General features: G+C 66.4%; 31 protein-coding genes and 6 pseudogenes. 22 read left to right on the plus strand and 15 right to left on the minus strand.

The annotated features are described in order from the left end of the window. Positions 1-661: 661 nt before the first annotated feature. From FGX59_RS27150 to FGX59_RS27175, 6 genes and pseudogenes are all read right to left on the minus strand, one after another. Positions 662-1,725 (minus strand): annotated as a pseudogene (locus tag FGX59_RS27150) (transposase); the annotation flags it as partial. Between the two features lie 819 nt (positions 1,726-2,544). After that, positions 2,545-3,603: a lysylphosphatidylglycerol synthase transmembrane domain-containing protein gene (locus tag FGX59_RS27155; protein WP_171060851.1), complete on the minus strand. Its 1,059-nt coding sequence runs from the start codon at positions 3,601-3,603 to the stop codon at positions 2,545-2,547. After that, positions 3,587-4,336 (minus strand): DapH/DapD/GlmU-related protein, encoded by a 750-nt coding sequence (locus FGX59_RS27160; RefSeq protein ID WP_138470264.1) that lies wholly within the window; start codon positions 4,334-4,336, stop codon positions 3,587-3,589. Before FGX59_RS27160 ends, FGX59_RS27155 begins: the two co-directional genes overlap by 17 nt. Before the next feature lie 375 nt (positions 4,337-4,711). Beyond that, a complete protein-coding gene (locus tag FGX59_RS27165; RefSeq protein WP_206078444.1) occupies positions 4,712-5,191 on the minus strand; it encodes a methyltransferase domain-containing protein in 480 nt (159 codons plus the stop codon). Between the two features lie 115 nt (positions 5,192-5,306). After that, positions 5,307-6,318 (minus strand): annotated as a pseudogene (locus FGX59_RS27170) (IS5 family transposase). 243 nt (positions 6,319-6,561) lie between these two features. Next, positions 6,562-7,596: pseudogene (locus FGX59_RS27175) on the minus strand (transposase). Positions 7,597-8,514: 918 nt separating this feature from the next. Between FGX59_RS27175 and FGX59_RS27180 the strand changes: the two are divergent. The 3 genes from FGX59_RS27180 to FGX59_RS27190 all read left to right on the plus strand — a co-directional run bounded on the left by FGX59_RS27180 (position 8,515) and on the right by FGX59_RS27190 (position 11,586). Continuing rightward, entirely contained in the window at positions 8,515-9,567 is a 1,053-nt protein-coding gene (locus FGX59_RS27180; RefSeq protein ID WP_171060852.1) for an acyltransferase, read from the plus strand. Between the two features lie 227 nt (positions 9,568-9,794). Continuing rightward, positions 9,795-10,541 carry a class I SAM-dependent methyltransferase gene (locus FGX59_RS27185; protein WP_171060853.1) on the plus strand — a complete coding sequence of 249 codons (747 nt, stop codon included), beginning with the start codon at positions 9,795-9,797 and terminating at the stop codon, positions 10,539-10,541. Positions 10,542-10,593: 52 nt separating this feature from the next. Next, entirely contained in the window at positions 10,594-11,586 is a 993-nt protein-coding gene (locus FGX59_RS27190; protein WP_138470268.1) for an NAD(P)-dependent oxidoreductase, read from the plus strand. A 13-nt stretch (positions 11,587-11,599) separates the two neighbouring features. Here FGX59_RS27190 and FGX59_RS39480 read toward each other — a convergent pair whose 3' ends face one another. Then, positions 11,600-12,388, minus strand: a complete 789-nt coding sequence (locus FGX59_RS39480; protein WP_138470269.1) for a DapH/DapD/GlmU-related protein — start codon at positions 12,386-12,388, stop codon at positions 11,600-11,602. Between the two features lie 119 nt (positions 12,389-12,507). Continuing rightward, complete coding sequence (locus tag FGX59_RS27200) at positions 12,508-13,707, minus strand: glycosyltransferase (RefSeq protein ID WP_240722748.1); 1,200 nt, start codon at positions 13,705-13,707, stop codon at positions 12,508-12,510. A gap of 26 nt (positions 13,708-13,733) precedes the next feature. Here FGX59_RS27200 and FGX59_RS27205 point away from each other — a divergent pair, with 26 nt between their 5' ends. The 5 genes from FGX59_RS27205 to FGX59_RS27225 all read left to right on the plus strand — a co-directional run bounded on the left by FGX59_RS27205 (position 13,734) and on the right by FGX59_RS27225 (position 20,339). Then, complete coding sequence (locus FGX59_RS27205) at positions 13,734-15,002, plus strand: polysaccharide biosynthesis/export family protein (RefSeq protein WP_138470271.1); 1,269 nt, start codon at positions 13,734-13,736, stop codon at positions 15,000-15,002. 184 nt (positions 15,003-15,186) lie between these two features. Next, positions 15,187-16,107 carry a glycosyltransferase family 2 protein gene (locus tag FGX59_RS27210; protein ID WP_138470272.1) on the plus strand — a complete coding sequence of 307 codons (921 nt, stop codon included), beginning with the start codon at positions 15,187-15,189 and terminating at the stop codon, positions 16,105-16,107. Between the two features lie 73 nt (positions 16,108-16,180). Further along, a complete protein-coding gene (locus FGX59_RS27215; RefSeq protein WP_206078445.1) occupies positions 16,181-17,206 on the plus strand; it encodes a glycosyl transferase family 2 in 1,026 nt (341 codons plus the stop codon). Between the two features lie 9 nt (positions 17,207-17,215). After that, positions 17,216-19,465 (plus strand): polysaccharide biosynthesis tyrosine autokinase, encoded by a 2,250-nt coding sequence (locus FGX59_RS27220; protein ID WP_138470273.1) that lies wholly within the window; start codon positions 17,216-17,218, stop codon positions 19,463-19,465. After that, a complete protein-coding gene (locus tag FGX59_RS27225) occupies positions 19,458-20,339 on the plus strand; it encodes a sulfotransferase (RefSeq protein WP_138470274.1) in 882 nt (293 codons plus the stop codon). The genes FGX59_RS27220 and FGX59_RS27225 overlap by 8 nt, the downstream gene beginning before the upstream one ends. Before the next feature lie 71 nt (positions 20,340-20,410). Here the strand turns inward: FGX59_RS27225 and FGX59_RS27230 are convergent, their stop codons facing one another. Next, complete coding sequence (locus FGX59_RS27230) at positions 20,411-21,349, minus strand: glycosyltransferase (RefSeq protein ID WP_138470275.1); 939 nt, start codon at positions 21,347-21,349, stop codon at positions 20,411-20,413. A 52-nt stretch (positions 21,350-21,401) separates the two neighbouring features. On the opposite strand from FGX59_RS27230, the gene FGX59_RS27235 reads away from it, so the two are divergent. From FGX59_RS27235 to FGX59_RS27250, 4 genes are read left to right on the plus strand one after another with little or no spacing between them, the layout of a single operon-like run. Then, positions 21,402-22,229 carry a family 16 glycosylhydrolase gene (locus FGX59_RS27235; RefSeq protein ID WP_138470276.1) on the plus strand — a complete coding sequence of 276 codons (828 nt, stop codon included), beginning with the start codon at positions 21,402-21,404 and terminating at the stop codon, positions 22,227-22,229. Then, positions 22,226-23,209, plus strand: a complete 984-nt coding sequence (locus tag FGX59_RS27240; protein ID WP_138470279.1) for a glycosyltransferase family 2 protein — start codon at positions 22,226-22,228, stop codon at positions 23,207-23,209. The genes FGX59_RS27235 and FGX59_RS27240 overlap by 4 nt, the downstream gene beginning before the upstream one ends. Continuing rightward, positions 23,206-24,357: a glycosyltransferase family 4 protein gene (locus FGX59_RS27245; protein ID WP_138470283.1), complete on the plus strand. Its 1,152-nt coding sequence runs from the start codon at positions 23,206-23,208 to the stop codon at positions 24,355-24,357. The genes FGX59_RS27240 and FGX59_RS27245 overlap by 4 nt, the downstream gene beginning before the upstream one ends. A 4-nt stretch (positions 24,358-24,361) precedes the next feature. After that, complete coding sequence (locus tag FGX59_RS27250) at positions 24,362-25,261, plus strand: sulfotransferase (protein ID WP_240722750.1); 900 nt, start codon at positions 24,362-24,364, stop codon at positions 25,259-25,261. 16 nt (positions 25,262-25,277) lie between these two features. Here FGX59_RS27250 and FGX59_RS27255 read toward each other — a convergent pair whose 3' ends face one another. Then, positions 25,278-26,912 (minus strand): hypothetical protein, encoded by a 1,635-nt coding sequence (locus tag FGX59_RS27255; RefSeq protein WP_138470285.1) that lies wholly within the window; start codon positions 26,910-26,912, stop codon positions 25,278-25,280. An 85-nt stretch (positions 26,913-26,997) separates the two neighbouring features. Beyond that, positions 26,998-28,158, minus strand: a complete 1,161-nt coding sequence (locus tag FGX59_RS27260; protein WP_138470287.1) for a glycosyltransferase family 4 protein — start codon at positions 28,156-28,158, stop codon at positions 26,998-27,000. 368 nt (positions 28,159-28,526) lie between these two features. On the opposite strand from FGX59_RS27260, the gene FGX59_RS27265 reads away from it, so the two are divergent. Continuing rightward, positions 28,527-29,939: an oligosaccharide flippase family protein gene (locus tag FGX59_RS27265; RefSeq protein ID WP_171060854.1), complete on the plus strand. Its 1,413-nt coding sequence runs from the start codon at positions 28,527-28,529 to the stop codon at positions 29,937-29,939. Between the two features lie 234 nt (positions 29,940-30,173). Beyond that, a complete protein-coding gene (locus tag FGX59_RS27270; protein ID WP_138470291.1) occupies positions 30,174-35,120 on the plus strand; it encodes a family 16 glycosylhydrolase in 4,947 nt (1,648 codons plus the stop codon). 252 nt (positions 35,121-35,372) lie between these two features. Here FGX59_RS27270 and FGX59_RS27275 read toward each other — a convergent pair whose 3' ends face one another. Next, the gene (locus FGX59_RS27275) at positions 35,373-35,573 is read right to left on the minus strand and encodes a hypothetical protein (RefSeq protein WP_138470295.1); all 201 of its coding nucleotides are present in this window, start codon (positions 35,571-35,573) and stop codon (positions 35,373-35,375) included. Positions 35,574-36,259: 686 nt separating this feature from the next. Between FGX59_RS27275 and FGX59_RS27280 the strand changes: the two genes are divergently transcribed. The 6 genes from FGX59_RS27280 to FGX59_RS39485 all read left to right on the plus strand — a co-directional run bounded on the left by FGX59_RS27280 (position 36,260) and on the right by FGX59_RS39485 (position 42,685). Continuing rightward, the gene (locus FGX59_RS27280; RefSeq protein WP_138470297.1) at positions 36,260-37,153 is read left to right on the plus strand and encodes a sulfotransferase domain-containing protein; all 894 of its coding nucleotides are present in this window, start codon (positions 36,260-36,262) and stop codon (positions 37,151-37,153) included. After that, positions 37,150-38,316 carry a glycosyltransferase family 4 protein gene (locus tag FGX59_RS27285; RefSeq protein ID WP_138470300.1) on the plus strand — a complete coding sequence of 389 codons (1,167 nt, stop codon included), beginning with the start codon at positions 37,150-37,152 and terminating at the stop codon, positions 38,314-38,316. Before FGX59_RS27280 ends, FGX59_RS27285 begins: the two co-directional genes overlap by 4 nt. A 642-nt stretch (positions 38,317-38,958) precedes the next feature. Continuing rightward, positions 38,959-39,663 (plus strand): sugar transferase, encoded by a 705-nt coding sequence (locus FGX59_RS27295; protein ID WP_240722752.1) that lies wholly within the window; start codon positions 38,959-38,961, stop codon positions 39,661-39,663. A gap of 131 nt (positions 39,664-39,794) precedes the next feature. Then, positions 39,795-40,016 carry a hypothetical protein gene (locus FGX59_RS27300; RefSeq protein WP_138470304.1) on the plus strand — a complete coding sequence of 74 codons (222 nt, stop codon included), beginning with the start codon at positions 39,795-39,797 and terminating at the stop codon, positions 40,014-40,016. 228 nt (positions 40,017-40,244) lie between these two features. Beyond that, positions 40,245-42,275 (plus strand): glycosyltransferase, encoded by a 2,031-nt coding sequence (locus FGX59_RS38940; RefSeq protein ID WP_240722754.1) that lies wholly within the window; start codon positions 40,245-40,247, stop codon positions 42,273-42,275. An 83-nt stretch (positions 42,276-42,358) separates the two neighbouring features. Further along, positions 42,359-42,685, plus strand: a complete 327-nt coding sequence (locus FGX59_RS39485) for a hypothetical protein (protein ID WP_305036038.1) — start codon at positions 42,359-42,361, stop codon at positions 42,683-42,685. 181 nt (positions 42,686-42,866) lie between these two features. Here the strand turns inward: FGX59_RS39485 and FGX59_RS39490 are convergent. Both FGX59_RS39490 and FGX59_RS38230 read right to left on the minus strand, forming a co-directional pair. Next, positions 42,867-43,091 (minus strand): annotated as a pseudogene (locus FGX59_RS39490) (ATP-binding protein); the annotation flags it as partial. Positions 43,092-43,541: 450 nt separating this feature from the next. After that, positions 43,542-43,739 (minus strand): hypothetical protein, encoded by a 198-nt coding sequence (locus FGX59_RS38230; RefSeq protein WP_206078446.1) that lies wholly within the window; start codon positions 43,737-43,739, stop codon positions 43,542-43,544. Between FGX59_RS38230 and FGX59_RS38235 the strand changes: the two genes are divergently transcribed. Then, a complete protein-coding gene (locus tag FGX59_RS38235; RefSeq protein WP_206078447.1) occupies positions 43,738-44,118 on the plus strand; it encodes a hypothetical protein in 381 nt (126 codons plus the stop codon). The two genes, FGX59_RS38230 and FGX59_RS38235, sit on opposite strands and share 2 nt — an antisense overlap. A gap of 61 nt (positions 44,119-44,179) precedes the next feature. Here FGX59_RS38235 and FGX59_RS38945 read toward each other — a convergent pair. Then, positions 44,180-44,865: pseudogene (locus tag FGX59_RS38945) on the minus strand (hypothetical protein); the annotation flags it as partial. 81 nt (positions 44,866-44,946) lie between these two features. Here FGX59_RS38945 and FGX59_RS27330 point away from each other — a divergent pair. Then, positions 44,947-45,623: pseudogene (locus FGX59_RS27330) on the plus strand (transposase); the annotation flags it as partial.

Genomic DNA, 45,623 nt, shown 5'->3' on the forward strand with positions numbered 1-45,623 from the left:
ACCGCGCTCGGCATACCCGTCACTGTGGCCGTAGGATAAGTCCGTCCGGGGAAAGGGGAACCGCGCTCAGCCCCCGATTTGTGCAACAAGGCCGCTGCGATGCCATGGGCAAAGGCCTGCATCGAAATTTCGTGAGGGCCGGTGTTCCGCGCCGGTTGACGCTTGCGCTCCCAGTGAAGCGCCCCGGCGTCGCCAGCGGTCCCCGGACCGCTGGCGGCCCTCCATGCTGTCTGGCAGGGCGGCAAGTTGCCGGAAGTGCGCGGGCTCTGGTTCTGCGGCAACGGCCGCCGCGCGACGGTGGCGGGTTCGGCACAGACACCTGGTTCTGGAAGACGCACTTGGCGGGAACGAGACCGATCGTGGTAGTTTCTGTCATGGACGCCCCCCAGAGGTGGATTCGACCCCGCCGAATGCGGCACATTGCGATGCCGGGAGCCGGAGGCATCCGATCCGGGAATCATGGACTTGGCCTCGATCCTTGCGCCATCGGTGGTGCGTGAGATGCGTCACTCCGATTGACCGCGCGGCCCCGGCGACTGACCGGCCGTGCGATACGAGTACGTGCAGCTGCCGCAGCTTGACGACGATGTCGATCGTGTCCTGCTTTGCGGTGCAGTTCGCGGCGGGCTTCGCGCTGGCTGGCTGGCGGGTCTGGCTGGCCGCTCTTCGATGGAGGCAGGCTGACGGTGACATCGTCGCAGACCGGCGCGGGCGTTTCCAGCGCCATCCACCTGGCACGCTGTGCAGCCTGTTCCCGGGTCTGCTCCATCTGATGGCTCCGACGAGGCGCCGGATCGCGGCATCGTCGGGAAGCGAGGGCATGACGGCCGCCGGTCCGAAGGAAGGCCCGGACACCGGCCGCATCGGCGCGCCGCCTGATCTCGCCATTCGGGCGCGCGATCGGGTTCGTGCCGTGACGCCTGGCTCGGTGCCGGGGCGGGAAGGTCATGGAGGCGGGCACGTCTTCCTCCGTCCTGTCCATGGGCGTGGCGCGCAGCGGCAGCTCGCGACGCCTCCGGTCGGCGGCGTGCCCTGGCTGGGCGAAGGCCGTGGCGATGAAGGCCCCCCGGCGGCTCTTCCCGGCATGGCCGAGTGCATTGCGCCGGAAATGGACGCGGCGGCGCTGCCAGGCAGTGGAGTCCGCCTTGCGGTCGCGGCCTTGATGCCCTCATGCGTATCGCTCCACCAGCTTCACGCCGTCAGGGCCGCAGCCCACGAGGTCGCGTCGGAGTGCATGAGAACCGTGGCGCCAGCGGCGCCGCGAAAGTCCCGTGAACGGCCCCGTCCCGGACGCGCCAATCGCCATGCCCGGGACCTCGCGCCGCCCGTCGGCCATCGGGGTCGGACCGATGGCGACGGCCGCGGACAGCCGTTCGCACGACTGCGAAGGTGACGGCCGCAGACAGCCGCCATGGCTTCGCTATCCGTCCTAGCCCGATGGCGGCGCGCCTGCCCTGGCGCACCTTGAGACAGGTCGCGTCGATCCATGGGCCGGGGCGGAAGAAGAAGGGCTCCGGGGGAGGCTTTCCCCGCCGAAGGGCCATGCGTCTTCGATCGGCGGTGCCAGGACGGCATCGACGCGCTCGCCACTCGCCATCGTCCTTGGACCGATGGCGGAAAATGGCCCGTTCCCCGCGCAGGCGGCTGACCTGGGCTCATCGAGATACCCGTCCGGCCCGTCGCCTGAACCAGATCATCCGTCGAACGTGTCGGGCCGCCATGAACGCAGGCCGCCTTGATGGCGGCGGTCAGCGCTCTGTCCGCCAACCGATTCGGGGGATCGATTGGCGGGTGCTCGAAAGCCATCGGCCGTTCCGCGGCGAAGCTGACCATCCCGCGCAGCGGGTCCGCATCGCGGGTCGGGGCGGCCCTCGGAGCGGTGGCGGGCGGACCCTCCGCTCAACACGAGCGCGCGGAGCTCCATCACCGGTCTGGCCATCTGCGGCATCCCTCGGTTCCGCTTTGCGTCAGCACCCCGACCCTGCCGGGAACCCCGGTGGCAAACGCCAGCTTCACCGCGCCCCGGGACGCGATCCCGGTTGGTCCGGGACTCACAGGGAAGAACTTGTTCGTGGCCGTGCCTATCTTGGCTTCACATCACTCCCGAGTTGAAGCCGCCGATTGACTTGGCGCGATTCAGTCCGGCTCATCCCGGAGCGGCCCGACGAGATGCTACGAGGCGATGGGGCTGCGGTCGCGGTCGCAAAAGTAGCCGTCTGCGGCAGTCCCTTGGACCGGCCGCGAGAAAGCCCTGCCTGAAAACAGGCGCTGACGACCGGCTCGCCGGGAAAGACCGCAGTGGAGATCCTGCTTCCCGGCCAACCCGGCCGTCTCCATTTCTCGCGGATGGCCTCGCGTGCTGCCTTCGCTTTGGCCTCTGCCGGATGGCGTTTCGATCACGCCATGTCGGGCTCGTCCTTGACTGGGGCTACAGCTTGGCACCCGGTCCGAACTCCAGCGAGGAATTCCCCCTGGCGTCACGGAACCAGTGGATAGCCACCGCCGGCCTCCGTGAAAGGGCGGCGCGGATGGCGCCGCGTGCGGTCAGTTCAGGGCGCCGTCCTGCGCGCCCAGCGGTGCGACCGGGTTCATCGTTCCGCCAGGTCCTGCCGCGGGCCGCTTGCGGCGCAGGGCGAAGACGATCCCGCCGCCGACCGCCTGGAGCAGCACCATGGCGAAGGCGATCCAGGCTAGCGACAGCGCAAGCTGCGGCGCCACCCCGAACTGGCCGAAGAGGTAGATGAAGATGTGCTCGCGGATGCCGATGCCGTTCACCGTGGCCGGGATCATCAGCACGAAGAGCGATACCGGGATGATCGCGAAATAGGCGTAGAACGGGACCTCGATGCCGAGCGCCTGGCCGATCAGGAAGTAATGCGCGACCACATTGGCCTGGAAGGCCACGGAGATGCCGATGCAGCCATAGACGACCCGGATGCGCGAAGCGAAGGCGTCCGAGGTCTCGGAGATGTTGCGGATGATGCCCGAGAGCCGCCGCAGGAGCGGCCAGCCGGTGAGATAGAGCATCACCCGGCGCAGCACCTTGCTGAAGAACACCGCTGTCAGCCCGGCAAGAACGCAGGTCGCCGCGATCAGCGTCCAGCCGATCCCGCTCTGGAACGCGACTTCGCGGCCGATCAGGGGCAGGGCCAGGAGCGCGAGGATGAGCAGCCCGAAGAGCCCCGTCAGCCGTTCGACGAAGAGGATGAGGAAGGACCGCGTGTAGGACGGGACCCGGTCGGAAATGTCCATGGCGCGCATGAAATCGCCGCTCATCAGTCCCGGCAGGAAGGAATTGAAGAAGATGCCGATCGTATAGGCGCGGATCAGCTCGATCAGCGGCACGGCGAAGCCCTGCGCCCGGAGCAGGATCTGCCAGCGCCAGGAGCAGACGAGATAGCCGATCGTGTTCAGCGAGAAGGCCAGCAGCAGAAGGGCGGGATCCGCCTGCGCCATGGCCGCGAGGATGTCCTGCGAATTGCCGATCTGCGTGCGCAGGAGGTAGTAGATCAGCCCGCCGCTGATGCAGAGCTTGACCGCGAAGGGCAGGTAGGGCCGCAGCTTGTCGCGGGCGGCAGAGAGCAGGCTAGGCTTGGCCGTCATGGAGGTCCCCACGCTTGCGGATGAGCCGGGCGGGAACGCCGCCCATGATGCTGAAAGGTTCGACATCGCCGGTCACGACCGCGCCGGCGGCGATGATGCTGCCCCGCCCGATGCGCACATTGTCGAGCACCTTGGCCCCGGCGCCGAGCCAGACATCGTCCTCGATCACCACGCCATGGCTGTCGAAGCCTTGCTGGTTCATCGGCACCGAGAGATCGTCGAACCGGTGGTTTCCGGCGATGATATGGCAGTGCCCGGCGATCAGGGCGTTGTCGCCGATGCTGATCCCGGCCTGGCCGTTGAGGATCGTGTAGGCGCCCACGAAGCAGTCATCGCCGAGCCGGACCGACCCCTCGTAGCCGGTCTCGAAATGGACGCCATGCATGATCTGGTTGCGGCGGCCCAGCTCGACGCGGGCCTCCGTGCTCTTGATGTCGAAGAAGACGCCTTCGTCGATCAGCGTGCCGTCCCCAGCCGACAGGCCCTTGGGGCAGCGCAGCACGATGCCGCGGGAGAAGACCACGCCCTTGCCGCAGCGCCGGATCAGCCCGCGATAGAGCTTGCCCCGCAGGACGATGCCGAGCGCGCCGGGCAGGTTCGCCAGAAGCAGCATGACGGTCTCGTACCAGAGCAGCGCGCCAATCCGGTCGGTGCCCGCGATCCGGGCCATGTACTTCGCCAGCGCGCCGCCCTCGTCCCGGGCGAGGTTGCCGCTGCGGAGCCCGCCGGTCACGAGGGCGCCCCACGGCTGGCGGAAGGACGCTGTCCTGCCGGTTGGGGCATGGCCGCAGCCCTCCTTGCGCCGCTCGGGCTCGGGAATGGGTGCGGATTCATGGCCGGAAGCCAGGGCGGCACGGTCGTCCGCAGCGATCGCGAGGAGGGAGAGGCGTTTCGGAGCGGGCGTTGAAAGATCGCCGATGAAAATAAGACACGGTGTTAAAAACTAACTCCATAAAACTATATTGAAGGCGCAATTTCGAAAATACTTTCCGGCAGAAGATGCATTGGCTTCCCCATCCGCACAAGAGGTTTCTTGTGCCTCCGGCCGCAGCCCGGCGCGGATGCCGGTCTCCGGGAAGGCCCGGACACCGGTAGCATCGGCCCGTCCCTAGGCGGGGCGGGTGGCAAGATAGATCGTGTCGCCGCGCTCCGGCGGGTAGGGCGCGGCCCGCGCGCCATCGGCCACGATCAGCTCCAGCGGGAATCCCGCCGCGGTGATGCGGCTCGCGATGTCGCGGCCGAACGCGCGCACATGGTCCTCGTGGCCGAAATGCCGGAACTGGGCCGGGGCGCCGCGCAGTCCGGTCACCTCGTAGCTGCTCTCCACGGCGTCGATCACCGGCATCGTCAAGATCGCGTGCCCGCCCGGCCGCAGGATTCGGAGGAGCTCGCGCAGCGCCTTGCTGTCATCGACATGTTCCAGCGCGTGATTGGCCATTACAGTCTGCGCGCTGGCGTGAGGCAGGGCGATGGCCTCCAGGTCGCGCTGCGGGTCGGTGCCCCCGGGCGCGATATCCGCGGTCCGGTAGCTGGCGGCGCGGGACCGCAGCAGCCCGGTCAGCTCCGGTTCCGGGGCGAAATGGACCATGTCGCCGAGCGAGGCGAAGCGCGGATCCTCGTCCGGGAATAGCTTCAGGAACCGGTGGCGTTGCTTTACTGCGCAAAGAGCATGAAGCCCGGACGTCCGCATTCCCCAGACTGACCTATCCCGCGGGCTCTGTTGCAGGCATGCCGAGCGCGGCGTAGCCGTTCAGGACGGCGGCGCGACTCTGAAGCTCTGCGACCTGACGATCGAGGTCACGCGCCATGAGGCTCTGGCCCACCAGCCTGACGCAATGCATTTTCGTCTCGACCCGGCTTCGGCGGCGGTATCCGCTCCACTTTCTCCAGATGGCACGGCCGGGGTATCTCGATGCGCGAAGGGCCTCGTTCCGGGCGATCGAACCGGCCGTCGAAGGCGTCCACGGCTTGGCGTTCCTGCGCGGTGGCATACCGGCGTGGGCACCGCGGCCGGCGACGGCGTCATGGCACCTGGCGGTGTCGCAGGCCCCGTCGGCGGTGACCGAGCCGATTTCCGCATCAGCGGCGATCTGGTCAGGGAGTCCGGACAGCATGGGCGCGTCACCGACGTTGCTGCCGGCGATTTCGATGGCTCGGACCTCCAGCGTCTGTTCATCCAATCCCATGTGGATCCTGCGCCGTGAGCGGGCCGCGCCACCGGTCCGAGCGGCCCTGCGAACACGGCGCTTCGCGCTCCCATGCTTGCGCGCGTGCCACTCGCCCCCGCCTTCCGCCTTGATGCCGCTGCTGTCGATCAGCAGGTTCGGCGGCCCCTTCGAGCCGTCGTAGCGAAAGGCCAAGGCCATTGTTCGACGGGCTTTCGCGGCGCCACTGGCGCCAGGGTCCCGTCTCACTCTGCCGACGGCCCAGGGTGCTGAAATCCGGTACCGTCCAGTCGGGGCCAGCGAGGCGTAACAGGCTCTCCACGAACCCGGCCGCCTGCCGGAGCGCCATGCCGAAGAGGACCTTCATCTTCAGGCATGTCTGGATCGCGGCATCGCCATGCTGAGGCTGCCGACGTCGCTTGGCGGTGGGCGGCGGCACCCAGGCCATGTCCGGATCGAACCTGATGGTCAGGGAACCACGCTGCTTCAGTGCTTCGTTGTGGGCCGGCCAGTTCCCATTCGTGTCGCTCGGCGGGATGCGTCTGCTCATGCAGGCCATCTACTGCACTGTATTCACTGGAGGAATCTTCATCGACTTTCGCGCGGCAAGGCCGGTGGCCTTCGCGCGATCCGCAGCCGGGACAATGCGCGTCGAAGCGCATCGCGCCGGCGCCGAAGAAGGGCGCCATTTCTCCGTCATGGCCGCAGAACGGACATTCGCAGGTTCGCATCTAGACCGACTCTGTTGCACAAATCGGGTGATGGCCGAGGTTCCCCTTTTTCCCAGACGGACTTATCCCACAGCTTCCGTGACGGGTATGCCGAGGGCGGTGTATCCGTTCAGGACGGCGATGCGGACCTGGAGTTCGGCGACCTGACGGTCGAAGTCCCGCGCCATAAGGCGCTGCCCCAGCAACTTCACACAGTGCATCCATTCGCCGGGGAAAAGGTCCCCCGGACCTTTTCCTCATCCGGCTCATATCTCGACGCGGCTTCGGCGGTGATGGTCTTCCAGGGCTTCGCGTTCTTGCGGGGCGGGATGACGGCATGGGCGCCACGGTCGGCAATGGCGTCGTGGCATTTACGTGTGTCCCAGGCACCGTCGGCAGTGACGCTGCCGATCCGCTCGTCCGCTGGGATCTGACCGAGCAGGTCGGGTAGCACCGGGGCATCACCGATGTGGCTCCCGGTGATCTCGACAGCGCGGACCTCCAGTGTTTCTTCATCAATCCCGAGATGGATCTTGCGCCATGAGCGGGCCGCGCCGCCGGTCCGAGCGGCACCGCGAATGCGCCGTTTGGGACCGCCATGCTTGCGGGCGTGCCGTGCTGCGCGCTTTCGCGGCCCCACCGGGGCCACGGTCGCTCCGCACCCTTCGCCCTCGACCTTGATACCCGTGCTGTCCGCTGCCCGGCAGGGTATTGCGCAGCAATGCCCGAGAGGGGATCAGCAGGTGCAACGGCCCCTTGGAGCCGCGATACGGGATGTCCACGGCCATTGTTCGACGGGCTTTCGCGGCGCCACGGTCCCGTCTCGCTCTGGCGCCGGGACAGGGTGCTGAAGTCGGGCACCATCCAGTTGAGGCCAACCAGCCGCAGCAGGCTCTCGACGAACCCAGTCGTCTGCCGGAGCGCCATGCCGAATAACACCTTCATGTCTGGATGGCGGCATCGCTGTAGGTCTGCTGCCGGCCACGTCTGCCTGTCGGCGCGGCCTCCCGACTCATATCGGGGTCGAACCAGATCGTCAGCGAGCCCCGGCGCTTGAGCGCTTCATTGTAGGCTGGCCAGTTCCTGGTCTTGCAGGTCGGGGGCTTAGGTCTGCTCATGCACCCCGGCTACCACGCTGGATTCATGAGATGAATCCCACACGGGATTTGGGAAACAGAGCCATCTAGACCGGCGGATGGCTCTGGTCCGCAAAGAGAGTTGCAAGACGGCGGTGGTGACAAGGGGAAAGGCGATCAGTAGCGAAACTGGCTACGCGCCACCCGATCTGGTGAATTATGGCCACGGAAATCCGGTCATATAAATTCCGTTGTTACGGTATTTCTCAATATGACGTGGCGCTAGATAAAGTTCACGCGGCACCGATGAAAGCGGGTGCGACGGAAAAATGGATCAAGTTAAATATTCTCGGGACACCCGGTCATCCGCGCCGGCGGATGCGATTGCAGGGCGCCGCTCACAGCCGCAGTGGCAGCCAGGCAGGATCGGCATCAGAGGCCGCGTTGCCGGTCCGGCATGCGATTCGGTCCGGTGCCGGGCCGTCCTGGAGACGCTGGATTTCTCGGAATATAATTCAATGACAGTGACTTGATCCTGTCTTTCTGCGGCACCGGTTCTCGATGGTTGGCACCCCGCTGCGGAGGCAGCGGGCGGAGGTGCTTTGGCAAAAGGCGGCCGGAGCCTGGATCGGCAAGGGCGCCGCCCAGGGGGAGTCCAGGGGCATGGAAAGGTCCGGCACGCTCTGCCGGACGAAATGCGAAACGTATCAAAACTGGAATGCCTGCCGAAAAATTCATCTCTCCGGAGGGGGAGTCCGCGGCGTCTGGACGCGCATTTTTCCAAGGGCTTGCACCAGGTCAAGTTTCGTCGGAAAGTCGTGCCACTTTGCGAGACGTAATTTTCGCCACGACAATTTTTGCCTTGTTTCCTTTTTGCGCGTTTTGATGGAGGTACCTGCCTTGGATAAGGATCGGACAGAAACGTCTTTTCCGCAGGAGCTTTCGGAGCGGGAGAGTTCGATGATAAACTCCCTCCGCGTTTTCTGCATCTTCTTCATGATTTACGCGCATGCCGATCTGGGCAAGGGCGGCGAGGCGGGGACCATCTTGCAGAGCGACAGCCTTGCCTGGGTGTCCGTGATCTGGGTGGACCTGCTGTCGCGGGCGAGCGTCGCCGCGCTGAGCTTCGTGAGCGGCTTCCTGATCGTCCGGAGCCTGGATCGGGGGAGGCCGGGCCGGTTCATCCGGGGCAGGGCCCAGGTCCTTGTCGTGCCGATGATCTTCTGGAACTGCGTCTTCATCGTCCTGGCGGTCCTCGCGCATCTTGCCGGGGTGGAGAGCAGCGCCGGGGGCGTGTGGCAGCCCGAAGACCCGATGAGCATGGTCAATGCGGTGACCGGGCTGGCGGGGCCGATGGTCGCGCCGTCGCTGGGCTTCCTGCGGGATCTTTTCGTCACCTCCGCGATCATTGCGCTCGCCTGGCCCTGGATCCGTCCCGTCCTGCCGGCGGTCATCGCCGTGGTGCTGGCCGCCGCGCTCTTCGATGCGCTGGAGCCGGTCGTCTTCCGTCCGTCGATCCCCTTCTTCATGCTGGCCGGCGCCTATGCCCGCAGCCGGGGCTGGCGGCTGACCCATCTCGCCTCGCCGCGGCTCGCGCTGCCCGTCGCGGCCGCAAGTGCGGTCCTCGTGCTGGCGCTCGGCCTTCATGGCTTGCAGAACCCGCAGCTTGCCGAGGCCAGCAACCTGGCCAAGCGCGCGGGGCTGATCGCGCTTGTCCTCTGCCTCGCCGCGCAGCTCGCGGATACGCGGGCACAGGCGTTCTGCGACAGGCTGGCCCCGGTCAGCTACCTTGCCTATCTCAGCCATGTGCGGGTCCTGTCGGTGCTCTTCTTCCTTCTGGCGATCGATCCCGGCAGTTCGGCCTTCCTCGCCTTCTTCTTCCTGGCACCGGTGATCGGATTCGCCGCGGCGCTGGTCATGACGCAGATCCTGGCCGTGCTTCCGCCCTGGGTGGCGCGGTTCGTCCAGGGCAAGGCGCCGCGCAGGCGGACGCCGCGTCCGGCCACCGCCTGACGGGGCAGCCGCTGGACGGCGGAGGCTGGCACCAGTGCACGTCCTTGCCGCGAAAAGATCCCCGGGCCTTTCGGCAGATGCATTTTTGCGCAGTTTTTCTCTCCGTCGATCCGGGGGCGCCGCCACGCTTGCCCTTCCGCGGGAATTGGAACAAGGCTTGGGCATTTACAGCTCGTCCCGCAGCGCGGTCTGCGGCGACCCATTTGTTGAAGAGAAAGTACTGCGCCATGGCTCATTTCGACGTCATTTCTCCGGACATGTCCGCCGGACCATTCGGCGATGAAGCCGCCGCGACGCCCCTTTATGCCCGCCGGTTCTCCGGGAAGACCGGAACATGGTTCCTCGACCGCCAGGCCGGCATCCTGCGCGATCTGCTGGCGCCCTGGCCCGGGGCGAGCGTCCTCGATATCGGCGGCGGCCATGGCCAGGTGGTCAGCGCCCTCGCCGGGACCGGCCATCACGTCACCGTTGCCAGCAGCCTGGCGCGCGAGCAGACGATGCTGGCGGGGCCGTCCGGGCCGGAGGGGGTCTCCTTCGTGCAATGCGACCTGCGCGAGCCGCCTTTCCCGGACGGGTCCTTCGACGTTGTGGTGGCGATCCGGATGATGGCCCATGTCGAGGACTGGCCCGGCTTTCTCGCGTCGATGGCGCGGATGGCGCGCAAGGCGGTGATCATCGATTTCGCCGAGGCCCGGAGCGGCAACGCCCTGGCCGACCGGCTCTACAAGGTGAAGGCTGCCGTCGAGACGGAGACCCGGCCCTTTGCCACCCAGCGGCGGGGCGAGATCGAGGCGGTGCTGGAAGGACTGGGGCTCTCGGCACCCAGGGCCTTCGGGCAGTACGTCTTTCCCATGGCGCTGCACAGGACGCTGAAGGCGCCCGGCCTGTCCAGGGGCATGGAGCGGGCGGCGGATTTCGCCGGTCTCCGGCGCTTCGGCTCGCCGGTCCTGCTGCGCATGGAGCGCCGGGCCTGACCCGGCCGCCCAGAAGAATTTTCATTAAAGCAATTCGGAAGAGGACGATTGCATGACCCAACCTTTGTATCTCGTAACGGGGGCCGCCGGGTTCGTGGGCAATGCCCTAGTCACCCACCTGGCGCAGCAGGGCGTCCGGGTGCGGGCAATGGTGCGCCGGGAGTCGCAGGCCGCGGCGCTGGCGAGCCGCGTCGAGGAGGTGGTGATCGGCGATCTGCAGGATCCCGCATCGCTCGGCCCGGCCGTGGAAGGCGTGGCGGGGATCTACAACATCGCCGCGGTCTTCCGCTCGGACAGCATTCCCGACGCCACCTTCTACGACATCAATGCCGAAGGCGTCCGGCGGCTGATGGAGGCGGCGATCGCCGCGGGCGTGCCGCGGGTGGTCCATTGCTCGACCAACGGCGTCCACAGCCACATCGCCCAGCCTCCGGCCAGCGAGACCGCGCCCTTCAACCCCAGCGACGTCTACCAGGACAGCAAGCTCAAGGGCGAGATGATCGCGATGGAGTATTTCCGCTCTGGGCGTATCCGAGGCGCGGTGATTCGGCCCGCGATGATCTACGGGGCCGGGGACCAGCGGACGCTGAAGCTCTTCCGGATGATCTCCAAGCGGCAGTTCTTCTATGTCGGCAAGGGCAATGCGCTGACCCATTGGGTCGACGTGAAGGATCTGGCCCGGTCCTTCGAACTGGCGATGATGCGCGAGGAGGTGAATGCCGAGGCGTTCCTCGTCGCGGGCGAAAGCTACCAGCCGCTGCGGGACTGCGTGCGGGAGATCGCCAGCCAGCTGCAGGTGCCCGAGCCGAAGCTGCACCTGCCGGTCGCGCCCGTCATGGCGCTGGCGCATCTGACCGAGAAGGCCTGCAAGCCCTTCGGGATCGAGCCGCCGCTCTTTCCCCGCCGCGTCGCCTTCTTCCTGAAGAACCGCGCCTTCGACATTTCCAAGGCGCGCAGCATGCTCGGCTATGCGCCGAGCAGCTCTTTCGCGGACGAGATCAGGGACATCATCGCGGCGTCGCGGAAATCGGGCGACATCGCCTGAGCGAGATGCGGGGTCATTCCCGCATCCCGATCACCTTCGCCGGACAGCCCGCGACGATGCTGTTCTCGGGCACGTCCCGGGTGACGACTGCCCCGGCGCCGACGATGGCGCCGGAGCCGATCCGCACGCCGTCGAGGATCCGCGCCCCGGCGCCGATCCAGACATCGTCGCCGAGGATGACCGGGCCCTTGGTCAGCAGCCCCTGCGAGACCATCGGGCCGGCGCCGAGCGCGGTGCGGTAGCGGCCGCCGCCGAAATAGCACTGTCCGGCGATGATGGCGTCATTGCCGATCTCCATGCCGGACACCGCCGAGATCGTCGTCTGGCTGCCGATCGAGCAGTTGCGCCCGATGGACAGGCTGCCCTGCTTGACCACGACGATCACGTCCCGGGCGATCAGGGTGCCGTCGCCGATCGAGAACCGGCCGGGCCCGCCCGTGCCCCGTGCGTCGAGCGCGCAGTTGTCGTCGATCAGGACATTGCTGCCGAGCGACATGAACATCGGGCAGCGCAGCGAGATGTTGCGGCCGAACTGCACGCCGCCGCCGGTCTCGTGGAAAAGCCCGGGATAGAGCGTCTTGCGCAGGGCATAGCCGGGCGCGCCGCGCAAGCCGCCCGCCAGCATCTGCGTGAGCTCGTAGCGCAGGAAGCGGCCGAGCCCTGTCTGGCCGACGAAGAAGGCCTGGTACTTGGCCAGCGCGGAGCCCTCGGCGCTCAGCGCCGCGACGACGCGGTCCTTCGGAGGATCGCCCTGGGGCTGGCCGGCGGTCTCGTCTGGCGAAAGGGCTTTGGTCTGGTTCATGGCGGCTCCAATGCGTTCGTGATCAAATGGGCGCGGCCGGGGCGGATCGGCCCGGGCCGGAAGGCTGGGTGCGGGCCGCAGCGCGTCTGGCAGGCCCTTTGCGCGCAAGGCGCCGGGGCTCAGGCAAGCCAGGCCCCGTCCGGCAGCTCCCGCCGCTCGGCCACGTCCGGCGCGGGCGCTCCGGTCCTGGCGCCGAGCCCGGCCAGCTTCGCGCCCGCGGCAAAGCGGGCCACTGCTGCTGCATCCGCGGTGCGGCCGTCCTTCAGCGCGGTCCGGCCATGCCAGAGGATGCCGCGCGCGAGGGCGGCCGCGATCTGCGCCCCGGCCGGGGAGGTGCGGGCGAGGCGGGCGATCCTGCGGCGGGTCTGCGTATCGAGCGCGTCCTGCACGCCGTGCTTGCCGGCCATGGCCCGGCGGCAGATGTCGCGTTCGAGCCCGGAGAGCCCGGTTTCCGGCGATTGCGCGGCGGCCGATTCGAAATCGGCCAGCGCCGCGGCCCAGTCCGTCCGCCGGGCATAGACGCAGGCGCGCTGCAGAAGGCCGGCCCGGGTCGCGCCGGGGCCCTCGAAGAGTGCGGCATAGAGGCTCAGGGGAATCGACTCGCGGAAGGGGGCGAAGACATCGCGGTCGGCGGACTTCCAGACCTGGTCGGAGGATGCGGCCGCGTGGCGGGCGGCGGCCGGTCCGCGCGCGCCGTCATGCTTGCGCTGGCGGAAGATCGGGGCGTCGGTCACTTCGGCCGGCGCGCGCAGGGCGAGGCGGACGACCATGTCGTAGTCGATCGACCGGGCCAGGTCCTCGCGGAAGGCGCCGGCGCGTTCGTAAAGTGACCGCCGGACGAGCATCGCGTTCTGGAAAAGGAAGATATCCTCGAGCAGATGCCGCAGTACCGAGCCGTTGGAGAGATCCGGCCAGTAGCCGGGACCGGATTCGCTGCGCGTCCCGGTTCCGGGATCCTCGCGGAACCTCCGGTAGCAGCCGGCCGCGAAGCCGGCTTTCGGCGCGCGTTCGAGCATCCCGGCCAGGGTCTCTGCCGCATTTGGAAGCGCGATGTCGTCGTCGTCGCAGATCCAGATCAGATCGCCGCGCGCTTCGCGCAGCGCATGGTTCAATGCGCGGGACTTTCCGCCGTTCTCCGAGCGGAAATAGCGCAGGGGAACCGGAGATTCGGCTATGACCTCTTGCGTACCGTCAGTGGAGCCGTCATCCCAGACAATAATTTCCTCGACGGGGCGCGACTGGCGTGACAGACTCTCGAGAGTTTCATTTAGGAAATGCGCTCTGTTAAATGTCGGTATTATTGCCGTAATCGATGTCATGATTCTATTTCCGCTGGGGTAAGTTTATGTATAAAGCATTTTTTGTAGCGATATTCAGGAAATTCCGCGTCAGTCAATGTGTCGCGACAGCTCTCATGGCAATCTTCTCGGTTCAGATGGCCTGGTCACAGGAGGCATATCGCCTCGGGCCCGGAGACCGGATTGCCCTCCGAGTATTGTCATGGGACCGGATCGAATTGCAATTCGTGGAATTCAACGCGCTCGGCGGAGAATACGCGGTGGGGCCCGACGGGTACCTGATGGTTCCCGCGGCGGGCCGCTTCGAGGCGGCGGGTCTCACCGTTGAGGAGATCGCCGACGAAGTGACCGACCGGCTGGAAAGCGGTCTTGGCCTCGCGGATGCTCCCAGCGCGTCGGTCGAGGTGGTCGGCTTCCGGCCGGTCTACCTTCTCGGCGATGTCGCCCAGCCCGGGCCGATCGAGTTCGCGCCGGGCCTGACGGTGCAGCAGGCCGTGGCGCTGGCGGGCGGAACGCGGCAGGTCTTCGACAACGGGCCCGAAGGGATGGCGGCGGCCTTGCGCGCGGTGGGCACGCTGCGCGAGCTTGGCCAGACCCTAGTGCGGCAGCAGGTGCGTGCGGCGCGGCTCCAGGCCGAGCGGGACGGCGCCGAGACCTTCGCGCAGCCTTCGCCGATGGACCATTTCGGCGACGGGACGTCGACGGAAACCGTTTACGAACTGGAGCGTAGCCTGTTCGAGAGCCGCCGGGAGGCGCAGAAACGCGCGCTGGCGGCGCTGGACAGCACGAGGTCGGTGCTGGAGACCGAAATCGCGAATCTCGAGGAAAAGCTCTCCGGGCAGGCCCGGCAGGTCGCGATCGTCAAGGAATCGGTCGGCAACATGGAGTCGCTCGTTGATCGCGGCCTGGCAACGTCGCCGACCTTCGTGTCGCTGCAGCGGCAGCTCATCGACCTGGAGAATCGCGAACTCGACACCGAGACGAACGTCTTCCGCGCCCGCCAGGCGATTTCCGAACTTGAAAGCGACCGGGTCGAGCTGGAGGCCGGACGGCAGCTGGAGGTCCTGCGCGAACTGCAGAACTCGGAGGCGGAGATCCAGCAGACGCTGGCGCGGCAGGACACGGTCCGCCAGCTGCTGGTCGGCAGCCAGGCGCTGCTCGACGAGGCCTCCCGGTTTCCCGAGGTCCTGATCTCCTACAGGGTGACGCGGACCGAGGGCGGCCTGTCGCGGCAGATGGATGCCGCTGCGGCCACGGTCCTGAAACCGTCGGATGTCCTGGAGGTCACGGTGTCGCTTCCCGAGAGCGCGGGATAGCAGCTGCACGGATATTGAGCACTTAAAGGGAATCACGGCCCGACCCCGCCGAATTCTCTGAAGGTCTGTCGATCAGCTGTGCTAGCTTAAGACTTGTAAATTGTTTTATACCTGTCTCGCGGCGTGTTTTGCCGCAAAGAAATTTACGGTTTAGTTTGCTTCTTGAAATGATTTTGGACCAGTGATGTTTCCAGAAAATAGATCGCCAGCTTCTGAATTTGTTCCCGAAATTTCGGTGTGTGTCCCCATCTACAATGAGGAAGACAGCGTGGGTCCGCTCTGCGAGGCGATCGTCGCCGCGCTGGAGCCGACCGGACGGGATTTCGAGATGGTCCTGGTCGATGACGGGTCGACGGACCTTTCGGTCGAACGGCTGACCAAAATCGCCGAGCGGGATCCGCGGCTGGTGGTTGTCTGCTTCCAGCGCAACTACGGCCAGACCGCCGCCATGATGGCCGGCATCGACCATGCGCGCGGACGCTATGTCGTCACCATGGACGGGGACCTGCAGAACGATCCGCTCGATATCCCGATGATGCTGGAGAAGCTCGACAAGGGATACGACCTTGTCGTCGGCTACCGCATCAACCGCCAGGACAAGTTCTTCTCGCGCAAGCTGCCGTCGAAGATCGCCAACGCGCTGATCGGCTGGACCACCGGGCTGCGGATCCGCGACAATGGCTGCTCGCTGAAGGTCTACCGCGCCGATGTCATCCAGCGGACGCCGCTCTATGCGGACATGCACCGCTTCATCCCGGTGATGAGCCTGCCCCTGGGCGCGCGCGTGGCCGAGGTCGGGGTGCGCCACCATGCCCGCCGCTTCGGGGAGTCGAAATACGGGCTCTCCCGCATCTTCAAGGTCCTGCTCGACCTCGTCACCATCAAGACGCTGCAGCTCTTCTCGCGGCGGCCGCTGGCCCGGTTCTCCTCGGGCGCGACCCTCTCGGCGCTCGCTGCGGTGGTGATGCATTTCGCGCTGCGCTCCGAGGATGTGGTGATCAGCACGACGGTCACCGGACTGCTCTTCGGGTTGTCGGTGTTCTTGTTCTTCCTCGGGCTGGTGACAGGGGCGATGTACCAGGGCTCCGAGAAGGGCAGCCCCTGAGAATGCGCCCAGGCGCACAGGTCCGGACGGACCGCAATTATTTCAAGCAATGCTTTGAAGAGTAGGAATTTTAATGGGAATGTTGGAAATGGATATCGACGCGCCGCACCTCTCCGTGCTCGTCGCAGCGAAACCCATGAAGGAACTGCCGGAGACGCTCAGGGCGATCCGGCCAGAGCTCGATGCCCTGGGCATGAGCTACGAGATCATCTGCGCCACCGACGGCTCCAATGACTGGGCCATGTCGGAGCTTGAGGGGATGGCGGCCACCTGGCCGAACCTCATCACCCTGGGACAGCGGCCCTGGAGCGATGACGATGCCGCCCTGGCCGTCGCGCTGAGGCGGGCGCGCGGCTCTCTGGTGCTCACCCTTGCGGGCTGGCCGGAGGTCGATCCCGCGGACATCCACAAGCTCTTCGACGGGCTTGGCTCGGCCGACATCGTCTCGGCCGTCAGGCTGGCCCCCGCAAAGAGCGGTCTGCGCGGCTGGCGCACCCGGTCGTTCACCGGGCTGCTCACCCGCCTTTTCGGCCAGAGCCCTACCGACCCGTTCTGCCGCACCCGTCTGGCGCACAAGTCCGTCCTGGACGACGTCGCCGGGTTCGGGGTCCGGCAGCATTTCATCCCGACCATCGCCGGGCAGCGGGGCTACAAGCTGGCCGAGACCCAGCTGCGGGTGCCTCCGGCCGGGCCGGGCGGCGATGCGCGGTTCATCTTCAGCCCGTTCAGCCATCTGCAGGGCTTCCTCGACGCGATGACCCTCTATGTGGTGCTAAAGTACCTGCGCCGCCCGCTGCGCTTCTTCGGCTCGATCGGGTTCCCGCTCTTCGCCATCGGCGCGCTGGCGACCACGGTGCTCGTCCTGCAGCGGCTCTTCGGCGAGCCTCTGTCCGATCGCCCGGCGCTGGCCTTTGCGGTGCTGATGCTGGTGCTCGGCATCCAGATCATCGCCATCGGCCTCGTGGGCGAGATCATCATCTACGCCAATGCGCGCCGCATGAAGCAGTACGCCGTCAAGCAGATCATCGGCCGGGGCAGCAGCCCCGCCAGCCTGTCGTCGGGCATGCCGGGTACCGGCGCCGCTGAAGCAACGGAGTAAAGAGTCAAAGTGAATCAAAGGTCGTTTCAGCCTGTCCCCTCGGCCTTTTTGCAGGCCCCGGCGGATGACGGCATCGTCCTCGACTTCGGCAAGATCTTCTCGATCTTGCGCGGCGGGTGGTGGATCATCGGCGCGGCGGGGTTCACCGGCGCGCTATTTGCGGCGGTGCTGGTCCTGCGCATGGAGCCGACATTCAGCGCCCGGGCGCAGCTGCTCATGGGCACGCCCAACGGCACGGGCAACGTCTTCGGGACGCTGGTCCAGGATCTCAATCTTGACGACGATGCCATTGCGGGCGAGATCGCGATCATCACCTCCGGACGCATCCTGAACATCGTCAGCCAGCGCCTGGATCTGGAGTCGCGTCCCGAATTCAATGTCGAGCTGCGGCCGCCCGAGCCCGAGGCCCCCTGGCTGCTCGAAAAGCTCGACCAGGCGGCGGAAGGGTTGAAGACGGTGCTCAGCGGCGGCACGGAGCTCGCCACCGGGTCGGGCCGCGACGGGTCCTCGTCCGCCGACCCGGTCGACAATGCCGCCTATCGCGGCCAGGATCTGCTGGGCGACCAGGTGGAGTTCGTGAGCCTTCTCATGCGGTCGCTGCAAGTCGACCAGGTGGGCAATACCGGCCTGGTCAACGTCTCCTTCTCCTCGACCAACCGTGCGCTCGCCGCGGCCATTCCCAATGCCGTGGTCGATGTCTATCTCGAGGACCAGCTCAACCGGAAATTCGAGGCGCTGCGGCGGCTGACGGACGGGCTGGAAACGCGCCTGTCGAAAATGCGCGGGCGGCTCGAGGCCTCGGAACGCGCGGTGATCGACTACCGCAACCGCAACCTGGCCGACGGCTTCGCCGTCCAGGCGCGGCTTGACCAGCAGCTGACCGATCTGACGCGGCGGCTGAACCAGAGCTCGGCCGACCAGGCTGCGCTCGACGCGCAGGTCGCGGGGATCGACGCCATCATCGCCTCCCAGGGCGCGCTGGCGGCGGCGGGGCTCTTCGAGTCGAACCTGATCGAGACCATGCGCAGCCAGATCATCGAGCTGCAGCAGCGCAAGGCCCTGGTCGCCGAGCGCAGTTCGGGCGACAACGCGCAGACCGCCAAGTTCGACGAGGAGATCTCGCGCCTTGAGACGATGATCGAAGCCGAGGTCACCCGGCTGCGCGACGACAAGTTCAACCAGGCCGAGATCAGCCGCGCGGCCGTCGAGGCGCTGAATACCGAGCTGAAGAAGCTCGAGGTCCGGGCGATCCAGCAGGCCGAGCGCGAGGTCCGGCTGAGCCAGCTGACGCGGGACCATGCCGCCGAACTGGCGGTCTACGGCACATTCCTCGACAAGTTCACCGAGACCAGCGAGGCGCTGGACCTGCAGGAGGGCGACGCCCAGGTCATCTCCTTCGCCGATCCGCCGAAAAGCCCGGTGGCCCCCAACAAGAAGGTTGCCGTCGCGCTCGGTGGCATCGCCGGCGGGTTCTTCGGCGTGGGGCTCGTCTTCCTGCTGGCGATGACCGACAGGCGGGTGCGGACTCGGGCGCAGCTGCGGTCGATGGCGCCCTATGCGCCGATCGTGTCGCTCCAGCGGACCGGACGCTTCGGCATGAAGGGCGCCAGTCCGCTTTCGCCGGGGGACACGTCCGGCGCGGCAAACCTTTCCGACGGCATCCAGGCAATCCGCAGCCAGGTGCTGATGTCGGAGAAGCGCGAGGGCGGCCGGATCCTCTCGGTCGTCTCGGCGGGCCGCGATGCCGGCAAGACGACGACGGGCCTCCTGCTGATGAGATCCTTCGCGCAGATGGGCGTCTCCTGCGTCCTGGTCGAGGCCGATCTGCGCAACCCCTCCGTCGGCAGCCTGCTCGGGCTGAAGGGCGCGGCCGATCTGGTCGATGTCCTGTCGGGCAAGGCCAAGTTGGAGCAGGCGCTGGAACAGGATCCCGCGTCTTCGGCCAAGATCCTGAAAGTCCGCAAGGGCCACAGGGATCCGGCCGGGGTGCTGCTGTCGCCGTCGATGACGCAGCTTCTGCAGGACCTGCGGAAGACCTATGCGGTCGTGATCGTCGACACCTCGCCGCTGCTGTCGGCCTCCGACGCCACGCCTCTGGTGAAGATGGCCGACCATGTCCTGCTGGTCGTCCGCCACGCCTCGCCCAGAGACGAGGTCGATGCCTGCCTCGAGACGATCGAGAAGCTGGGATCGCCGCAGCTCAGCATCTGCCTGAGCATGACATCGAGAAGATCGGAGCCTGCAGACCGATATGCCTGACGGAAAGTACATCCTTCCCAGCACGGACGCGGCGGTTCTCGACCAGGCCAGGGTGCCGGATTTCATCGTGATCGGCGCGATGCGGGCCGGGACGACCACACTCTACCACCACCTGGCCGGCCACCCCGAGATCGGCATGTCGCGGATGAAGGAAACGGATTTCTTCGTCCGCAAAATCAACTATCCGCTCGGCCCGGACTGGTACAGCAGCCAGTTCGATCCCGGCTTCGCCTGCCATGGCGAGGTCTCGCCCAACTATGCCAAGCACGATCTCTGGCGCGGCGTGCCGAAGCTGATCAAGGCCACGGTGCCGGAGGTGAAGCTCGTCTTCATCGCCCGCGATCCGGTGGCCCGGTTCAGGTCGCATTACCAGCATTCGTGGTATGCGGGGCGGATTTCGCTGACGCCGGAAGAGCTTCTGGACAGCGGGAACGGCGCGCACATGCTGGAAACCAGCCGCTACGCCGCCCAGATCGGCAGCTACCTGGAGCATTTCCGCCGCGACCAGATCCTCATCCTCGATTTCGATCAGCTGCGGACGGAACCGCAGGGCGTGCTGGACCAGGTCACGGATTTTCTCGGGCTCGAGCGGCATGTGATCCGGGATGTCGCCTCGCGGAATGACGCGGCCTCGGTGTCGCGCATCCCCGGGGTGGTCCAGCGGGCCTGGTCAAGCCGGGCCGTGCGGCGCCTCGACCGCTATATCAGCCGCGGGATGCGCGACCGCGCGCGGCAGATCGTGTCCATGGGGCCGGCGCGCAAGGCGCCCGATTTCAGTGACGTGCTGGTTTCGGTCATTGCCGAGCGCCTGGCCGAAGACGCCGCCGCGTTCCGCGAACTGACCGGCATGAGCTTCGACTCCTGGCGGGTCTGATTCACGGAAGTTATCCCGGACGCGCCCGGATCCGGGGCCGCGTCCGGTTTGCAGGCCGGACGGAACCGGAGCTAGGTCAGCCTGCGTTTCATCGCTTCGAAAAGCTGGAATGACAGCCGGCCTGCGGCGCGCGGGCGCTGCGCGAATTTCCGGACCGCAGGGCCCGGACGTCCAAGGCGCAGCCAGTGAATCATCGTTTCGGCAGCCACGAGATCGGAAAGGCGTTTCTGCCGACGACGCATCAGGGATATTTCCCTTTTGCTCATCCATTCCGAATTCCTGTGCAGAAAAGCGGCATCCGCCTTTAGCAATGCCTCTGCGTGGACAAGGTCCAGACGGTTGGAAATGGAACCCTTCCGAATGCGGTAGAGATATCCTGCTTCCGGCATTGTCCACACCCGGACTCCCCGGGCCAGCAATTCCGCGGTGATGTGAAAGTCCTCACCGTTTCTGAGAGATTCGTCATACCGGACACCGTGATAGGCGAGGGCGCTCGCGCGAAATACTGGCTTCAGATATCCGAGGCTCGGGCGCCCGGATTCGGCTTGGCACCCGGCGAGAAAATCTCCGAGAGTCCATTCCGCAGGCGCCGTGAGGCCATAACTGTGCAGATGCGAACTGCCCAGGAATCGGGCATCCGGTCCCACGGGCTGGAAGTCGTCATAGACCAGTCCCGCCTCGCATGATTCGCCAAAATCTATCATGCGTTTCAATCGGTCAGGCTGCATCAGGTCATCCGAATCGAGCACCGCGATCCAGCGTCCCCGGGCTGCGTCGATGCCCATGTTCCGGGCAGCGGCCGGACCGCCATTCCGGGCCGTCCGGAGCACGCGAATCCGCGAATCTGCGGCGGAAAGGTCCTGAGCGAGAGAAAATGTCCCGTCCTTGGAGGCGTCATCTACGATAATGATTTCGATATTAATGTTTTTTTGTGCTAAAGCGCTGGCAACGGATTTGGAAAGAAACTCTTCAGCGTGCCATGCCGCGATGATCACGGTTGCATCAGTCATTATGGCCACCTAATATCACCTCAATATTGACCCCAGTTAGCAATGTATTGCGATGCTCCACAATGAATTTCTGCAGACCGCAGGCCTTGTGGTTGCGTTGACGATTTCGGTTTCAACCGCATCGTTGGCGCAAACAGGAGAGGCCTTCATTTACCAGTTCGACGAGTTTCCGTCGGCGTCGTCGTGGTACGCATCGGATTTCGCGATGAAGCGCGAAAGCTTCCGGACGAACTGGAATCCCGAGAATCTCAGCCTGACCGAAGACCGTGCGCTCCAGCTCGGACTCTGGCCGACGGCAGATGCGGACGGCACTCCGGATCTGGGCGCCGGCGCGCTCAAGCATTTCCAGGGGGCCGAGCTCCAGCGCAAGGAGAAGACGCATTTCGGCACCTACGAAGTCGTCATGACCGCGGCCCGCGGCGATGGCCTGATCTCCGCCTTCTTCACCTATACGGGTCCTTACTTCAAAGACCCCCATGACGAGATCGACTTCGAGTTCCTCGGCCGTGACACCACCAAGGTCTGGCTGACGCGCTTCGTCGACGGAGAGAACCTGCCGGGGCGGTGGATCGATCTGGGCTTCGACGCGGCGGATGCGCGGCACATCTACACGCTCGAATGGTTGCCCGACCGGCTGGTCTGGTATGCCGACCAGCGGGAGCTGATGCGCGTGACGGAAGACGAGGCGCCGATTCCGCAGACGGCCCAGCGGATCTATTTCAGCATCTGGGCCGGAGGACCGGCGCAGAGCGACTGGTCGGGGAATGCCCCCGACGATGCTAGGGGGCGCGCGCGCGTCTATTGCGTGTCCTATCGCCCCGCGGGACAGGAGACCTCGCCCATGTGCTCGGACGAGCCGCTTCCGGACCGGATCGAATGAGGATGGACGAGGCGGGCGGTTCCGCTCCGCGGGCCAGCATCCTGATCGCCGCATGGAGCGCGGAGAAGACGCTCGACCGGGCCATCTCCAGCGCGCTGGCACAGAGCGTTCCGGTCGAGGTGATCGTCATCGACGACGCCTCGCCGGACGGCACCGCGGCGCGGGCCGCGGCATGGGCGGCGTCGGATCCGCGGGTCCGGCTGATCCGCCAGGCGCGCAACATGGGGCCGGGCGCGGCGCGCAATTGCGGCCTGGACGCGGCGCGGGCGCCCTGGGTGACGGTTCTCGACGCGGATGACTTCTTCGCTTCACCGGACCGGATTGCGCATCTGCTGGAAATCGCCGCGTCCGAAGGCGCCGATTTCGTCGCGGACGACCTGTGGAAGGTCGATGCCGCGGACCCCGAGGGGCCGCGGACGCCGATGATCGGCGGCGCTCCGCTCGGCGTCCAGCGGCTGGATGCGGCGGGCTTCATTGCCGGCAACCTGTCGTCGCAGCATGGCGGCCGGAGGGAGCTCGGATTCCTCAAGCCGCTGATGAATAACACCTTCCTGCGTCGTCACGGGATCCGCTACGATCCGGATATCCGGCTGGGCGAGGACTATGTCCTCTATGCCCAGGCGCTGATCGCCGGGGCGCGGTTCATCCTGACCGATGCCGCGGGCTATGTCGCGGTGGTCCGGCCGGAATCGCTGTCGGGCAGCCACCCGACCGAGGCGCATGAGCATCTGATTGCCGCCGACAGGGCGCTTCTGGCGCTGCCGGCGGCCGATCTGGCAACGCGGCGCAACCTGACGGCGCATATGCGCGAGCAGCAGAAGAAATGGGCCTGGCGGCGGCTGATCGATGCCAAGGGCGCGGGCGATCTCGGGGCGGCGGCGCGCTGCTTCCACGCGCCGGCCGGCGTCATCGTCGATCTTGTCCAGCGTCTGTGCGGCGAGGCGGCGATCCGCCTGCGCCGGCGGGTCCGGCTGCGATGAGCGGGCAGCTTGACGCCATCGTGGTCGCCGATGCCCGTTTCGCGGGCGGCAGCACCTCGGCCCTGGTCTCGGACGTGACGGCGATGGCGCGGCTCGGGCTGCGCATCGGCCTTGTCTTCGTGCGCTCGGCCTATCTCGACGATGCGAGGGACCGGCCGAATCCGGCCGCGCTCGGCCTGCGCGACCTCGACGGGGTCGTCCCGCTGGCACCCGGCAGCCCGGCCCGCGCCAGATTCGCCTTCCTGCATCATCCGATGGTCTTCTTCCGCGGCATCGAGGAGCGGCTGCGGCTCTGCGCGGAAAAGTCGGTGGTCGTCACCCATCACGCGCCCTTCCGTTCGGACGGGTCGCTCGAATGGGATCCGGTCGCGACGCTCTGGCGGATCCGCCGGGCAACCGGCCTCCTGCCCTGGTATGCGCCGATCGCGCCGGGCGTCCGGGCGCAGCTGGCAAGCTTCGCGCCGCTGATCACCCAGACATCGGGCGACTGGCCCAACATCTTCGATCCGGCCGACTGGCCCGAGACCCGGCCCGCCTTCTCGGGGCCGGTGCTGACGGCGGGGCGGCATGGGCGGGCCGATCCGCTGAAATTCCCGGCGACGGGCGCGGAGATCGACGCTGCCCTGCCGGCCGGTCCGGACCTCCGCATCCGCGTGCTCGGCTGCCCGGCCGAGGCGCTGGCGGCCAAGGGTGCCCATCCCGGCCGCTGGGATGTCCTGCCCTTCGGCAGCGAGCCGGTGCCGACCTTCCTCAACAGCCTCGACATCTTCGCCTACCACTACCACCCGAACTGGCTCGAGGCCTTCGGCCGGACCGTGGTGGAGGCGATCCTCTGCGGTCGCTCCTGCCTGCTCGATCCGCGGCTGCGCCCGTCATTCGGCGACGTTGCACATTTCTGCACGCCTTCCGAGACCGCGGCGGCCATTGCCCGGCTGGCCTCGGACCCCGCGGCCAGCCGGGCCCGGGCGCTGGCGGCGCGGGATCTGGCGCTGAGCCGGTACAGCGCCGCCTCGGTCGCGGCGCGGCTCGCGGCGCTGGAGGCGGATCGGGGCGATCTCGGCAGGACCAACTCGGCGGCACCGCCGCACAGGACATTGCGCAAGCTGGCCGGGCTCTACCGGCGGCGGGCCGCTGGAAGCACAGGATGAGAACGTGATCAGTCCGAAGATATCGCGGAAGCTGTACCGGCTGGCCATGCCGGCCCTGAAACTGTCCCGGAGCGCACCGGCCAGCGAACAGCCGGTCTTCGTCATCGGCTCCGGGCGCAGCGGCAACACGCTGGTCCGCCGGGTGCTCCTGGCGTCCGAGCAGATCTACGTGCCGCCGGAGACCTATGTGCTCGGCGACGTCATCGAGGGCTGGCAGCGCAGCGCCGCGCTTCCCTGGCGCCAGCGGGTCTGGCTGTTCTGCGCCTTCTTCGAGCGCCATCCGCACTGGAACACTTTCGGGCTGGAGAGCCTGACCGCCTTCGCGCGCGAGGCCGAGGGGCTGCGCGTGAAAAGCCTGCCCGCGCTGATCGACGCCTTCTTCCGCTATCTCGCGCGGGAGGCGGGCTCGGACGCGCCGCGCTGGGGCGACAAGACGCCTTGGAACACCTTCCACCTGCCGGCCATCGGCCGGACCTTCCCGCAGGCGCGCTATCTGTGGCTCGTCCGCGACGGAAGGGACGTGGCGCTGTCCTATGTCAAGGCCGGGCTCTATCCCGAGATCGGCGCCGCGGCGGACCGGTGGGCCCAGGCCAATCGCAGCTGTGCGCAATTCGCGCGCTGGATCCCGCATCTGCGCTGCATCCGCTACGAGGACGTGGCCGAGAACCCCGAGGCGACCTTCCGCGGGGTCTTCGACTGGCTCGGTCTGGATTTCGAGCCCGGCATGCTGACGGGCAAGCCCGCGCGCATGGGCGATGTCGAGATGCTGAGCCATCATGCCGCCGTGGCGAGCGCCATAAACGGCCGGTCGGTCGGCAAGTGGCGGTCCGAAATCGACGGCGCCGCGCTGGCCCGCCTGCCGCAGGATTTCCACGCCTGGGCGGGCAGGCTCGGCTATAGCTGAGCCTGCGCCCTGGGCGTCATTCCCGCAGGTTGTCCGGCAGCTCTCCGCAGCTTGCGGCGGGGGCCGGCGTGCCGGGCGCGCGGTTCCAGCTGAGCAGCACGAGGTCGCGCTGCTTCTTCAGATCGACGGCGAGCCCCCTCGCTGCCAGCTCCATCACGATCTCGGTCGCGAAGCCGCCGGTATTCCACCACTCGGCGGTCGCCAGCAGTTCGCCGGAGTCCCGGCAGTCCACGATCTTCAGGAAGCTCTCCATCGTCGCGAACCGCCGGCGGCCGAAGCGGTCGTCGAGATAGAACTCCTCGATGGTGGTCTCCCGGCTGCGATTGGCCTTGAAGGCGATGTCGTAATCGACGCCGCGATAGAGCGAGCGCAGCTCCTCGGTGGTCATCAGCACGCGGTCGCGCCCGTTCGCGGCGAGGAAGTCCTGCGCGTGGCTCCAGTCGAGTGCCGACTGGTAGGGCGGCGCGAAACTGCCCTTGGCGAGCGCTGCGGCCCGCTTGAAGGCCGGATTGGCCGCCACGAAGAAGACGAGAGTCCCGAGGCAGAAGGCCGGGACGGCCCGGCGCAGGAGGCCGCCGCCTGCCGCGCCGACAAGCTCGGACGCGAGGCGGGTGTAGCCCGTCCAGATCAGCCGCACCCCCGCCACCATGCCGGTGGCGGCAACGGCGAAGAAGAACGGGATTGCGAACATGATGTAGCGGTCCGCCTTCATCCCGCCGAGCGATAGCAGGAGGAAGGAGGCGAGGAAGAGGCAGGCCGCGAAGAAGGAGAAGCGCGGGCTGTCGCGCAGCGCCAGCACCAGGAGGACGGGAAAGGCCGCGACGAGAGAGGGATAGCTGTCGAGCGCCCAGGTCACGTAGAACATCACGTTGTCGCGGTTGCCGAGCGCGTGCCATTCCGCCGAGCGCAGCAGCGCCCAGCCATGGGCGATGATCCCGAGCTTCCAGGCCATGGCGAGACCCGCGACGGCCAGGAGGGCGGCCCCCGCCTGGTAGGCCGCCCTTTGCCGCGCGAGGAAGGGCAGGACGGTCCAGAGGCCGAACCAGGCCAGCAGGGCTGCCACGAAGATCAGCGTGCTGTCTTGCAGATGATAGGCGGCAAGCAGCAGGGGCGGGACCGCCGCGAGGCAGAGGAACCGGCTTAGGGCGGAGCGCGGTCCGCTGGCCGCGAGGCAGGCGATGGCCAGCAGCAGGACGATCAGCGCATGGCAGGTGTAGAAGCGGGCATTCTGGGACTGGACGATGCTGTCCGGCCAGGCCGCGGCCATGAGCCCAGCCAGCAGCCCCGCGGCCAGCCCGGCATGCGAGCGCACCCACAGGAAGAGGACCGGCGGCAGCACCGATCCGGCGACCAGCGCGGGATAGCGGGCGACGGCCTCCGAATAGCTGCCCGAGAAGGCGAAGGCGCGCGAGACGAGCCACGTGAAGCCCGTTGCGCGGGGATAGCTGCCATCGGGTCCGATGGCATAGGTCCCGTGCTCGAGCAGGCTGCGGCCCGCCATGAGATGGAAGATCTCGTCATTGGCGGGCGGCATGTGGAGAAAGGCCAGCCGCATGGCGAAGGCGATGAGTGCAAGCCCCGCCACGCAGAGCGAATCCGTCGGCGACCATCGCCGTGTCTGGTAGAGCGAGGCTGAATCGCCGACTGCCATTGTCCGTATCCTGTCCTGTCAGGTTTCGGAGCCGCGTCGCGCAGCGCCCGGGGCGCCCGCGCGGCGGTCTCCGGCCAGCGGGCGCTCAGCCCCTTGCGGCGAGCTGCGGTTCGATGCGCTGCACGATGAAGTCGCGGAGCTTGCGGGAATAGGCCTCTGCGCTGAACTCCGTCGCGACCTTCTCGCGGGCGGCGTCGGCGAGCTGGCCGCTCAGGGCCGCGTTGCCCAGAAGCGCCGTCATGCCGCGCGCCATGTCCTCGGGCGTCGGCTCCACCAGCATCGCGATGCTGTCGTCGAGCACCTGCGTGTGCGTCGGCAGCCGCGTGGCCAGGAGCGGGCGCCCGCTGTCGAGATAGGAGTAGATCTTCATCGGCGTGTTCTGGCCCTGGGTCCGCGGCGACACGACAATGGAGGCCTGCGAGAGATAGTCGCCGATCTGCTCGACGGGCCGGGCGCCAAGCAGCGACACCCGCCCGGCGACCCCGAGCTCGTCGGCCAGCGCTTCCAGCGCCCGGATCTGCGTCTCGCCGCCGCCGATGATGACCAGCCGAGCGCGCAGGTCCCGGGAGGAGGCCAGCGCGAAGCCGCGCAGCAGCAGCTCGACGCCCTGGTAGCCCTCGAGATTGCCGATATACATGATGACCGGATCGGCGAAGCGGCAATCCTCCGGCGCGCCGCGTGCGGCTTCGACCAGGGTGATGTCCTCGAGGGTCTGGACCGGCAGGCCCGGCGCGTAGCCCTCGACGAGATCCTGCAGCGCGCGGCAGCAGGTGATCGCGCCGATCGCGCCGCGGGCGGCGCGCGCCTCCGCCCAGGAGATGATGCGGTGCAGCCAGCGGGGAATCACGTACTTGTCGCTGAGCTGTTCGGGGATCGAACTGTCGACATCGCACAGATAGGGCACGCGCAGGAACGGTTTCAGCAGGAGCGCGATGAAGGCGGCTTCCTCCACGGCGATCACCAGGTCGTATTTTCCGCGCCAGAGCCGCCAGGCCGCGGCGGGAAGCATGATCGAATCGAGCGCCGCTTTTTTCAGCGAGAATCCGGGGGGCACGTCCTTCGTGCCCGGAAGCCGGGCAAGCCGGAAGATGCGGGCACCCTCGATTTCGGGATCCTCGCCTTCGGGATAGACGATCGCATCGACTTCGTGGCCCTGCGCGGCAAGGCTGCGCATTAGCGCGCGCACGGCAATGGGCGTTCCGCGGGGGATATAGAAGGGCTGGGGCGCCAGGACGAGAACGCGCATCAGTCCGCGTGCTCCATAAATATCAGGGAATTGCGATTTGGCAGAACGGTGCCATTAGGTAAGCTTGTCAATACATTGGATTTCATAGGAAAAATAATGTCTATGTGCATCAATACTGCCTCCGAAATGGGGCGGACCCGAAAATGCCCTTGAACAAGGGCGTGGCCGAACTAGGACTTTTGCCCATAACGTGGTAATGCCGGTCGCGGAAAGTCAATGGGAAATTCGCCGCGCGAGATTTCGTGCCGAACTTTCCCGCAGTGCCGATCTAGGCACTTGACGCCGGCCTCAAGCAGCGAAATTAATGGCGGCCAGACGGCCATTATTCTGTCCGCAGTAGTCATTTTTTTATTTGGAGGGTGCCGGACTTGGCCCGCGATTTTCTGGCGAATGTGTTTTCCCTGTCCGGTTCCCGGCTTGTCGTGGTCCTGTCGCAGCTTCTGGTCCTGCCGGTGGTGGCCCGCTATCTGGACGTCGCGGAATTCGGCGATGTCGCGCTTGCCATGACGGTCGTGCTCTTCACGCAGCTGCTCAGCGATGCCGGGCTGTCGCGGTCCCTGATCCGCAAGGAGGACTACGACCCGGTCGAGTGGAACAGCGTCTTCTGGTTCCTCGTCATGGTCGGCATTGCCCTGGCGGGCGCGCTTCTGTGCATCGCGCCGATCTGGGCCGCCTGGTTCGAGCGGCCCGCGCTTGCCGGCCTGGTCTCGGCGCTGGCCGCGACGCCCTTCCTGCTTTCGGCCTCCGCGGTGCCCACGGCGCGGATGGAGCGCGCCAGCCGGTTTCCCGCGATTGCCGCGATCCGGACCCTGTCCTCCCTCGCCGGCTTCGCGACGGCCGTCATCCTGGCGAAGGCCGGAGCGGGGGCCTGGGCGCTGATCTGGCAGCAGATCGTCATCGCGCTGGTGCAGGCGGGCGGCGCCTTCTGCATGAGCGGCTTCCGCCCGCTATCGCCGCGCAAGCGGCTGCCGCTCGGAGAGCACGCTGTTTTCGCACGGGATTCCCTCGCGACATCCTTCCTGTTCGTTGCCCAGAAGCAGCTGCCGATGATGATGATCGGCTATGCGCTCGGCCCGGCGCCGCTGGGTCTCTATTCGATGAGCCAGCGGGTGCTGAACCTGCCGCTCCTGGGCCTCGCCAATCCGATGTCGCAGGTCGCCTATGTGAAGATGAGCCGGGCGCAGAAGGATCCCGCGCGGATCGGCGAGATCTACGTGGCCTGCGTGTCGCTCCTGGCCCTGGCGATCTGCCCGCCGATGGCGACGCTGGCCGCGGTCGGGGACACGGCCTTCACGGTGCTGCTCTCCGAACCCTGGCGGCCGGTCGCGACAATCTTCGCGCTGGCGGCCCCCGGCATCGCGCTGGAAGCCTCCACGGCCAGCACCGGGGTCCTCTTGCAGGCGATCAACCGCACCGGGATCCGGTTCCGCATGGTGCTGGAAAGAACGGCACTTCGCCTGGTTCTGGTCGCCGCGGCCCTGCCGTTCGGCGTCGAGGCGGTGGCCTTCTCCATCACTCTGTCGAGCCTGCTTTTCCTGCCGCGGGTCTTCGGCGTGGTCGCAAGCGCCATCGGGATGAATGCCGCGTCCGCCTACGCGGCGCTGGCAAGGCCGGTGCTGATCTCGGCAGTCCTCTGGGCGGCGTGCAGCTGGATACAGGCCAATACCACGGGATGGATGACGCTGCTTCTGGCGGCGGCATGTCTCGCGGCGGTCTGGAGCGCGACCGGCCTCGCCACCCTGGGCAGGCTGCGGCGCTCCATCGTGGCGATTTCGGCCTGAGGCCCGGGAAGGCATGATGGCCCACGGACCCGGAAACAGCCGTTCGGAACGAAGAACGATTGTCCGTTTCTCCGGCGAAATGATAGAAATAAAGGCGCTCAATAAACTTTAAATGTAAATGGGAATGGTGTAGGCGTCGGAAGATTTCGACCTGCTTCCGGGTGGTTTTCTCTGGTGTGTAGTTTCGTAGTTCTTAGTTTTCTTCTTTAAACCTATTTGATTGATGGGCATCTGATGTACAAAACCACCGGTTTCGACGATGATTTCGATATTCTGGATCCCGATTTCTGGTACCGCTCGGACTTCGTTCTGGACGCAACCTGGAATGACACTGCCTGGGAAGAGTCCTATGTCGTCTCGCAATCCGGGGAAATAATCCTTAACTTCGATAGTACCGATACCGGAGGAAAATCCTACACAGGTGCAGAAATGCAGTCGCTTGGCTTCTACGGCTACGGCACGTACGAAGTCGAAATGACCGCGGCGGGCGTGTCCGGAGTCGTGTCTGCATTCTTCCTTTATACCGGCGACTATTTCGGTGCCGACACCCATAACGAAATCGATTTCGAGTTCCTCGGGGACGACACGACGGTCGTGAACATCAACTACTATTATGGCGACGAGAAACTCGGGGGGGACGGCAGCATCCAGATCCCGCTGGGCTTCGACGCGGCCGAGGGTATGCACACCTACCGCATCGAATGGCTGCCCGACTCGATCCGCTGGTATGCCGACGGAACGCTGCTCTTCGAGATCACCTCCGAGACCGCCACGGTGCCGATCCCCGATGAGGACATGAAGATCTATGCCAGCATCTGGACCGGCAGCGAGACGCTGGAAAGCTGGCATGGCGAGGTGGCGGAGGATGCCTCGGCGCAGGCGGTGCTGTCCTCGGTCAGCTACGACGCCTATGTCGTCGATACCGATGGCATGATCTCCTTCGCCGGGAATGACAGCGCGCTTCTCGTCGACATGGAGGCCGGGACCTACGGGCGGGCCATGCGGGTCATGGCCGTTGGGGACTCGCTGACGGTCGGCTTCACGAATACCGAGCTCGAGGATGCCGAGGACGCGGCAACCCGCGACGGCTACCGGCTGGATCTGCTGGAGCGGATCCTCGCGGATGGCGGCTGGATCGACTATGTCGGCAGCTATTCGAACGGCCCGGACACGATGATCGACACCGATCACGAAGGCGTCGGCGGCAAGAGCCTCTCGGACATGGTCGGCGGCTCGGGCACCTCGGATTTCAGCGCTGCGCTCGGCACCTACATGCCCGATGTCGTGCTCCTGATGGCCGGCACGAATGACATGAGCGGCGCCTCGGCCGACACGTTCCTGACGAACTTCCTGCCCGGCATCATCGAGGATCTGGTGACGGCGGTGACCCAGTTCTACGCCTATGCCGGCAGCGAGGAGAAGTATCTCGTCGTCTCCACCGTGCCGCCGCGCGCCCGGTCGAGCTACGAGGAAGAGTTCGCGCTCTATCTCAACGAGGGCTATTCGATCGTGGACGGGGTCGCGGTGGCCGGGGATGCCGGGAACGGGACCTATGTGGCCGGGATCAAGGCGACGATCACCGCGCTGACGGCGAGCTATCCGACGCTGCTCCTCTTCGAGAACCCGATCACCGAGATGAGCGAGATCACCTACGACCTCATCCACATGAGCGATCTGAGCTACCAGACCTATGCCGAAGAGCTCTACGCGCTCCTGGAAAGCGAGCTGGGCATCTCGGACGGCGCGATCGACGTGCAGGCGCTGCCCTCCGGGACCGGCGTGACCGGCGGCGAGGAGGGCGACCGGATCGGCGGCGACGCGGCCGCCAACATCCTGCGCGGCGAGGGCGGCGCCGACTATCTTGAGGGCCGGGGCGGGGCGGACACGCTCGAAGGCGGAGAGGGCGGCGATTTCTTCGTCTACGGGCTCGACGCGCTGGACGGGACGACCGACACGATCCTCGACTATTCCGCCGCGGATGGCGACATCGTCAGCCTCGGCGCGATCATCGACAGCGCCGGCTGGTCGGGCGCCGAGATCTCGGCCAATCTGTCGATCACCAATGTCTCCGGCGGGGCGGAGATCTCGCTGGCCTGGGAAGGCTACAGCTATGTCCTGGCGCTGCTCGAGGGCACGGACGCGGCGGACGTGACGGTGCTGACCACCGAATACACCGAGTCCTACACGCTCGCGCCCGAGCTCGTCGGCTCCAGCGACGCGAACACGCTCTACGATGGCGACGAGGGCCGGACGATCTACGGGCTCGGCGGCGATGACGCCATCCTCGCGGCGGGCGGCAACGACACCGTCTGGGGCGGCGAGGGCGAGGACACTATCCTCGGCGGCGACGGCGATGACGTGATCTGGGGCGGCGGCGGCAAGGACCGGCTCTATGGCGAGGGCGGGGCGGACACATTCGCCTATGCGCTGGCCGATCTCGACGGTTCGCGGGACACGATCTACGACTTCAGCCTGGCCGAGGGCGACACGGTCGACCTGTCGCAGATCGCCGCGGATCTCGGCTGGACTGCGGCCGAGCTCGAAAGCCAGCTCAGCCTGAAGAACACCTCTTCCGGCGCGCTGCGGATAACGCTGACGCTGCCCTCGGGATCGCAGTCCTTCCTGTTCATCAACGACGTGGACAAGGATGCCTTCCTGGCGGCGGGTGCGCTGGTGCTGGAGTCCGGCCCGGCGCCCGATACCGGCGATGATGACGGCAATCTGGCGCTCTCGGTCGAGAGCACGGAGATCGGCGAGGCCGGGGCCTCGGCGGTGCTGGTCACGCTGTCCGGTCTCGACAGCGACGCGACGGCGGTCGTCACGCTCAGCAGCGGCGGGGCAGAGCTCTCGATCGCGACCGGCTCGGACGGCACGCTGTCCTTCGACCTCTCGTCGCTGCCCGACGGCACTTTCACCACGTCCGTGACCGCGACCGATGCCAGCGGCAATGCCACGACCGTCTCCGGTCCCGAGCTGGTGCTCGACCGCGTGCCGGACACCTCGGCGGACGAGGATGGCGATCTTGCCGTCGCGGGTCCGGCTGAGGAGATCTCGGCCAGCCAGGCTGCGGCGGTCGTCTTCGCCGTCACGGGTCTCGATGCGGATGCGACCGCCGTCGTGACGGTCACCGACAGCACCGGCGCCACGGTCAGCAATGCCGGGGTGCCGCTTGGCGCGGATGGCGATGTCACGCTGGATCTTTCGGTGCTGGCCGAGGGCGCGCTCACCGTCTCTGTCACGGCCACGGACACGACGGGCAATGTCGCGACGGTTGGCGGCACGGATCTGGTGCTCGACCTGACCACCGATGACACAGCCGATGCGGACGGCAATCTCGCCGTCGCCATCCCCGACAGCGCGATCACGCTGGGCGAGGAAACGGCGGTGAGTTTCGTGGTCAGCGGGCTCGACGCGGACGCGACGGCGGTGGTAACCGTGACCGACGGCACCGGCGCCACTGCAAGCAACGCCGCCGCGCCGATTTCGGCCGATGGCAGCGTCGTGCTCGACCTCTCGGGCCTGACGGATGGCACGCTGTCCGTCACGGTCACGGCCACCGACACGACCGGAAATGTCGCGACCGCGAGCGGCGGAACGCTGTCGCTCGACACCTCCGAACCGCTGCCCTCCAGCGCGATCACCGGCACGGATGGCAGCGACCTGCTCGAGGGCGATGACGGCGACAACGAGATCTACGGGCTCGACGGCCGCGACCAGCTCTACGGCTATGGCGGCAACGACACGCTCAGCGGCGGCGCCCTGAAGGACTCGCTGACCGGCGGCGAGGGGGCGGATGTCTTCTATTTCGACACCACGACGCTGGACGGCTACCGCGACACGGTGACGGATTTCAGCATCGCCGATGGCGACAAGATCGATATTTCCGCGATCGGCCTGGCCTACGGGCTGGACGCGACAGAGCTGATGGCGGCGCTCGATCTGGCGGATGTCTCCTCGGGGCTGCGGCTGCGGCTGAATCTGGAGAGCGGAAGCTACAATTTCGCGCTCCTGACCGGTGTCACCGGGGCGGACTTCCTCGCGGCCGACACGCTGATCCTCGAGCCGGGGGAGGCGCCCGATACCGCCGATGACGACGGTAACATGGCGCTCTCTGCCGAGGATCTGGAGATCGATGCAACAGAAGCGGCGAATGTGGTCGTGCTGCTCTCGGGGCTCGACGCCGATGCCACGGCGGTCGTCACGCTCAGCGGCGGCGGCACCGAGATGGCCGTCGAGACCGGCACGGATGGCAGCCTGTCCTTCGACCTTTCGGGGATGCCGGACGGCACGGTGACGATGTCGGTCACGGCGACTGACGCGGCGGGCAACCAGACCACGGTCGCCGGTCCGTCGCTGAGCCTGCAGACCGCGCCCGACACTTCCGCGGACGAGGACGGCAACCTGGCCGTCACGGCGCAATCGGCCACGATCGGCACCAGCGCGGCCGGAACGGCCGGCTTCGAGGTGAGCGGCATCGACAGCGATGCCAGCGCCGTCGTCTCGGTGACCGATGGCAGCAGCACGGTGACCTCGGCGGTGCTTCTCGCCGATGGCACGGTGGAGCTGGACCTGTCCGGCTTTGCCGACGGGACGCTCTCGGTCTCGGTGACCGCGACCGATGATGACGGGAATACCGCCACTGTCGATGGCGGGTCGGTCGTGCTCGACACCTCGGCTCCGGCCGTGCCGGACGGCGCGCTGGCGGGCACCGAAAGCGCCGAGGAGATCAAGGGCACCGGCGGCGACGACGTGATCTACGGTCTCGGAGGCGATGACAGGCTGATCGGCCGCAGCGGCCATGACGTGCTTGTCGGCGGCGACGGCGACGACTTCCTGCGCGGCGATGCGGGCAATGACACGCTGATCGGCGGCGGCGGCTACGACCTTCTGCGCGGCCAGGACGGCGCCGACACCTACATGATGACGCTGGAGTCGCTCGACGGCACGTATGACTCGATCGACGGCTACAGCTCTGCTCTCGAGGGCGATTCCTTCGACCTGTCCGACATCGCGTCGGGCTTCGGCTGGAGCGCGGAGGATGCGGCCTCCTATGTCGTGTTCGAGGCTTATTCCGGCGGGGTCTATGTCAGTCTCGATGCCCCGGAGGTGCAGCAGCTCCTGGCGGATGTGCGGTCGATCGCCCTGACGGATATCTCCATCGACGATTTCACCTTTGTCTGAGCGCTTGCATCCCCGGCTATCTCCGGGGATGCGCCGCCTGCTGGTCGGCACATCCTGGCCCCATGATCGCCGAGCTACCCGACCGCGCTGGCGGTCCCGGTCCGCTGGGCCTCCCGGGGGGGCAAGGGCGGACCGTGCGAGGCTCTCTGGCCGGACATGGCCAGGGCGCAAAAGCAAAGCCGGGGAAGCGATCCCCGGCTTGCCGAATTCGAGTATCAGAAAGAGCGCAAGGCCCCCGCCTGGGTCAGCGGTTCACTTGTCCTTTTTCTTCTTCTTCTTGTCTTTCTTGTCCTTCTTGCCGCCGCCCGAACGCACGACAGCGCCGGCTTCCAGGGAGGTCGAGAGAAGAAGGGTCACGGCAGGCGGCGTTGCGGCTGCAAACCGGCCCGCCTGGCCGAGAAAGCGTCGGCGAGCCGGGGAAGAGGGCGTTTCAGCCGGATTTTGATGTTCCATTGTCGAGCCTTGTCGAAAAAAGTTATGATAAACAGTTTCTATTATACCTGTAGTATTTACCCCCTTCAAGCGCACCTGCGGATGCCCGGCGCGCTGCACAGGGAAGTGGCCGGGCGGTTCCTCCGGCGAGGGCGCAGCCGCTGCCGGAGCCACCCCGGATGCCGCATTTTCCGGCGTTTCGAGATCCGGTTGCGGCTGGTCCCGGGCCGCGCGGTGCGGCGCGGATCGCCGTCCGGCGAATCACCCCTGTCATCTCAGCCAGGGAAAATGCCGGTGGCCCCGGGCGGCTCCTGGAAAATGCCCGTTCGGCAGGCGCGCGCTGGGGGTCCGGACCCGATTCGGCGCCACGGCAGGGGAGCGGTTCTGGCCCGCGGGACTGCCTCCGGATTGGGCAGAAACCAGCCGGAAGGACCTTGCGGCGTTGGAAAATCTCTGCTGATGCATAGGCCGGACTGCCTTCGCAGAGGCCCGCGGGTTGCGCGATATCCGGCCCGGTACCGGATTGCGGGTAGTGCTCCCGTGCCTGACGGACCAGGACGTCGCGCGCTGCCGGAAAGGAGGGCGCCTGCGCCCGGAATGTCCGGATCGTGCCATTCGGGCCGCCCCCGTGGCGTCCTGGCTCTTGCAGGCGAGCGCCTTATGGAAAATACTCTTTTCAGTTCATCAAGCAATTTTTCGGAGCATCCATGCGGCCAAGTATTCTCGGCATCGGAGCGCAGAAATGCACTTCCTCCTGGCTTCACGCAATCGCGGCGTCCCACCCCGAGATCGGAACTTCAGACCCGAAGGAAGTTGACTTCTTCTCCTACTATTTCGACCGCGGTTATGCGTGGTACGAAAACCACTTTCCCGAGCTCCCCGCAGCCAGAGCCTATTTCGAATGCTCGCCGTCGTATTTCCACGATCCGCGGGCGCCGGGGCGGGCCCGGGCCTACCGGAGCGATCTCAAGGTGATCGCGATGCTGCGCGACCCGGTGGCGCGCGCCTTCTCCAATCACCTGCATGAAATCGTCAAGGGACACATCCCGCCCTGTCCCTTCGAAGACGGGCTAGCCAATAATCCCGCCTATATCGAGCAGGGGCTCTATGCGACGCATCTGGGCCGGTGGCTCGATGCCTTCGGCGAGGCGCGGGTCCGGGTGATGTTCTCGGAAGAGGTGGCGGCGGATGCCGGGGCGGCGGCGGAGTCGCTCTTCCGCTTTGCCGGCGTGGATGCCGGTTTCGACAGCCCGATCATCCGCGAGCGGCGCAATGAAAGCGACCGTGCCCGGCTTCCGGCCCTGCGGCAGTCGCTGCGCGCCGGGGGCGACTGGATGCGGCGCCGCGGACTGGAGCCCGCCCTGGCGCGGATCAAGGAAACCGGCCCGGTGGCCTCGGTCCTGAAGGCCAACCGCGTCGAGATCCGCAGCGAGATCCCGGCGATGCGGCCCGAGACCCGGGAGCGGCTCGCCGGAATCTTCGCGCCGGAGATGGAGCGGCTGCGGGCGATGATCGGACGCGAGCGCCTGCCCTGGGAAAGGCCTGCCGCCGTTCCGGAGGCGGCCGCGCGGCCTGCCGCCATGACGGACGCGCATCCGTGACCGGCAGTCCCGAGCGCAAGCCGCTGAAACTTCTGGTCTTCGGGGCGGATGCGGCAGAGGCCTCGCAGATCCGCCGGATGCGCAGCTATCTCGCCTGCGGCTTCGAGGTCACCGGGTTCATGATGCGCCGCGCCAACATGAACCGCGCTTTCGAGCCGTTCTGGGACAATGTCCACCTGTTCGAGACGCCGAACGAGAACCCGGCCTACCGGGCGGCGACGGTTGCCGGATCGATCGCCAAGCTGCGCGCCCATCGCGCGAAGCTCGCCGGGGCGGATGTCATCATCGCCCGCAATCTAGACATGCTGGCGGTGGCGGCGGCGGCGCGGCGCATGATCTCGCCCCGCCCGGCCCTGATCTACGAATGCCTCGACATCCATCGCCTGATGACGGATGGCGGCCGCAAGGGGCGGCTGATGCGCAGCGCCGAGCGGCATCTTCTGAAGGAAACGGACATGATCCTGGTGTCCTCCCCGGCCTTCCTCCGCGAGTATTTCCAGCCGGTCCAGCACTGGGCGGGCCGGAGCTGCCTGGTGGAGAACAAGCTCTGGATCGATCCCGGCGGCCCCGAGCGCCCGGCGCCCGATCCCGGGATTCCGGAGGATTGGAGCGCCGAGAGGCCGCTCCGGCTGGGCTGGGTCGGAAGCCTGCGCTGCCGCCCGAGCCTTGAGCTGCTGGCCGAGGTGGCGGACCGGCTGGGGCCGCGGATCCGGATCGAGATGCACGGTATCGTCCACCGCCACGCCGTCCCCGATTTCGACGAGACCGTCGCGGCGCGGCCCAACATGATCTGGCACGGGCCCTATGACTATCCGCAGGGGCTGGCGGAGATCTATCGCGGCTGCGACCTGGTCTGGTCGCAGGACCTCTGGCAATGGGGAACGAATTCCACCTGGCTTCTGCCCAACCGCATCTACGAGGCCAGCTATTTCGGCTGTCCCTCCGTGGCGGTCGATGGCACCGAGACGGGGCGCCGCGTGGCCGACGGGCTGGGCTGGACCATCGCCGCGCCGGATGCCGAGGCTCTGGCGCATCTTCTCGAGCGCCTCTCTCCGGCCGAGATCCGCGCCCGGCGGGATGCTCTTCTCGGCCAGGAGGATCTGAGCTTCCGCCACAGCACCGAGGAGATCGCGGCAGCCATCCGCCAGCCCCTGATAGCGTGAACCCGGAGGACTGCCGCGCGGGTGCCGTTTCCGGACGCGGCTGTGGCGGGGTTTCAGGGCTGGGTGCGCATCCGCAGCAACAGGGGCGGGCCTGCGCATGCTGGGGAGAGCGTCGATGTTCCGGGGCCGCCATTCGTGGTGGCTGAGGCGGCATTTCATTCCGGTGCGGGGTCATTTCAACCGTCCCGTGCGGCACGGCATCGCGGCGGTCGATACTAAAGAAGACAATGAAAGGCGATTGGAATTTGGTTCACTGGGAAAATGCTTTCCTCACCCGTGCCGCCGGGGTTCCTGAATCGGCGGGAATGCGCTACTTGCGAGCTTCATTTCTTCTGGGTTGGGGCGCAATCTGGCGATGGTCCCAGGCCCTTCGCGACGGCAGATTTTTTACACTGCGACAAGAAAACGTGCTGTTTTTTGGTGCAGGAATGCTACGCACTTGGAATATCCGTTGCGTTGCAATCAAGATAAGTGTCTACCCTGATATTTGCGCGGGTAGGTGTCAATTAATTAATAAGTGAATAATCAGACGGCCATGGTTGGGGTTCTTCTGGTTTTGTTTTTTCAGTCTCGCGTACCGAATGAATTCTACCTTCCGGGGGCGAGTTTGGGTGATTAAAGGAATTTGTTGAGGGGGTTTTTATGAATTCTGGAAATGCCAAGTCCGAGGTGCAGCAAGGTCCGATTGGCGACGCCTCGATTGACGTTCTTTATTTTCCTGACGGACGTTCATTATCGAAGATGTTCAAGAGGTTGTTCGATGTTGTGTTCTCCAGTGCCGCGCTGATTTCCTTTGCGTCACTGATGATCATCATATTTCTTTTATTGAAGGTGAGTTCGAAAGGATCGGCTTTTTTCATTCATCATCGCGTCGGAGTGAACGGGGAACTCTTCCCGTGCCTGAAATTCCGGACGATGCATGCGGATTCCGATATCCGGCTGAGTCAGCTGCTCGAAAAACATCCAGAGGTTGCGGAAGAGTATTTCCGGACCCGGAAAATCCGCAACGATCCGCGGATCATTCCGGGCATCGGCACTTTCCTCCGCCGGACCAGCCTCGACGAGCTGCCGCAGTTTTTCAACGTCATTGCGGGGCATATGAGCATTGTCGGTCCGCGCCCGGTCACTCTGGCCGAATGGCAGGAACATTACGGAATGCATCATCCCTACACCTCCATGCGGCCGGGCATTACGGGAAAATGGCAGGTGTCGGGCCGCAATGATGTCTCCTACCAGGAGCGGGTTGATCTGGACGCGAGCTACATCGAAAACTGGTCCTTCCTGGACGATTTCGCGATCATCATGCAAACGTTCAGGGTCGTCTGCGTGGACCGGAATGGGCACTAGATGAGCCCTGACCGCTAACCTTGGGCAGTAGGGCAAATTTTTGTTAGGAAAGCAATTTATTGCATCTCGGGCTGCACCCGCTATAATTGATCGCATCACGGAACCGGCGAGAACAGCTCTTGCGGATGCACATGCGAAATCTACTCGTAACCGCGCCGATCATTGCCGTTGTCATTGCGGTCGTTCTCTATGGTCTGTCGATGCCTCTCTGGATTGTCATCTGTGCAGCCCTTTTCTCGGCGCCTCTTGTCGTGCTGATCGCCCTTGCCGCGGACACCAGGCGCGGCAAGGACGGACAGAACGCGTGCATCGGGAAAGCCCGCGACAAAGACGGCGAAAGCGATCGAAAGTAGGGCCTTCCGCTTTCGGCGATGATTGGAAAACTTTTAATATGTTATTTAATATTTCGTTTTTAATCAGAAGTATATGATGACATGATTGGAGAGCAATGGAAAAGGGAACATGCCGGTCCGGACTATCGGATGGCGTCCCTTGAGGTGCCCAGAGCGATGTCGAGACGCTTGGGGCAGGTGTTTTCATGAGGCAAGGTTTCCGTATTTCGGGTAGGGGCAGTTTCAAGAATGAGAGATTTGGAAGAGACGCGCTCGGACGTGACCCTGTCCGGCAGGGGAGCGGTTTCGCCGGAAGAAATCCTGGTGGTCGTACCAGCACTGAACGAGGCCGAAAATATCGAAACCTGCCTCGTTTCGCTCATTGGCGAAGACCCTTTCATGACGGCAGTGACAATTGTCGTGGCAGACGGAGGCAGCCGTGACGCGACGCGGGAGATCGTGGGGCAGCTGTCGGGCCGCTTTCCCGAACTGGCCTGCATCGACAATCCCGGGCGCCTGCAATCCGCCGCGGTCAATCTCGCGGTCGAGACCTGCAGCACGCCGGATCACCGCTATCTGGTGCGCTGCGACGCCCATGCCGCCTATCCGCCGGGCTATGTCAGGGCCGTCGCGGAGTCGCTTGCAGCGCGCCCCGAGGCGGCGGCGGTCGCGACCGTCATGGACGCGGTTGGCAGCGGCGGCTGGCAGCGCGCGGCAAGCTGGGTCGTCGACACGCCCCTGGGATCCGGCGGCTCCGCGCATCGGGGCGGGCAGCGCTCGGGCTGGGTCGACCACGCCCATCATGCCGGTTTCCGGCTCGACTGGTTCCGCAAGGTCGGCGGCTATGACGAGGCGTTCAGCCATAACGAGGATGCCGAGCTCGACCACCGTCTCGGCCTGGCGGGCGGGCGCATCTGGCTCGATGCGGGGATCCGCATGGACTACAAGATGCGCGACAGCCTGCGCGGGCTCTGCCGGCAGTACTGGAGCTACGGGCGCGGGCGGGCGCGGACCGTGCTGAAGCACCGGATGCGGCCCCGCCTCCGGCAGCTCCTGCCGGTGGTCCTGGTGCTCGGGCTCGGCGGGTCGCTGCTCTTGGGAACGGTCTGGACACCGGCGCTGCTTCTGCCCGCGCTCTACGGTGTCTCTCTGCTGATTGTGTCCCTGGTCGGGGCCGCTGCCCTGCGCAGCCCCTGCGGCCTCGGCGCGGGACCGGCCCTGGCGGCAATGCATCTGCCCTGGGGGATGGGCTTCCTGGTACAGCTGGCGGCGACCGCCTTGGGCCGCAAACGGCCACCGGTGCATGCCGCACCGGGTCCGCGGATCGCGGCCGGAGCCGGGCAGAGGCCGATGGCGCCGGGCGGGAAAGTCGCCCTCGACATCCTGATCTGCACCTTCCGCCGCCCGGAGCTGGCCGACGCATTGCACTCGCTCGACCGGCAGGCGGATACAGGAGCCTTCGATCTCCGGATCGTCGTCGCGGACAATGACACGGAACCGACGGCCCGGGACATCGTCGCCGCAGCCTCTGCCGAGATGCAGGCCGCGGTCGCCTATCTGCATGCGCCAGCGCGCAATATCTCGATCGCGCGCAATGCCGGGCTAGCGGCGGCAAGCCAGCGCGGAGCGGATTGGGTCGCGTTTCTCGATGATGACGAATGCGCGGACCCGGACTGGCTCGCCGAACTCTGGCAGGCGGCAGGCAGCGGGGCCGACGCGGTGTTCGGTCCGTCGCTGGCCAGCTACCGCGACGACGCTCCGGGCTGGATGCGCCGCCAGGACTGCCATTCGAACTGGCCCAGGCGCCATAACGGCGCGGTCGAGACCGGCCATACCTGCAACGCCCTGCTGCGATGGCAGGGCGCGCCCTGGCAGGAAGAGCGCTTCGACCTCGCCAGGGGCCGGTCCGGAGGAGAGGATACCGAATTCTTCTTCCGGCTGTCCCGCCTGGGGGCGCGGTACGAGATCTGCGAGACGGCGGTGGTGCGCGAATCCGTGCCGGCCACGCGCCTGACGTTGCGCTGGCTCCTGCAGCGGCGCTTCCGGTCGGGGCAGAGCTATTCGGCGTCGGCCCCGGGCATCGCCGCGAGAGTGGGGTTGACGGTGTCTGCATCCGCCAAGCTTGCGGTCTGCGGCGGCGGCGCCCTGCTCCAGTCCTGGTCGCCGGACCGTCGGAGCTTCTGGGTGCTGCGGGGCGCGCTCCACGCCGGGGTGATCGCCGGCTGCTTCCGGATGCGCCAGCCCGAGATCTACGGCGCCGCCGGAACAGCCGATCCCTAGCAGGGTGCTGAAACAGCCGTGCTTCGACGCCGACTGCGGAACATGATCGATCACCGGCGGACGAACGGCGGAGACAGATGTCAATGGCAACTGAATTTTCCCAGTTCGGGCAATTTGGAATTCCCCACTTCGGCGGTTCCGGCGATCAGGCGGGGTCAGTGATCGGCAGCTCCATTGCGGATTTTCGGCGGCCGTCCGCGGCGCTTCGGCGGCGGGGGCGGCATGATGGGCGCGTTTGCGCGGACATGTTCCGGGATCAGGTCGGCATGGGCGCGCAGCCGGTAGCTGGCGCCCTCGATCTGGACGACGACCGCGTGGTGCAGAAGCCGTTAGAGCAGCGCCGTGGCGACGACCGGATCGCCGAAGACCTCTCCCCGCTCCGCAAATCCGCGGTTGGAGGTTATGAGTGAGCCATGGTGTCTCCATGGTTCGAGACCCATGGCGAACGCGCCCTTCTCGTAGCGGGCGTTGACCTGCTGGAAGATTGGAGGGGGACCGTGGCCGAAGTGCGGCCGCGAAAGCCCCCGGAACGTTGGCCCCGCCCTGGGTGATCGGCAGGTAGCCGAACTCGTCGACGATCAGCAGCGAGGCGCGGGCATGGAACCGGATCTTCTCCGGCAGGCGGCCTGACCGCTCGGCCTGGGACAGCGCCTCGATCAGCTCGGCGAGCGTGGCGCGGTAGACCGTGCGCCCCGCCTTCGCCGCCGCCACGCCAAGCGCCGTCGCAAGATGGCTCTTCCCGGTGCCTGGCGGGCCAGGGAAATGGACCACCTCCGAACGGCGGATGAAGCCGAGCTGGGCAAGCGCGTCCGGCATGGGCCTCGGACCATGGCGGCCTCATGCCGAACTCCGCTCCCGGTCCAGCGACGGCTAGAGTTCGAGCGGAAAGCGATCTGTCCGGGGGACAGATCGCCGCGAGAACGAAGTCGAAGCTTTCCAGCGTCTTGATGCGTTGCCTGGCAGGCGAATGCATGCATTCGCCGAGAGGGGGCATCAGCTTGGCGGTGCGCAGGGCGACGTCGACGTGGCGGCCTTCGCGGGTAACACTCGCCGTCGCCAGCGATGCTCGGACCGGTGGCGCATCCGCTGGCAACTCCCCGGACCGATGGCGGACAACGGCTCGTTCTCCGCTCAGCAGGCTGTCGATCGCCTCGACGGCAGTGATCTCGCCCTTCTCCAGCTGCTGCAGCGTGTGATCGGGCGCCTCCAGCGCGCGCGGCATCTTCAGCCCGACGAGGGCGCCGCGGATGCGGTCGAGCAGCGCGCTCATGGCTGGCCACCCGCAGCCAGGCGGCGGCCGAAAGCATGGTAGAAGTCCAGCGGGCGGCGCAGGCCCTGGACCGGCATCTGCTGGAGCGGGCGCGTGCGATGGGCGGGATCGACCCGGCGCAGCGCCTTGCCCTCGAGCACCGGGTGCCGGGCAATCAGCGCGTTCGGGCATTCCTTCTGACCAATGGCAGTCATGCCCTCGCTCCTCGACGATGCGGATCTCGGCAGTGTGGTGCTGGAGCTCGAGCACGCGGCGCCGTGCGGTGTCGGGTACCGGGCAGAGATTGCCGCCGACCGAAACCATGCCCTCTTTGCTGACCCGCCGCTCGACCGTCAGGACCGCGTCATAGGCCAGGGCGGGCAACGGCCGGAGGCTGGGCAGCTCCTCGGCGAAGGCCTCGTCGACCACCCGCCGGGTGGTGGCGTGGGTACGGGGATTGGCGATCCCGGTGCGCCATTCGGCGAACTGCGCGTTGATGTCAACGAGGTTGCGGAAGGTCCGGGCGAGGAGTTCAAGCGTATGGCAAACGGTCCGGGGGACCGTTTGCAGCGCAGAACGTCCTGGTGGATGTAGCGGAACGGCCGCTCGTTGTGCGGGCTTGCGCGGCGCCATTGGCGCCACGGTCCCTTCAATTCCCTTTCGTCTTCGCGCGGTACGGACGGCAGGCCCGGGGGATGGCGCCGTAGTGGTCCAGCAGCGCGACCAGCGACGCGTTGCAGGTCACCACGCGCGCGTTCGCCACGGGTCTCGAACCATGGCGACCACATGGCTCACTCCTCGCCGTTCACCGCGGTCTTCATCCGGTCTTGGAGGATTGCCTCCGGCACGCCGCCCGCACGCCAATGTCGCTCGGACCATTGGCGCGAATTGGCGCGCCCTCGAACGCGCCGATATGGCAGCGGAGAACGGATTGCAGGTTCTGGCTGGCGACGAAGCGACCCCAGAGCCGGCCATTGCCCGGCAGGCGAATGCATGCATTCGCCGAGAGGCGGCTGTGGCCGAGGACCATGCTGAACAGCCAGACCTTCCGCACGATGCCGGGCCCGTCGGTGAATTCCGCCGTGACCTCGGCGAAATCGACCTGCGTCTGCTTGCCCGGCATTCGGCGCTGATGATCGTCCACTGGACGATCCTCCCGGCTGCGCCGACCGCGCTCTCATTCTCGAAGCGGCGTTCGAACTGCGTGCGACGGGGCGGCCTGACCGGTCTCGGAAAGGGCTTCAGGGCGGAGTAGCTGCCCTTGTAGCCCATCGCGCGGATCTCGCGCAGGAGGCGCCGCCCGGACAGGTCCGGGAACAGCCCGACCCGATCCCGGAGATAGGCCTCGAGGCCCTGCTTCAGGCGTTGTTGCGTAAATCCAGGGGGATTCATCTCGTGAATCCAGCATGCTAGCTGTGCGGCATGAGCAGACCTCCCAAGACGACCAACTGGAAGAGCTGCAATCAGGCGCTGACCGTCTGGTTCGATCCCTCGATGCAATGGGAGGCCATCCCGTCGGGGCGTCGCGGCCGCCAGCAGTCCTATAGCGAATGAGGAGGATCAAGAATTGATCCGGGGGATCAATTGCCAGACGAATGCCATCCAGGCCTGCCTGATCCTCAAGGTCCTCCTCGGGCTGCCGCTCCGCCAGGGTGAGCCAGTGAGGCGCCATTGGTTCGAGCCCACTGGCGAACGGTTTCGTCGCGAGCCTGCTGCAACTGTCCGGGCTTGGCTGGTCCGTGCCTGACTCCAGCACCCTGTCACGCCGCCAGAGTGAGACGGGACCGTGGCGCCAGTGGCGCCGCGAAAGCCCGTCGCCCCCTGGACGTCACCATCCCGTATCGCGGCGCCAAGGGGGCGCTTCACCTGCTAGTGGACAGCACCGGTATCAAGGTAGAGGGCGAAGGGTGCGGAGCGACCGTGGCCCCGGTGGGGCCGCGAAAGCGCGCAGCACGGCACACGCGCAAGCATGGCGGCTCGAAACGGCCCATTCGCGGTGCCGCTCAGACCGGTGGCGCGGCCCGCTCATGGCGCAAGATCCACTCCGGCATAGACGAGATGGAGGAGGATCAGGAAACCGTCCAGGGGACCGTTTCCCC

Origin of the sequence: Poseidonocella sp. HB161398, from assembly GCF_005870025.1 — a bacterium.
Taxonomy (GTDB): Bacteria; Pseudomonadota; Alphaproteobacteria; order Rhodobacterales; family Rhodobacteraceae; genus Mangrovicoccus.

What these genes read in the sequence shown, in the direction of transcription:
- FGX59_RS27180 (WP_171060852.1), top strand. Translation starts at nt 8,515, where the DNA reads ATGATAAACTCCCTCCGCGTTTTCTGCATCTTCTTCATGATTTACGCG.
- FGX59_RS27190 (WP_138470268.1), top strand. Translation starts at nt 10,594, where the DNA reads ATGACCCAACCTTTGTATCTCGTAACGGGGGCCGCCGGGTTCGTGGGC.
- FGX59_RS27155 (WP_171060851.1), bottom strand. Translation starts at nt 3,603, where the DNA reads ATGACGGCCAAGCCTAGCCTGCTCTCTGCCGCCCGCGACAAGCTGCGG.
- FGX59_RS27215 (WP_206078445.1), top strand. Translation starts at nt 16,181, where the DNA reads ATGGGAATGTTGGAAATGGATATCGACGCGCCGCACCTCTCCGTGCTC.
- FGX59_RS27185 (WP_171060853.1), top strand. Translation starts at nt 9,795, where the DNA reads ATGGCTCATTTCGACGTCATTTCTCCGGACATGTCCGCCGGACCATTC.
- FGX59_RS38230 (WP_206078446.1), bottom strand. Translation starts at nt 43,739, where the DNA reads ATGACTGCCATTGGTCAGAAGGAATGCCCGAACGCGCTGATTGCCCGG.
- FGX59_RS38940 (WP_240722754.1), top strand. Translation starts at nt 40,245, where the DNA reads ATGAGAGATTTGGAAGAGACGCGCTCGGACGTGACCCTGTCCGGCAGG.
- FGX59_RS27235 (WP_138470276.1), top strand. Translation starts at nt 21,402, where the DNA reads ATGCTCCACAATGAATTTCTGCAGACCGCAGGCCTTGTGGTTGCGTTG.
- FGX59_RS27245 (WP_138470283.1), top strand. Translation starts at nt 23,206, where the DNA reads ATGAGCGGGCAGCTTGACGCCATCGTGGTCGCCGATGCCCGTTTCGCG.
- FGX59_RS27205 (WP_138470271.1), top strand. Translation starts at nt 13,734, where the DNA reads ATGTATAAAGCATTTTTTGTAGCGATATTCAGGAAATTCCGCGTCAGT.
- FGX59_RS39480 (WP_138470269.1), bottom strand. Translation starts at nt 12,388, where the DNA reads ATGAACCAGACCAAAGCCCTTTCGCCAGACGAGACCGCCGGCCAGCCC.
- FGX59_RS27225 (WP_138470274.1), top strand. Translation starts at nt 19,458, where the DNA reads ATGCCTGACGGAAAGTACATCCTTCCCAGCACGGACGCGGCGGTTCTC.
- FGX59_RS27230 (WP_138470275.1), bottom strand. Translation starts at nt 21,349, where the DNA reads ATGACTGATGCAACCGTGATCATCGCGGCATGGCACGCTGAAGAGTTT.
- FGX59_RS39485 (WP_305036038.1), top strand. Translation starts at nt 42,359, where the DNA reads ATGGCAACTGAATTTTCCCAGTTCGGGCAATTTGGAATTCCCCACTTC.
- FGX59_RS27200 (WP_240722748.1), bottom strand. Translation starts at nt 13,707, where the DNA reads ATGACATCGATTACGGCAATAATACCGACATTTAACAGAGCGCATTTC.
- FGX59_RS27275 (WP_138470295.1), bottom strand. Translation starts at nt 35,573, where the DNA reads ATGGAACATCAAAATCCGGCTGAAACGCCCTCTTCCCCGGCTCGCCGA.
- FGX59_RS27300 (WP_138470304.1), top strand. Translation starts at nt 39,795, where the DNA reads ATGCGAAATCTACTCGTAACCGCGCCGATCATTGCCGTTGTCATTGCG.
- FGX59_RS27165 (WP_206078444.1), bottom strand. Translation starts at nt 5,191, where the DNA reads ATGGTCCATTTCGCCCCGGAACCGGAGCTGACCGGGCTGCTGCGGTCC.
- FGX59_RS27260 (WP_138470287.1), bottom strand. Translation starts at nt 28,158, where the DNA reads ATGCGCGTTCTCGTCCTGGCGCCCCAGCCCTTCTATATCCCCCGCGGA.
- FGX59_RS27295 (WP_240722752.1), top strand. Translation starts at nt 38,959, where the DNA reads ATGAATTCTGGAAATGCCAAGTCCGAGGTGCAGCAAGGTCCGATTGGC.
- FGX59_RS27210 (WP_138470272.1), top strand. Translation starts at nt 15,187, where the DNA reads ATGTTTCCAGAAAATAGATCGCCAGCTTCTGAATTTGTTCCCGAAATT.
- FGX59_RS38235 (WP_206078447.1), top strand. Translation starts at nt 43,738, where the DNA reads ATGCCCTCGCTCCTCGACGATGCGGATCTCGGCAGTGTGGTGCTGGAG.
- FGX59_RS27280 (WP_138470297.1), top strand. Translation starts at nt 36,260, where the DNA reads ATGCGGCCAAGTATTCTCGGCATCGGAGCGCAGAAATGCACTTCCTCC.
- FGX59_RS27270 (WP_138470291.1), top strand. Translation starts at nt 30,174, where the DNA reads ATGTACAAAACCACCGGTTTCGACGATGATTTCGATATTCTGGATCCC.
- FGX59_RS27240 (WP_138470279.1), top strand. Translation starts at nt 22,226, where the DNA reads ATGAGGATGGACGAGGCGGGCGGTTCCGCTCCGCGGGCCAGCATCCTG.
- FGX59_RS27255 (WP_138470285.1), bottom strand. Translation starts at nt 26,912, where the DNA reads ATGGCAGTCGGCGATTCAGCCTCGCTCTACCAGACACGGCGATGGTCG.